A 54,920-nucleotide genomic window follows, 5' to 3' on the forward strand; every position below is an offset into this window, starting at 1 on the left:
ACGATCCTGGCGGTTGGCGCCGGCGAGGAGCGGGCGGTGGTCAGGAATGGCGAGATCAAAATCGCCACGGTGATGTCAGTGACGCTGTCGACCGACCACCGAGCAGTCGATGGAGCGCTGGGTGCGGAACTGCTCGTGGCCTTCAAGCGGCTGATCGAGAACCCGATGGGCATGCTGGTCTAGCAATTCCAGGAAAAGGCGCAGCGGTTTTCCTGGAATTGCGCGCGTCGCCGGCCAGAGGCGTCAGTTGCAACGGATTGTCGAGTCGCGCCCGTCTCCGGGGCGCGGCCCTGCCAGTGCCCATCCAGATCACCAAGCTGTCAGCGGTTAAATTAAACCAATCCGATGGCTATGCTTGAAGCCGCCGCTATTTCATTCCACATCGGTCAGCATGAAGGACGAGACACGAGAGTGGCGTCGGAATTTGCTATGGGGCTTGTCCGCATCGCTGGTCCTGCATGCGCTCATCGCAGCGCTCCTGGTCTACAGCCTGCCGAGGCCTCCCCAACAGCCGCAGCAGGAGCAACCGGTAAACATCGCGATCGTCCCTCCGCCCGATCAGCCCAAACCGAAACCTGCCCCTGCGCCGTCGCCAAAGGAAAAGCCGCCGGAACCGAAGGTTGAAAAACCGCCCGAGCAGAAGGTTGAAAAGCCGCCTCCGCCGGAACAGCAGCCGCGCAAGCCCTCGCCAATCGAGGTGCTGAAACCTGTTTTTCAGTTCGGCGCCAAGGACACCGGCCCCAGGAAATCCCTGGACGGGACCAGCGCTCAGGACAACTCGCCGTCGCCAGCCGAGGATTCGAAGCCGCCTGTCGCGCCGAAGGATGCAGAGAACAAATCCGCCGCGTCGGCAGCCCCCGAAGAGCGGGCAGATTCAGCCAAGGCCAGCGAGACGCCGATAACCGCGCCGAAGGATGCTGAGCCCGCACAGGAGAAGCAGGCAACTTCAACCCAGGACCCAGCTAAACAGCAGGCAGACAAACAAGAGACGGAAGCACACGATGCCGACAAGCAGATAGCGACGGCACCAACGCCGTTGGCTGCCGCTGGCGGCGACGGCGAGATCGAGCTTCCCACATCGGCGGAAGCCCCTACGCCCAAACCCGCAGACGCGCCGAAGCCCAATCCGGCAAAGGTTTCGAAGTCCCGAAGCGGGAGCGCCGGGAGGCCAAGTTCCAAGGACGCAGCCGTTGCTGCATCGCCGAGTTACTCGGGTCTTCCGGGTGTTCGCAGCCTCTATTCGCAGGGCGCGACCGGTGATGCGCTGGCCATGACCGCAATGGATGGTATGCCTCGCGGTCAGCGTGCTGCCAGACTTTGCGCCAGCGCGTTGGACCAGCAATTGGTGGACGCCTCTTATTTTCCCGACTTGATCCCAAGTGTTCCGCTGAAGGCCGGCAATATTCTCGACGCCCCGGATGTCGCTTTCCGCACACCTACAAAATGGTACCATCTGAGCTTCCGGTGCGAGGTCGACCCCGATGCGACGAGGGTCTTGTCCTTCACCTTCCGTGTCGGGCCTGCGATCCCGCCCGAAGAATGGACCCGCCTTGGACTGCCTAACCGGTAACGGATCAGGCCGGCACACCGAGCCCGGATAGTTGCCGGCTAACTTCCTGCCAGTCGGCGCAGACGAAGTCGGCTCCGGCCGCTTTCAGTCGCGCGCCGTGCTCGGCATAGGTGTGGCCGCCACCGGTGTAGCCGATCGCCGTCATGCCGGCGGCGACCGCGCCCTGGATGCCGAAGGGCGAATCCTCGATGACGATGCAATCGGCCGGGTTGGCGCCCATTCTTGCCGCGGCGAACAGGAAGATGTCCGGCGCAGGCTTGCCGTTCTTGACCATCGAGGAACTGTAGATCGCATCGCCGAAGAAGCGGGCCAGTCCGGTCACCGCGAGGCTGTGGTTTATGCGCTCGACCGAAGACGACGATGCCACGCAGCGATCGCCGGTGAGCGCCGTGAGAAAGGCGGAAATTCCGGACGTTGGTTTCAACTCCTCGGAAAACAGGACCTTGGTTTCCGCCCAGATGTCGCCGTCAGCCGCCGCCGGAAATTGATGGCCGGTCAATTCCTTGATCCTGACGATGATGTCCGACTGCTTCATGCCGATGCACTGGGCGATGATGCCGCCGTGGACACCGGGCATGCCGTGCTTTTCATAGACCCGCTTATAAGCTCGGGCCGCCAGCGGCTCGCTATCGACGAGAACGCCGTCGCAATCGAAAATGATAGGCCTTGGTCGCGCCACGCGCTTGTCTCCTCAAGTCAGATTCGCACATCGCTATCGGCAAAAAGTCAAATGTTCAATAGCGCGGTGGTTTGAGGCGTTTGAGAACGAAACCGGAGGGCGGTCAAAGCCGGCGCAACGCATCGCTGGCGCGAGAGGAGCCGAGCGCCCGTTGCATGGCTTGCCGTGACTGTGCGCGGTCCGGCGTGATCCAGTTCGGCTCGGCGCCGAGGAAGCGGTCGAGGAAAGCCACCGCATAGGCCGGCATCTCGGTCACGTTCTCGCGATAGGACCACCAGGTGCGCAGATCGTCGGCGCATTTGTCGATGCTGGGTGCTGAGCCGAACTCCTGCTCGTAGATGGCTGAAATCGCAGAGACGCAATAGTTGGTGTAGAGGAAGCCCTCCGGCCAGAAGCGGATGATCTCCAATGTGCTGGCATTCTGCTCTGTTTCGGTCAGTTCCGCGAGGCCGGAGATTTCCCTGGCCGGCGCCTGCTTTATCAGTTCGCGCAGCACGAGGCCGGCGGCAAAGACGATAAAGTCGGCGCGGTCGACTTCGGCGAAGCGCTTTTGCGCTTCCATGATCTCGACCCAGTCGAGAAAGGCCCGGGTAAGCTTCGCCTCGTCGATCTCGAAACGCACGCCGAACGTGTCCGAAACCACCTTGGCGCTGCCGCGGAAGGTGGCGCGGAACCAGCGCAACTGCCGCAACCTGTGGCGTAGGTCGGGCATAAGGGCCAGTTCGTCCCTGAAGGGTAGTTCCATTGCATGCATCCCGTTTGGTTACAGGCTAGCACAGCCGTGCCGCCGCAGAAATCGGCCGGCAGGCCTGTGGACGAGCTGATGCGGTCAATATCATACATATTGACATTCGTGGAAACAAATGTTCTCACTTTGCTGTTGTCGCGCATCGGTCCAAGGTGCGCTTCGACGAAGGCTTCGGGAGGAGAACCGAATGGCGATTTGGCAGTGGGGACTGCTTCTGCTGGTTATTGTGTGGGCGCTGCAGTCGCTCGGCGTCTGGCTGCAGATGCGGCACTATTCGGATGTCTTCCGCGGTGTCACCGACCAGTACAAGGATGGCTTCGTCGGAGCCGGCAATTTTCGCGGCCGGTTGGCCAAGGGGACCATCGCGCTCGTCGTGGTGACGCCCGACCTGATGGTGCGCCGCATGATGGTGATGAGCGGGCGATCCGTCTTCACGAAATTCAAGCGACATGAAGAATTCGAGGGTGTTCCCCTCGATCGACTCCGGTCCAACCCTGCGATCATGGGGGAGGGGGAACCCGGTGTGGCCGAGGCCGTGAAGCGGGCGATCGAACAGATCGACAAAGCACGGTCAGAGCCGGGGAAGAAGCCGGGCCTGTCCGGCTTGAATGTAGCAAGGGCTTAGTAGCAAGGACTTAGAGGACGCCGCGCACCGACTGGGCTCAACCGGCGGGCGGCATAAGGAGGAGAAATGTCTGTATTTTCGTTGTTGGCGCAGCATGCCGACATGGCCGTGCACAATCTGCATGTCGCGGGTGCCATGGTCTCGGATGCTGCTTTGCATGGCAAGCTCGCCGTCGAGCATGCTTCCGACCATCTCGTAGTTCTGGCGCAGGCGCAGACCGACAGCGCGCCGGTCACCGCCGATCAGCTGAAGGAACAGCTGAAAAACGTGCAGCAGGAGGAGCAGCTTGGCTGGCTGACTGCCATCGGCAAGTACTTCATCGGCATCTTCCAGAAGGGCGGCGAGGTTTTCGCCGGATTCGTCACCGGCATCATCCCGACCCTTGTCGTGCTGATGACGGCCTTCTACGCCGTCACCGAACTGGTCGGCGAAGAGCGTGTCCACGGCCTGGCGCGCGGCGCCGGCCGCATCGCGCTGACCCGCTATACCGTGCTGCCGCTGCTGGCTGTGTTCTTCCTCACCAACCCGATGGCCTACACCTTCGGCTCGTTCCTGGAAGAAAAGCACAAGCCTGCCTTCTACGACGCTGCCGTATCCTACGTGCACCCGCCGCTCGGCCTTTTCCCGCACATCAACCCTGGCGAATATTTCGTCTGGGGCGGCATGCTCGTGGCCTTGCTCGACCTTGAGAAGCGGGGCGTCGTCGTCGCCGGCTACCACGTCAAGGTGGCGATCTGGTACGCCATCGTCGGTCTGGTCGTCATCCTGCTCAAGGGCATGCTGACCGAGCGCATCACCGCCATAATGGCACGCCGCCAGGGCGTCGAGCTGTAAGGGCGGGGAGGACATCATGGCCAAGACATACAAAGCCGTAAAGATCTCCCGAGGCTCCACAGGTTGGGGCGGTCCGCTCGTCATCGAGCCGACCGAGCAGCGCAACAAGGTCGTCTCCGTCACCGGCGGCGGTATCCACCCGGTGGCGCAGCTGATTGCCGATATGACCGGCGCAGAGGCCGTCGACGGCTTCAAGGCACCGCCGATCGAAGGCGAGATGGCTGTCGTCGTCGTCGACTGCGGCGGCACCGCCCGGTGCGGCGTCTATCCGCGCAAGCGCATCCCGACCGTCAATCTGACGCCGGTCGGACAGGCTGGGCCGCTCGCCCAGTTCATCACGGAGGACATCTACGTTTCGGGCGTGAAGCCGGCCAACGTCACAATGGCGGACGGATCCGAGGCGGTCACCACTGCGGGGGGAGCAGCATCGATGAGTTCAAGCAACACCAAAGCGGCCGCGACGCAGCCGCTGCCGAGCGAAGGCGGGTTGATCGGCTTCATCAGCACGATCGGCCGCGCCATGGGCCGTGTGGTCGGCATCTTCTTCAATGCCGGCCGCCGCACGATCGACCAGGTGGTGCGCAACGTGCTGCCGTTCATGGCCTTCGTGACCATGCTCATCGGCCTGATCCTCTACACCGGCATCGGCGACGTGCTGGCGCAGCCGATGGGTCCGCTGGCCAACAACATCGTCGGCCTGCTGGTCATATCGGCCATCTGCGGCCTGCCGTTCCTGTCGCCCATCCTCGGGCCAGGCGCTGTCATCGCGCAGGTCATCGGTGTTGCCATCATCGGCCCGCAGATCGCCAACGGCACGATTTCGCCGGCAATGGCCCTGCCGGCGCTGTTTGCCTACAACACCCAGGTGGGCTGCGACTTCGTGCCCGTCGGCCTGGCGCTCGGTGAAGCCAAGCCGAAGACGATCGAAATCGGCGTGCCGGCGGTGCTCATCAGCCGCCAGATCATGGGCCCGGTCTCGGTGTTGATTGCCTGGGTCGTCAGCCTGATCGTGTTTTAAAGAGAGTAAGGAAATGAGGTTCGCCACATGACGGTTCTGTTGAGAACACGGGTCACTTCCATCGGGCCCGAAGTGGCGGACCTTGCCGAAGGGGGCGTGGTCATCCTGTTCGCGGATGGCTCGCCGCCGGAGCTTGCCGAAGTCTCCGTCCTGCACAAGACGGAGCAGGAACCAAGTGACGGGGCGCCTCCCAAGGGCGCTTCGATCACCGTCGGTCCGGTTTCAGCCGTTATAACAGCGGTTGGCTCCAGCGCCTGGAGCAAGGTGCTCGAAATGGGCCACGTCGTCATCTCGTTCAACGGCGCCACCGAGGCCGAGAGGCCGGGCGAGATCTGCGCATCGCAGGTCGATGCCCAAGCGCTCGTGGCCGCCCTGAAGACAGGCGCGATCATCACCATCGCAGCCTGACAGCTCGCGCCGCGACGTGTCTGGTCACGGCGCCAGAGCAATTCCAGGAAAAGTGTGAAAAGGTTTTCCGTCCGGAATCGCGTCAAAACAAAGAGTTAGAGCAGTTCGACGTTCCCTTGAAACGCCGAAATTGCTCTGGAAAAGCAGAGTATTTGCCATGGAACGCTCGACCATCGTCAGAGTGCATGAAGGTTTGCACGCCCGTCCCGCCACGCGGTTCGTCAAGCTCGCCAAGGGTTTCGAATCCGATGTCGAACTGGTCAAGGACGGCAAGGCGGTCAGCGCCAAGAGTTCGGTCAAGCTGATGCTGCTGGCGGTCAAGGAAAACCAGGAAGTCACCGTGCGGGCGAACGGCGCCGACGCCATCGAAGCCATCGAGGCGCTGATCGGTTATCTCGAGAACCCCAAGGCGGGTCTTGACGATGAAGCAGAAACGCAGAGCCCGGCGAATGATGCCGGACAGGAAGCGGCACCCGCGCCAGCGCCCCAATCCGTATCTCCCGCACCCAGCCAAGCGAACGGCTTGCGCGGTGTCGCGGCAAGCGAGGGCGTCGCGATCGGCCCGGCCTTCGCGCATTTCCCGCCGGAGATCGCCGGGCAGGGCCGCATGCTGCAGACCGACGAGATCGCCGGCGAGATCGACAGGTTCCGCGCCGCCGTCGCCGCCGTCCAGGCGCGTATGGACCGGGCCCTGGCGCAGGACAGCCTGTCGGCCGGCGACCGAGGCATCGTCGCGGCGCTTCGCGACATCGCCGCCGACGACAGCCTGACCGGCGAGGCCGAGAAGGCGATCAAGGGCGGTAATGACGCGGTCTCGGCCGTTATCACCGCCGCCTCCACCATCGCCGCCGATTTCAGCGCCGTCGACGATCACTATCTCAATGCGCGGGCGAACGATGTCCATGCGGTCGGACGGCAGATCTGCCTGGTGCTGCTCGGGCAGGACGATGTCAGCCTGGAAAACATCCCCGAGGGCGCCATTCTCATCGCCGACGACATCGGCGCCTGGGACCTGGCGCGCGCTCCCTTGAAACGCATCGGCGGCGTGGTGTGCGGCCATGGCGGCGCCACCTCGCATATCGCCATCATCGCCCGCTCACACGGCATCCCGGCGGTGCTGGGCCTTGGCGACCAGGTCAATGCCTTGCGTTCGGCACATGAAGTGGCGCTCGACGGCAACACCGGGCATGTGATCATCGATCCCGACGCGGCGGCGCGCGCCGACTTCGCCGCCCGCGTCGAAGCGGCTGCAAAGGAGCGTGCCGGCCTGACCGCCTTCAAGACGGTGACGCCGAAACGCGCCGACGGAAGGGTTATCGAGGTCGCGGCCAATATCGGCTCGCTCGAGGAAATCGAGGCGGCGCAGGAGGCCGGCGCCATGGGTGTCGGCCTGTTCCGCACCGAGCTTCTGTTCATGCGCCATATGCACCTGCCCTCGGAAGACATGCAGGCCGAAACCTATGCGGCGCTGGCCAAGGCGTTCGCGCCCTATCCGGTCATCGTGCGCACGCTCGATATCGGCGGCGACAAGCCGATCGCCGGCATCGAATTTCCCGACGAGGAAAACCCTTTCCTCGGCTGGCGCGGCATCCGCATGTGCCTCGACCGGCCCGATATCTTCAAGCGCCAGCTCAGGGCGCTGCTGCGGGCAGCCGTGCATGGCAACGTCAAGGTGATGTTGCCGATGGTCGCCGACATTGACGAGGTGAGGCGGACAAGGGTGCTGGTCGATGAATGCGCCGCCGAACTGAAGGCGGAAGGCGTGCCATATGCGACGTTCGATCTCGGCGTGATGATCGAGACCCCGGCGGCGGTGCTGATCGCGCCGGCGCTGGCCAAGGAGGTGGCTTTCTTCTCGATCGGCACCAATGACCTGACCCAATATATCATGGCCGCCGACCGGCTCAACCCGACAGTGGCGAAGCTCAACGACATCACCAATCCGGCTGTCATGTCGGCGATCGAGTTGACGGCAAAAGCCGGTATTTCGGCAGGCATCATGGTGGGCATGTGCGGCGAGGCGGCGGGCCGGCCCGATCTGATCCCGGCCTTCATCAAGATGGGCCTGACCGAGCTTTCGATGAGCCCGGCCTCGATCCAGCGCGCCAAGAAAACGATCACTGCCATGGTGGCCGGGGAATAGAGTTCCGGAACCGCTGCTGGAGCTTACGGCAAGTGGGCAAGCAAGGTGGCGAAGACAGGTGTCAGTTCCTCGACCGGGTTTGCCTTGGCGCAGGCCTGGACGATGCGGTCGTGGCGGATATCGGCGGCCAGGATCGCGATCTCCAGCATGTCCGGCTCCGGCGCGCCGTCGCGGCCGGTTGTCGCCAGGCCGCAGGCCAGAACGACCGGCGCCAGGCAGCTGATCTCGAGTGCCCGGCCGCCGACCGCAGCCGTTTCCGGCGCGGCTTCGCCAAAGTGGACCGGATGCTGGTTGAGCAACGCGACCAGCAGCGCAGCGCAGGTCGATGCAATTGCTTGCAGTCCCGCACCCGGGGCGGCCAGGGCGGTCAACAGATCGCCATGGCGTTTGCGCATGGCGGCGTGGGCAGCGGCAAAATCGGCTTCATGGATGCGGGCATGGTCTATTTTCAACCCGGCGAGCACCGCCTTGGTCAGATAGTACATATCGCGCCGGAACATGCGCTCGGCGCCCAGCTGCCGCTCTTCGTTCCCGGCCGGGAAATAGGTGCCAAGGCCCTTTACGGTCGTGCCGTCCACATTGATCGGACGCTCATGCGGGACAAAGGATTCGGCGATCGACAGCGCTTCGTCGAAGGCACTCGCGGCATGGCTGAGCAGGCCTTCGATGCCCTTGCCCGGAAACGGCGGCAAATGGCTGGTGGCCTCGCGCAGGATGCTGGCGTCGCCGCTGCCGTCATGACGGCTCTGGCGGATGATGTCGCGGACTTCCCGCAACCGGTCCTTCAGGTTGACGCGGACGTCTTCGGAGATTTGGCGCAACATCGCGGTTTGCCTCGAAAGTGCAGTGGAGAGCCGCCAGCAAGGGCCGGCCACACACTCTACATTGTTCCTATCGATTGGTAGATCAATAGGCGATAGTAGACCAGCATGCAGAATCGGCGACGGCGCATGCGCCCGGTGCCGCGCGGGAGGGTTCATTTGGGCAGGCGACGACAAACCGACGAGGGGCGGGCAGGGGCCGAAGCGACCGAGCAGGTCGTCAATGAAAGCCGGACGGATCGCCTCAGGATTCGGGCCGCCTGGATGTATTTCGTCGAGCAGATGACGCAGAACGAGATCGCCGACGTACTCGGCGTCGGCCGCGTCACCATCGTGCGCATGCTGGCGGAGGCGCGCTTGCGCAACGAGGTGAAGATCACCATCGAGAGCGAATTGTCGGAGATCGTACGGCTGGAGCGCGCGCTGGAGCGCACGTTCGGCCTGCAGCAGGCGCTGGTGGCGCCGCTCACTGCCCCCAATGCCGATCCGATCCCCGCGATCAGCGCTAGGACCGGCATTTTCCTGTCCGATGCGATGAAGTCCGGCATGCGCGTCGGCGTCGGCTGGGGCCGGACATTGTTGTCAAGCCTGCCGTTCATCAGCGCCAAATCGCTTGCCGATTTCAAGGTCATTTCGCTGCTGGGCGGCGTCGGCGTCGCGCGGCGTTACAACCCGGCGGAGTTCGCCTGGCGTTTCGCCCAGGTCTTCCAGGGCGACGGCTACCTGATACCCACGCCCGCCGTCGTCGACAGTGTCGAAACCAAGATCGCGCTTGTCGAACGATGCGGCCTGCAGGAAATCTTCGAAATGGCCGATGCGCTCGACGCCGTGCTGCTCTCGATCGGCGGCATTGCTTCGGCGACCACCTTCTATCGCGGCGGCTTCCTGAAGGAGGCCGAGCGCGAGGCGCTGGTGTCGCGCGGGGCTGTCGGCGATCTCCTGTTCCATTTCTTCGACCGCAATGGTGACCTGGTCGATCATCCGATCAACAGCCTGGTGATGTCGGTGGATGTCGACCGGCTGCGCAAGGCGCCGATCCGTATCCTGACCTCCGGCGGCGAGGAGAAGATCGAAGCTCTGCTCGGCGCCATGAACCTGATCGCACCGACGATCCTGATTACCGATGAGGAAAGCGCGCGGCGCATGCTCGAGGCGGTCAGCGAAAGCTGAGGAGCCGAGGTGCAGTCCAGCCAGGCCCAGCTGTGCTGTCTGGATTCGTTAACCCCAGTTTTCGCGGTGCACGCATTGCTCCCGTCATGTGCATCGGCTATCCGACCTCTCGGACAGATGAAGCAAACGGAGCCCGGCATGACGAACAAGACGATCCTTAAATTTGGCGCGGTGGAGCACGCGGACGCTGGCGATCTACCCGGCTGGATCGTGGTCGAAGGCAGACCGACCATGCAAACCGCCGTCCAGCACACGACAGAGGACGGCAAGGTGATGTCGGGAACCTGGCGGGCGACGCCCGGCACATATCATGCGACCTATACCGACTATGAGTTCGTGCATATGATCGCCGGCCGCATCATCATCACCCCCGACGGCGGCACGCCGGTCGAGGTCGGCCCCGGCGACGCCTTCGTCGTGGAGGCCGATTTCAAGGGTACCTGGAAGATCATCGAGCCGGTGACCAAGCATTTCGTGGTTAGGGTCGGCTGAGGCGGCCCGATCGCATTCGAGACATGAAGAAGCCCGTCATGGTTTGCCATGGCGGGCTTTTTCTTTGCCTCATTCGTTTCGAGAGGTTGCTTCGGTACCCCCGTTCAACGACCGGATGCTCGCGTTGAAGCCAAGTCTGACTCCTGGTCGCGTTCAGTAGGTTGATTACGCTTCCTCCGTTTCCGTGGTTCAGGAAGAACGGACTGCATTCGGAGGCCGCGAGCAGACATGAGGATGCGCCGCCGCGGCGGACCACCTTACGCAACAAGTAAACGCTCGGTCGAGCGATCCTAGCAAGTCAACTGAAGGGACTATGGCGCTGGTTGTTGGGGCCATGAGACCGATCTGTCGACCTGCTTTGTCTCAACTCCTAAACAGGGCTCTAAGCTTGGCAAAGACGCCGTCATTCATGGCGGCTCGCACACCAAGTGCGACCCATCCGGCCTTCATCGTCGCACCGACATGACAATGGCAAACGATGCGATGCAATTGCCAGTTGGACAGTTCAAAAAAACGCCGCGCCGCGCCATAGGTGTCGTCTTCAAGGCCCTGCGCCCGCAGGATCGGATCTTCGAACGCAATGCTGATCGGCGATGCCAGGCAATGCGCTTCGTTGCGCTCCCTGGCACTCATGTATTCGGTGCCGGGAAGCGCGCTCAGGCATCGTTCCGGTTGGCGCTCGAGGAGATTTGCCCAGCGCTCCAGGCGCTGTCTGCGCGTCATTGTTGGAAATTCCGCGTTCACCTCTGCGATAACGTTCAGTTGTTCGAGTGTCTGGTGTTTCATGGTCAAGCTCCTGTTGAGCCAGATTGTCCTCATTTTCCGAGATAACGACAGGCCCGGTCGCCATCGCCACGCTTCTGAACCCCGCTTTCTCGCCAAAGTTCCATGGTGTCGATAAATTGAATGTCGCTGCGGCCAGGTCTGGGGGATTCCCTTGGCACGAAAGGCTGTCGACGCCTGGATCATCGCGCCACAAGTTCTGGAGCGGCGGGGCTCAACTGACTCTCCTGCGACAGCTGGAGGCAAAATTCAGTGATCGCCGTTCGGTTCGTTGGCCGCTGCTGAATCGCCGTTGGGATCAGGCAAAGCTCGCCTTGTTGGCGAGACCGAGGTTTTCCGCGAAACGAAACCCATCATGCGGAAATGTCGGGTGAGTGGTCCTGATTGCCGTCTTCCGAGGAGTTTCTTGACGAGCATAGCTCGCCGACTGACGGCAGAATTCGCCGTACCAACTCGCGGAAAAGTACGGCAGCACTTAACAAGCAGCTGAAATTGCATGGTGATCCCGACAGGAATCGAACCTGTGACCTACAGATTAGGAATCTGCCGCTCTATCCTACTGAGCTACGGGACCACGCGGCCCGACACATAGCCGCTTCGGACCGTTTCGCCAAGAGGCCGGCCGAAGGCAATTCGGCCGGCACCCGCAGGCCAGCCGTCAGGCGGCCAGCGCCGTTTCCGCCAGCTTCACCCAGTAGCTCATGCCGTGCGGGATGGCTTCGTCGTTGAAGTCGTAGGCCGGGTTGTGGAGGCCGGCCGTGTCGCCATTGCCGATGAAGATGAAGGCGCCGGGCCGGGCTTCCAGCATGTAGGAGAAATCCTCGCCGCCCATTACCGGCTGGATGCCCCGGTGGACATGGGCGTCGCCCGCCACGTCGGCCGCAACGTCGCTGGCGAAGACGGTCTCTTCCGCGTGGTTGAACGTCACCGGGTAGTTAGCATCGTAGTCGACTTCGATCCTGGCGCCGAAGGCGGTCGCCAGTCCCTCGCAGATGGCACGGATGCGCTCTTCCGACTTCCTGGCGACCTCCTTGCGCAAGGTGCGCACGGTGCCGGCGATCTCGGCCGATTCGGGGATGATGTTGTAGGCGTCGCCGGCATGGAACTTGGTCACCGAGACAACCACGGCTTCGACTGGATCGGTGCTGCGCGAGGCGATCGTCTGCAGCGCGCCGACCAACTGGCTGGCGATGACGATCGGATCGATCGTGCCATGCGGCATCGCGGCATGACCGCCCCGGCCCTTCACGGTGATGGTGAATTCGGCCGTCGCCGCCATGATCGGGCCTGGGCGGATGGCGAACTGTCCGACAGGCAGGCCCGGCATGTTGTGCATGCCGAACACCCTGGAGATGTCGAAGCGCTCCATCATGCCGTCCTTGACCATCTCGTGGCCGCCGCCGCCGCCTTCCTCCGCCGGCTGGAAGATCACCGCCACCGAGCCGGCGAAATTGCGTGTCTCGGCAAGGTATTTCGCGGCACCGAGCAGCATCGCGGTATGGCCGTCATGGCCGCAGGCATGCATCTTGCCGGGAACGGTCGAAGCGTAGGGTTTGCCCGGTATCTCGTTGAGCGGGAGCGCATCCATGTCGGCGCGCAGGCCGATTGTGGTGCCTTCGCCCTGACGGCCGCGGATGATGCCGACGACGCCGGTCTTGCCAAGGCCGGTCACCACGTCGTCGCAACCGAACTCCTTCAGCTTTTCGGCGACGAAGGCCGCCGTCTTGAAGACATCGAAGTTCAGCTCTGGCGTCTGGTGCAGATGCCGGCGCCAGCCGGCAACTTCGTCCTGCATTTCGGCGGCGCGGTTCAGGATTGGCATGATGGTTCCATTTCGTTGTTGGAGCGGCCGGTTTCAGCCGGGTATTTTGCAATTGTGCCCGGTGTTCTGCAATTGTGATTGTCAGGCACTTTGCCATGTTGGCGTCACATAGGGTAAATAGCACCGCGACGATGCGGTCCGTTTTTGAGGGGCGGACCCATTATGCTGGCGGTCACGTAACGAAATCTTACGGAGCCAGGGGCAATCAGGGCAAGAGGCGATTTCGGATTAGATCATGCGGCACAGGCATTTCCTCAGACTATTCTCGGCCGGCGCAATCGTGCTGTCGGTCCTGGCCGGGCCGGCGCTGGCCAATCCGGTGGTTGTCTTCGACCTGAAAAGCGGCCAGATCCTGCAGCAGCAGGATGCGTTCAAGCGCTGGTATCCGGCCTCGCTCAGCAAGCTGATGACCGCTTACGTGACCTTCCGGGCGATCGCGGCCGGTGAAGTCCAGCTTGATTCGCCGATCAAGGTGACGAAACATTCCGCCGCCGAGCCGCCGAGCAAGATGGGCTTCAAGCCGGGTTCGGTGATGCGGCTCGACAATGCGCTGAAGATGATGCTGGTCAAGTCGGCCAACGACATCGCCATGGCTGTCGGCGAGAATGTCGGCGGCTCGCAAGCCGCCTTCGCCGAACGCATGAACGCCGAAGCGGCCCGGCTCGGTATGAACGGCACCCATTTCGTCAATCCGAACGGCCTCTACTCGCCCGACCAGTACACGACGGCGCGCGACCTTTCGATCCTGGTGATGGCGATCCGCCGCGAGTTTCCGCAATATGCGCCGTGGTTCTCTATCGAGGGGCTTGCGGTCGGCAAGAAGGCGATCCCGAACTACAATCTCCTGATCGGCCGCTATCCCGGCGCCGATGGCATGAAGACAGGCTTTGTCTGCTCTTCCGGATTCAACATGATCGGCTCGGCGACCCGCAACGGCCGCACGCTGGTGGCGGTTGTGCTCGGCGAGAAATCGGCGGTCAGCCGTGCCCAAGCCGCGGCCAGGCTGCTCGACCAGGGTTTTGACACGCCGGACGCCGGCTCTACGACAATCACGACGCTGGCGCCTTACGGCGACACCGTCTCTCCCAACGACATGCATGACGAGATCTGCAAGAAGAGGAAGCGGGAGGAGCAGTCCGAGGCGCCGCCAGCGGCCGCCAAGGACGGGTCGAAATCGCCTTATCGGGAGAAGCTCGATCATGTGCCGACGCTGGTTGCCGTCGGCCTCGGCGGCGCCACCGGTCCGGCACCGAAGGCGATGCTCGACGAGGGCGAGCAGCAGTATGCCGACGTGCCGATCCCAAGCTGGCGGCCTGACATGCCGGTGCCGGCCGGCGCCGGTCCGACCATGGCGGGTTCGGCTGCCCAGGGCGACCAGCCGGTCAAAGCCGCGAATTAGCCAATGAGCGGCTTCCCCGTTCCCGTCTCGGTGCTGACCGGCTTCCTCGGCGCCGGCAAGACGACGCTGCTCAACCGGCTCCTGAAGGATCCGGCGCTGGCCGACACGGCGGTCATCATCAATGAATATGGCGAGGTGGCGATCGACCATCTGCTGGTGGAGCAGGCGTCCGACGGCATCATCCAGCTTTCGGACGGCTGCCTGTGCTGCACGGTGCGCGGCGAACTGGTCGACACGCTGGCCGACCTGGTCGACCGGCTGCAGACCGGCCGCATCGCCCGGCTCGCGCGCGTCATCGTCGAGACCACGGGGCTTGCCGATCCGGCGCCGGTGCTGCAGTCGATCATGGCGCATCCGGCGCTGGTCCAGGCCTTCCGGCTCGACGGCGTCATCACTTTGGTCGATGCCGTCAATGGCAATGCCACACTCGACGCCCATGTCGAGGCGGTCAAGCAGGTCGCGGTCGCCGACCGCATCGTCTTGAGCAAGGCCGAGCTGGCGACCGATCCCGCCGACCTCGACAGGTTGCGGGCACGCCTGTGGCAGATCAACCCGGGTGCCGAACTGCTTGATGCCGCCGATACCGGGACAGGCGTCGCGGCGCTGTTTGACTGCGGCCTTTACAATCCCGCCACCAAATCCGCCGACGTGCGGCGCTGGCTCGGCGAGGAGGCGGCGCACGATCACGACCATCACCACCATGGCGACCATGATCACGGTCATGGTCATGATCATGGTCACCATCATGGCCACCGGCACGATCAGCGCGTGCGCTCCTACTCGCTGGTGCATGACGGTCCGGTGCCATTCTCGGCGATCGAGATGTTCCTCGACCTTTTGCGTTCCGCGCATGGCGAGCGCCTGCTGCGCATGAAGGGGGTCATCGAACTCAAGGAAGATCCGTCGCGGCCGCTGGTCGTACATGGCGTGCAGAAAATCCTGCATCCGCCGGCGCGGCTGCCTTCCTGGCCGGACGGCCAGCGTGGCACGCGGCTGGTGCTGATCACGCTCGACATGCCGGAAGACTATGTGCGCCGGCTGTTCGCCGCCTTCACCAACCAGCCATCGATCGACACGCCCGACCGCGCGGCGTTGGAAAACAATCCGCTGGCGATCGCCGGGCGGTAACGCTTTCGGGTCCAATCAATTCTCGTAACGTCGCGCCGCGCCTCATCCGGCTGCCGCCACCTTCTCCGCGTATAGTGACGGGGAGAAGGGAGATGGCCGCAACGCCGGTGCTTCTACAACGCTGGCGGTTGGCGAAGCGGTCGGCGGCAGCGTCTTTTTCCCCGTTACTCTACGGGAGAAATGCCCGGCGGGGTAATGAGGGGCAGCGCCAACCCAGCAGAAAGCGCTCTCAGATCGTCTCGCCGCGCTCGACCAGAAAGCGGTGGCCTCCGGAAATGGCTGAAGTCTCGATCAGTTGATGGCCGCTATCGGCGCAGAATGCCGGGATGTCGATGACAGCCAGCGGATCGGTGGTTTCAAGCCAGAGCCGGCCGCCCGGCTGCATCCCAGCCAGACGCTTTTTCGCTTTCAACACGGGCAGGGGGCAGTTCAGCCCCTTGAGGTCGTAGATGGCTGTCACTTCGGCCAAGGTGACAACCTCAGCCGCCGAACATGCCGAGCAGCTTGTTCTTCAGCTTGGTAACCCGGCTCTCCTCGGCGCTCGCCGCCTGCGTTTCGGCCGGTGGCGCCTGGGTGGGGGCGGCGATGGTCGCCGTGGCGACAGGGGCTTGCTTGGCGGCTTCCTTTGCAGCCACAGCTTGCGCCTTGGCGGCTTCCTTTTCGGCCAGAGCCTGTGCCTTAGCGGCTTCCTTGGCTTGCTTGGCGGCCTCTATGGCGGCCAGCCTCTGTTCCTCGGCCTTCTGCTTGGCGGCTTTTTCGGCATCAAGTGCCGCCATCTTGCGGCCAGCGGGCGAATCGATGCGGCCCATGCGGGTCGTCTCGGTCACCGAGCCGTCGGCGTTGAGTGACGGCGGGTCGATCGGCACGCGCTCGCCGCGCGCCCGGCGCTTGGACCAGTCGGAGACGATGCTGGCTTCCTTGACGCCGGCGATGGTCGGCTTGGGGGCGGGCGTACTGGATTTCAGCGCGCTGCCGAATGCCGCGTCATAGCTTTTCTCATAATCGGCGTAGGCCGTCTTGAGAGAATCCGGCTGCGACATCGCCGGGCAGGGGCCGGTTGGATTGAAGGTCGTGCCTTCGGGGGCGACCTGGTTGAAGACATAGCGTTTCTCGCAGACATCAACCTTCGGCGGCACCTTGGTGATCTCGAAATTGTCGTAGCCGACCTTCAGCATCTTCCAGAATTCATAGTTCGGGTCGTTGCGGTAGCGCGCCATGTTGGCGGCGGTCATGCGGAACGGGTAGGCCTGAACCTGGAATTCGGTCTGGCCACCCTGGAAGGCGTCGCGGCCGAAGGCATAGATCTGCTCGATCTGCGCGTCCGTCATCGAATAGCAGCCCGACGACGAACAGGCGCCGTGCACCATCAGATTCTGGCCAGTGCGGCCGTTGGCGCGGTCATAGGCGTTGGGAAAGCCGATGTTGAAGGACAGATGGTAGTTCGAGCGCGGATTCATCTGCGCCGGACGGACCGTGTAGAAGCCTTCCGGCGCCTGGCGGTCGCCTTCGGTGTATTTCGGTCCGAGCTTGCCCGACCATTTGCAGATGTCGTAGCTCGCCACCATGTCGTAGCGGCCGTTGGTCTTGGCCTTCCAGATCTCCAGCTTGCCCTCTTCCTTGAAGATACGCGCCATCACCGAAGAGGTGCGCACCATGCCCTTGGCCCTCATGTCGGCCAGGATCTTGTCGGGCAGCGGCTTGTTGGCCTCAGGCGCAAAATCCTTCATCGACGAATCATTGCAGCCGGCGATGGCTATCGAGGCGGCGAGGACTCCAGTGCGGGCGAGCTTGGCAAACATGGATAGGGCTATGTCTTTTTTCCTCGGGCCAATGGCTTCGCACAGCCAAGCCCGCATGCTGAACATCGACGGACCGTAAGCCCGTTAACCTTGAAAATTCCTTACCGCAAGCTTCGACCAACCCCTCACGGCAATTTCATTGAACCGAATCCGGCGGCATTTTTGTGGCGAAAGCGCTCATTGCCGCCACATTGCGGTGGGCAGGCAGCTTCCGATGGCCTCTTTGCGCTGTCAGGCGGTCAGAGGCTGCGGCCCATCGCCAGGTATTTCTCGCGGCGCTGTTCGCGGAAATCGGTGTTGGCGCCGGCGAATTCCTTCATCGTCTTGGCGATGAGGTCGCCAGTCGCGGCAATCACCTTCTCGGGCGCACGCTGGGCGCCGCCCATCGGCTCGGGGATGATGGCGTCGATGATCTTCAGTTCCAAAAGATCCTGCGCGGTGATCTTCATGTTGGTCGCCGCGTCCTTGGAGCGCGTGGTGTCGCGCCACAGGATCGAAGCCGCACCCTCCGGCGAAATCACCGAATAGATGGCATGTTCGAGCATATAGACGCGATTGGCGGTGGCGATGGCGATGGCGCCGCCCGAGCCGCCTTCGCCGATGACCACGGAGATCGAAGGTACCTTGAGCGCAAGGCAGGCCGAGGTCGAGCGGGCAATGGCTTCGGCCTGGCCGCGCTCTTCGGCACCGACGCCGGGATAGGCGCCCGCGGTGTCGACCAGCGTCAGGAGCGGAATCTTGAAGCGGTCGGCAAGCTCCATCAGCCGCACGGCCTTGCGATAACCCTCGGGGCGCACAGAACCGAAATTGTGCTTCAGGCGGCTTGTCGTGTCCGAACCCTTTTCCTGGCCGATGATCGCCACCGGCTCGCCGCGGAAACGGGCGAAACCGCCGACGATCGCCTGGTCCTCGCCGAAATTGCGGTCGCCGGCGAGCGGCGTGAAGTCACTGAACAGGCCCTTGATGTAGTCGACGCAATGCGGCCTGTCGGAGTGGCGCGCCACCTGCACCTTCTGCCACGGCGTCAGCGCCTTGTAGAGATCGCGCAAGGCATCGCGCGACCGCTTTTCCAACCGGGTGATCTCATCGGCGACATCGACCGCCTCGCCGTTCTCGGCAAGCTTCTTCAGCTCGAGGATCTTGAGCTCAAGATCCTGCACCGGCTTTTCGAAATCGAGGTAATTGTACATGCTTGAGCGGACCGATACGTCGGAAGGCAAGGACCGCGGAACCGTTGAAACCAAGGCCCCGGGCAGTGAAATGTCGTCCTCACATAGCGATATGAGGCCTAGTCGGCAAGCGGGTGATGATCGTTGACCAGCCGCACCAGTCGCTCTTCCAGCACATGGGTGTAAATCTGTGTCGTCGATATGTCGGCATGGCCAAGCAGCTGTTGCACAGCCCTGAGGTCGGCGCCGTTCTGCAGGAGATGGCTGGCGAAAGCATGGCGCAGCACATGCGGCGATATCTTGGCCGAGGCGATGCCGGCGCGCGCCGCCAGCCCCTTGAGGTCGCGGGCAAAGACCTGGCGCGAGAGATAGCCGCTGTCGGATGCTGCCGGAAACAGGAACGGGCTTTCGACGAAGGCGGGCACCCCGGCCCGGGCGGCAAGCCAGGCACGCATTGCGGTGCGCGCCTTGCCCGACAGCGGCACCATGCGCTCCTTGTCGCCCTTGCCGCGCACTATGAAGAAACGGTCGTCCCGCTGCGCCACCGTTACAGGCAAGCCGACAAGCTCGGAAACGCGCAGTCCGGTGGCGTAGAGCACTTCGACCAAGGCATGCAGGCGCAGCGCCGCCAGCCTGTCACCATGGCCGAGCGCGGCATCGCCGGCCTCGAGTGCTGCGCGGTCGATCAGGCGGCCGGTCTCGGCCTCGCTCATCGTCTTGGGCAGCGGGCGGCCCTTTTTCGGGCTGTCCAGCGTGCCGGTCGGGTCGTCGCCGCGCAGACCCTCGGCATAGAGGAACTTGAAGAACTGACGGATCGCGGACAGTTTGCGCGCCTGCGATGTTGGCGCGAAGCCGCGCGCGGCGATCTCGTCGAGATAGGCGCGGATATCGGCCGCGGCCGCACCGGCGAGCCCGCCATCGATTTCGGTCGAAGCGTCCTCGAGGTCGCGGCGGTAGGAGGAAAGCGTATTCTCGGCAGCGCCGCGCTCGGCGCTCATCATTTCCAGGAAGGCTTCGATGCGGGCGGCGCTGTTCATTTCCTTCAGGCGGTTCCGAGATCGGTTTCTTCTTGGAGCTCAGTTTTTCCTGGAGCTCAGTTTTTCCGGGGATTCAGCTTTTCCTGGGGGATGCGCACGCTCATCTCCGCTTTTTTCGGCTCGACGAACATCACAAGCGCGAACATCGTACCATAGGCAATGCCGGCCAGAATCGCGAGGGTCACGACAAAGCGAAACAATGTCGGCATCAATTTTCGCTCGTCTTCTTGTTCTGCGTTTCCAAACCCTGTGCCCTTATGGGACGCCAATCCGGCCAATTCAAGAACAAGCGGAGGCCTGTTCGCAACTTCTGATGCGTCCGTCTGCCCATATCGGGCTCAGGGCACTCGGCGCTTGACGCAAACCGGCTTTTCATGTCGATACGCCGGCAAAGAGGGCCCAAGAAACGCCGATGAACGCACAGGCAAATCCTCCAGGCGAGACCCATGCCGCGCTGCTTGGCCAGTTGGGCAACCGGTCCATCGTGTTTGTCGGGCTGATGGGCGCCGGCAAGACGGCGATCGGCCGCAAGGTGGCGACGATGCTGGCGTTGCCGTTCATGGACAGCGACCATGAGATCGAAAGCGTTTCGCGCATGACCGTCCCTGAACTATTCGAGCGCTACGGCGAGACCGAGTTCAGGGCCCTGGAGCAGCGTGTCATCCTGCGCGTGCTGGAGAACGGCCCGCAGGTTCTGTCCACCGGTGGCGGCGCCTACATGAACGCGCAGACGCGCGAGGCCATCGCCGCCCGTGGCGTGTCGGTGTGGCTGAAAGCGGAGCTCGACCTTCTGATGGACCGTGTTTCCAAGAAGCAGAACCGGCCGCTCCTGAAAAGCGCCGATCCGCGCGCCGTGCTGGAGCGACTGATGGGGGAGCGCTATCCGGTCTATGCGACATCGGATGTCACCGTGCCCACCCGCGACGACCGCAAGGAGGTCATCGCGGCCGAGGTGGTGGAGGCGCTGTGCCGGCATTTCGGCATCGATGCGATCGTCGCGACGGGCGAGGTCGAATCATGAGCGCGGATCAGCCAGTCACCGTCGAAGTCGGGCTCGGCGACCGGGCCTACGACATATTGATCGGCTCCGGCCTGCTTTCGCGCGCCGGCACCGAGATCGCGCGCCGCCTGCCGGGCACGCGCGCCGCTGTCGTTACCGACGAGAATGTCGCCGCCGCGCATCTCGATACGCTGAAGGCCGGGCTCGAGAAGGGCGGCATCCAGCCCGTTGTCATCACGATGCCGCCCGGCGAGAAGACCAAGAGCTTCGCCCATCTCGAGGAGGTGGTCGATGGCGTTCTGGCCGCCAGGCTGGAGCGCGGCGACGTGGTCGTCGCGCTTGGCGGCGGCGTCATCGGCGATCTCACCGGTTTTGCCGCCGGCATTGTGCGGCGCGGCATGAATTTCGTGCAGATCCCGACCTCGCTGCTGGCGCAGGTCGATTCCTCGGTCGGCGGCAAGACCGGCATCAACAGCCCGCGCGGCAAGAATCTTGTCGGCGTCTTCCTCCAGCCCAAGCTGGTGCTGGCCGACACCGAAACGCTCGACACGCTGCCGGTCCGCGAATTCCGCGCCGGCTATGCCGAGCTTGCCAAATACGGGCTGATCGACCGGCCGGAATTCTTCGCCTGGCTGGAAGCGAACTGGGCCAAGGTGTTCGCCGGCGGTCCGGAGAGGGCGCAGGCGATTGCCGAGGCCTGCCGCGCCAAGGCCGATGTCGTCGCCCGCGACGAGTTCGAGACCGGTGACCGGGCGCTGCTCAACCTCGGCCACACGTTCGGCCATGCGCTGGAGGCCGCCACGCAGTATGACGGAACCCGCCTTGTCCATGGTGAAGGCGTCGCCATTGGCATGGCGCTGGCGCATCGGTTCTCGTCGCGGCTCAACCTGGCGAGCCCCGATGACGCGGCGCGCGTCGAGACGCATCTGCGCGCCGTCGGCCTGCCGTGGCGGATGGCCGACATTCCGGGCGACTTGCCCAATGCCGAGGCGCTGCTTGCCTTCATCACCCAGGACAAGAAGGTGTCGCGGGGCGCGCTAACCTTCATCCTGACGCGCGGCATCGGCCAGGCCTTCATCGCCAAGGACGTGCCGGCTTCGGAAGTGCTGTCATTCCTCAGGGAAAACCATCCGGTCAGCAGGAAGGCCGGCTGAGATGGAGACCGGCTGGATCGTTGCCGCTGTCCTTGCCGTCCTCGTCCTGTTGGCCCTTGCGTTGCGCAAGAGCCTGCTGGCCGTGCTCGGCTATGAGTTGTCGCGCATCGAGCCGCAGCGCTCGAGTGAGGCCGAATTGCGCGGCGCGGTCGATGATTTCCGCCGCGACGGCCAGGTTGTGCGCGAGGATCGCGACCGCGTGGGCGGCCTGTTCGATCTCGCAGAGCTCGAAGTCTCCGACATCATGGTGCATCGCACCAACATGCGCTCGGTCAATGCCGACAATGCGCCGGAAGCGGTGGTGCGCGAGATCCTGCAAAGCCCGCACACCCGCATGCCTTTGTGGAAAGGCTCGCTCGACAACATTGTAGGTGTGCTGCACGCCAAGGATCTGCTGCGTGCGCTGAACGAAGTCGGCAATGATTTTTCGCAAATCGACGTGATGAAGATCGCCTCGAAACCGTGGTTCGTGCCCGACACCACGACCTTGCAGGAACAGCTCAACGCCTTCCTGCGCCGCAAGGCGCATTTCGCCGTCGTCGTCGACGAGTATGGCGAGGTCGAGGGACTGGTGACGCTGGAAGATATCATCGAGGAGATCGTCGGCGAGATCGCCGACGAGCACGATGTCGACATCCAGGGTGTCAAGCAGGAGGCCGACGGCTCGGTCGTCGTCGACGGCACGGTGCCGATCCGCGACCTTAACCGGGCGCTCGACTGGAACCTGCCGGACGAGGAGGCGACCACGATTGCCGGCCTAGTCATCCACGAGACGCAATCTATCCCCGAGGAAAAGCAGGCTTTCACCTTCCACGGCAAGCGCTTCATCGTCATGAAGCGCGACAAGAACCGGATCGCAAGGCTCAGAATCAGACCCGCGGCCGACGCTTAGACCAGGATTGTCGGATTAGGATCATGCTTACGCTCAGCAGTCCTTGGTCCAGCGTTCGCTGAGCGTCGCCCCCGTTTCGGCGTCGATCGCCACCAGGCTGACTTCGTAACCCCAGAGATTTCGGATGTGGCGAAGGGTTGCGTCGCGGCTTTCATTCTCGAGCATGATGCCATTCTTCACCTTGTGCTGCAGCCGCAAATGCCTGTCCCCGAGCAGGGCCACGTCCACGACCTGGATATCCGGCCGGCTTGCACCCAAATCATAGCTCTGGGCCAGCGCGGCCCTTATCCTGTTGTAGCCGCGCTCGTTGTGGATCGAAGCGACCTCGTAGTGCGGTTGGTCGGCTCCGTCGCCCAGCACGAAGAACCGCCATTTCCGGATCAGGGTCGGACTGAGATATTGGCGGATGAAGGATTCGTCGCGGTGATTGGCCCAGGCGTCGAGCAAGGTTTCAAGCCAGTCGCCACGGCCGGCAATGTCGGGGAACCAATCGCGATCCTCCGCTGTGGGTTCGGTCGAGATGCGCTGGATGTCCTGCATCATGTCCAGACCCAGAGCATAGGGATTAATGCCGGAAAACCGCGGGTCGTCGAAGGACGGCTGGAAGATCACATTCGAATGGTTGCGCAGGATTTCGAGCATGGCGCCTTCGCTGATGCGGCCACGGTCGAAAAGCGTGTTCATGAGCGTGTAGTGCACGAAGGTGGCGCAACCCTCGTTCATCACCTGGGTTTGCCGCTGCGGATAAAAATACTGGGCAATGACGCGGACGATCCTGACAATCTCACGCTGCCAGGGCTCAAGGACAAGGCTGGTTTTCTCAAGGAAATAAAGCAGGTTTTCCTCCGGCAGATGGAGCGATTTCTTCCGCTCCGACACGCCGTCTTCGCTGGTTTCGGTCTTGTCGTCCTCTTGCGAAGGAGGCAGCGTACGCCACAAATCGTTGTAGGAGCGTTCCTCGTATTCGAGGCGCTCTCGAAGCTCTTCGCGCTGCTGTTCCCCTGACGGCTTCGGTGGCCGATGATATCGGAAGACGCCCTGGTCCATCAACGCGTGGGCGGAATCGAGGATCGCCTCCACGGCGGCGAGGCCATGTCGTTCCTCGCATCGGGAGATATAGCTCTTGGCGAAGTTCAGATAGCTCAGAATCCCCCCTGCGTCCGTCCATTGCCGGAAGAGATGATTGTTCTTGAAGAAGTGATTGTGTCCAAGCGCGGCATGGGCCGTCACCAGGGCCTGCAACGCCATGGTGTTTTCCTCCATGAGGTAGACGATGCAGGGATTCGAGTTGATGACCAATTCATAGGCCAGCCCACGTCTGCCTTTGCGGTAGAGAAGCTCGTTGTAGAGGAAATGCTTGCCGAACGACCAATGCTGATACATCAGCGGCATACCTACCGAGGAATAGGCGTCGAGCATCTGCTCGGAGGAAATGACCTCCATCTGCACGGGGTAAACGTCTAGGCGAAGCTCTTCCATCCCAAGCGCTTCGATCTCGTCGTAGACCCGCGACAGTTTCTTGAAGTCCCAGTCCGCCCCGGAAAAGAGCAATTCGGATTTGCGCGCTGGAGTGCCCATCCGCCTTGTCCTCATGCGCTTTTGCGCAGTGCCGGCTGCCTGGCGAAGAGTTCACGAAAGACCGGATAGATATCGGCTGGAGCAGCAATGCGCTTCATCTGGAAATTTGGCCATTTTCCATCGACAGTGCTGTAGGCGCGCCAGAGCGAGGTCCCGTTTTCGGTCGAACCGAAAATATGGCTCTCGCGTTCGTCGATGATCTCCACATAGGCGAAATACTGGCACAGGCGCATGAGCTTGCCGCCGAGAAGCTCTATGCAGCGCTCGGAGTCGGTGGCGAAATTGTCGCCGTCGGACGCCTGGGCTGCATAGATGTTCCACTCCTTGGCCGGGTAGCGCTGTTCGATGATGCGATGCATTTCCTCAAGTGCCGTGGAAACGACGGTGCCGCCGCTCTGGGTGTGATAGAAGAACGTCTGTTCGTCCACCTCCTGGGCCTCATGAGTGTGTCGAATGAACACGATGTCCGTCCTCTCATAACGGCGCGTCAGGAACAGGTGCAGCAGCACGAAGAAGCGTTTGGCCAGATCTTTTTCGCGCTCTCCCATGGACCCGGACACATCCATCAAGCAAAACATGACGGCGCTGGCATTGGGCTGTGGCCGCGGGTCGAAACGATTGAAGCGGATGTCGACCGGATCGACATAGGCAACTCGCCTGCGGCGACGTTCCAGCCGGTCGAATTCCTCGCGCAAGGCCGCGATCCGCTCGCGCCTTGCCGTGTCGGGCGGTTGTGCTTCCAGTATGGCGATCTGCATGGCGATCGCGTCCAACTGCGCCTGTTTGGGACGCCGAAGCGCGATGCGGCGGCCATGGCTGTTGCGCATGGTGCGACCGACATTGATGTTGGTCGGCGAGCCGCTGGACGCGAAGCCCGCCCGCTTCGGCTTGAACGTGAGTATCTGCTTGAGATTGAGCTTGACCAGATCTGGCAGTTCCAGATCCTCGAAGAAGAGGTCGAGAACCTCCTCGCGCGACAGCACGAAACGAAAATCGTCTTCGGATTCCTTGTTTCCGGGAGCGGAGGAGCCCATGCCTCCCCGCCCGGGCTTGGGGATCAGATCCCCGGAAATGTAAGTCCTGTTTCCGGGCAGGACGTGCTGGCGTCGGCCGCTGTTTCCGGCATCGCTGAACACCGGCTCGCTGGTGTCCTTATGCGGCATGGGCACGGCATGCTCGCGGCCGACCTCAGCGATGCGGCCCTCGCGGACCTTGTCGCGGATGCTTCGCTTGAGTTCCTCGCGCGCGCGCTTGAGGAAGCGCTGGCGATTGCCCAGGCTCTTGTCCTTCGGATTCAGGCGGCGGTCGATGAAGATCGGCATGGAAGCGTTCGGGCTTGCCTCAACCCGCCTTGTTCACGCGCATGTACCAGTCGACAAGCCGGCGCACCTGCCGCTCCGTATAGCCGCGTTCCACCATGCGCTGCACGAATTCATTGTGGCGCTTTTCCGTGACACTGTCCTGCTTGGAGCCGAAGCTGATCACCGGCAGCAGGTCCTCGACCTGGCCGAACATGCGCTTTTCGATGACTTCGCGCAGCTTTTCGTAGCTTGTCCAGGACGGGTTGCGGCCATGATTGCGCGCCCGTGCCCGTAGCGTGAACTTGACCACTTCGTTGCGGAAGTCCTTGGGATTGGCGATGCCGGCCGGCTTCTCGACCTGCGACAATTCCTTGTCCAGAATCTCACGGTTGAGGATCTGTCCCGTGTCGGGATCCTTGTAGTCCTGGTCCTCGATCCAGGCGTCGGCATAGGCGATGTAGCGGTCGAAAAGGTTCTGGCCATACTCGCTGTATGATTCCAGATAAGCCTTCTGGATTTCATGGCCGATGAACTCGGCATAGCGCGCCGCGAGTTCCGACTTGATGAATTCGAGATAGGCAGCTTCCGTCTCCTTCGGGAACTGCTCGCGCTTGATCGCCTCTTCAAGAATATACATCAGATGCACAGGGTCCGCCGCGACCTCGTTGGTGTCGTAGTTGAAAGTCTGCGACAGTATCTTGAAGGCAAAACGTGTGCTTACGCCGGTCATGCCCTCGTCGACCCCTGCGGCGTCGCGATATTCCTGAACCGACTTGGCCCTGGGATCGACCTCCTTGAGGTTTTCGCCGTCATAGGCGCGCATCTTGGTGTAGAGCGGCGAATTTTCATGCGCCGCAAGACGGGTCGAGACCGTGAACCGGCTGAGAATGTCCAGCACCTCAGGCGCGCAGGGGCTGCCAGCCAGTTCGCTCTCGCGCAACAGCTTCTCGTAGATATGCCGTTCTTCGGTGATGCGCAGGCAGTAAGGCACCTTGACCACCAGAATGCGGTCGAGAAACGCCTCGTTGTTCTTGTTGTTTTTGAACTGCTGCCACTCCGATTCGTTCGAATGGGCAATGATGATGCCCTGATAGGGGAAGGAGCCGAAATTCTCGGTGCCATTGTAGCTGCCTTCCTGGGTCGCGGTGAGCAGCGGATGCAGGACCTTGATGGGCGCCTTGAACATCTCGACGAATTCGAGCAGGCCTTGCGTGGTCCGGTTCAGGCCGCCGCTGTAGGAATAGGCGTCCGGATCGGACTGGCTGAAATTTTCCAACTGTCTGATGTCGACCTTGCCGACCAGAGCCGAGACGTCCTGGTTGTTCTCGTCGCCGGGCTCGGTCTTGGCGATCGCGATCTGGCGCAGCCTCGACGGCATCAGCTTGACGACGCTGAATTTGGAAATGTCACCGGACAGTTCGTCCAGCCGCTTGGCCGCCCAAGGCGAGATAAGTCCGTTGAGGCGGCGCCGGGCTATCCCGTATTTATCCTCCAGCAGGTCGCCCATGCGATCAGGATGGAAAAGGCCAAGCGGGGATTCGAAAATCGGACTGATCTGGTTGCCGACCTTGAGCGTGTAGATCGGTCGCTCTTCCATCAGTTTCTTCAGCCTTTCGGCAAGAGAGGATTTGCCGCCGCCGACAGGGCCGAGAAGGTAAAGGATCTGCTTGCGCTCCTCCAGTCCCTGGGAGGCATAGCGGAAATATCCGGCGATCCGCTCGATCGTATCTTCCATTCCATAGAAGTCGGAGAAGGAGGGATAGATCTTGACGGTGCGGTTGGAGAAGATGCGCCCGAGCCGCTCATCCTTGCTGGTATCGACGAGGTTCGGCTCGCCAATCGCCTCGACCATGCGCTCGGGGGCCGAGGCGTACATCGACTTGTCTTCGCGGCAGGCCAGGAGATATTGCTGGAGACTGATCTCCTCCTGAGCCGCCTTGGTATAAATCTCTGAGAACAGATTGAAGACGTCAGACTGGTTCTCACCCATGATGCTTACCCTCAGAGCCGTTTTTGGCTGTCGAACGGCCACTTACCTATTCAACTGTCGGAACGCATTGTTGTTCCCTTCACATCAACGGGAGTACGTGCACTGAACATGAAACCGGGGATGCTGCCCATGCGTTGGACGCTCGCCATGGAACAGGAGAGATGGCGGGAGCACAATGATTGACCGACGAAGATTTGTCCTGGCTTCGATGGCGACGATGCTGCCACGGCGCGGGTCGGCCGCCTTGCGCGGCCCGGTGCCAAGGACCTTCGACTACGGGCCGGCCAAGCTCGACATCTATGCGCCCGATGGCGCCAGGGGCTTGCCGGTCGTCTTTTTCGTCCATGGCGGCACCTGGCAGTTCGGCAAACGTACGCAGGTGAACGCCAAGCCGGCCTTCCTGCTCGCCAATGGGTTCTGCTTCGTCTCGATCGACTACCGCATGCTGCCGCAAGCCGATGTCGCGACCCAGGCCGGCGACGTCGAAAGGGCCTATGCCTATGTCAGGGCCAACATCGCCCGGTTTGGCGGCGATCCCAGCCGTATTGTCGGCATGGGTCATTCGGCCGGCTGCCATCTGATTGCGTTGACCGGCATGCGCGGCGGATTGCCTGGCGTGGCGGCGCTCATCCTCGACGACACCAGGGCCTATGATCTTGCGGCGCTCCAGAAAAACGGCGGCATGGTGCGGGCCTATGCCCGGGTCTTTTCCGATCCTTCGCAATGGGCGGCATTGTCGCCGGCCAGCTATATCGATGGCCGCAAGCATCCGCCGACCTTCATCGCCTATTCCCGCGCCGAGGGTCGTCGCCAGGACTCCAAGGCTTTCGCCGAGCGCCTGCGCGCCACGGGCACGCAAGTGACGCTGTTCGACGGCAGCGCCTATACGCATATGTCGATCAACCGCGATTTCGGCGAAGACGGCGACGCGTTGACCGCCGCCGCGCTGGCGTTCCTGAAATCGACGGTCGGCTGATCCCTGCCGATTTCCGTCCGCCCCCCCTGTCACTGGATCATGCCAAAAGCGGCGGCGGGATATTGCCGCGCGGACGTCCGTGGGTGCAATTGCGCTATCTGTTTGTCTTGACGCAACTCCGGACGGAAAACCGCTTCACGCTTTTCCCGGAATTGCTCCTCGATCGTGAGCGGGAGAAAATTGCATGAACGGTGCCGATGTCCTGTGCGATGTGCTGCTGGCCAATGATGTGACGGTCTGCTTCGCCAATCCCGGCACCTCCGAGATGCATTTTGTGGCCGCGCTCGACCGCAAGCCTGAAATGCGCTGCGTGCTCGGCCTGTTCGAGGGCGTCGTGACCGGTGCCGCCGACGGCTATGCGCGCATGACCGATCGTCCCGCCGCGACGCTGCTGCACACCGGCCCGGGTCTCGCCAATGGGCTGGCCAATATGCACAATGCCCGGCGTGCGTTCAGCCCGATGATCAACATCGTCGGTGACCATGCCTCCTATCACCTGCCGCTCGACGCACCGCTCACCAGTGATATCGAAGGCCTTGCGGCGCCGATGTCCAAATGGGTTCGCCGCATCGAGGGGCCGGCCGATGTTCAGCCGGCGACGGAGGCGGCCTTTCGCGCCTCGCTCACGCCGCCGGGCGTCACGACGCTGATCCTGCCGGCTGATGCTGCCTGGGGCGACGCTGCGATGGCCTCGTCGGGCAAGGTCGTCCTTCCGCCGCCGCCTGCCGTCGGCATGGACGCCGTGCGCAAGGTCGCCGCTGCGATCCGGAGCGCTCCAGGCCGCGTCGGCATGGTCGTTCGCGGGCGGGCCGCACGGGCCGATGGGCTCGAGATCGCCGGCCAGATATCAGCCGCCAGCGATGTCCGTCTGTTCAGCGAGGTGCTGATCGCGCGGATGCAACGTGGGCGCGGGCGCGTGGCGCCGACACGCATTCCTTATCCAATCGATGCGGCGACGGGGTTGCTCAGGGATATCGACGTGCTGGTGCTGGTCGGCGCGCGAGAGCCGGTCGCCTTCTTCGCCTATCCGGGAAAACCCGGACGGCTTGTCAGGGAAGACTGCCAGGTGATGACACTCGCCGCCCATGGCGATGACCTGCACGCGGCGCTGGAGGCGCTCCGCGATGAGCTCGGTGTCAAGCCGTCGCGGCAGATGATGTCCGCGACCGCCCTTCCAGAGGAGGCAACCCCGAGCGGCAACCTGACGGACGATGCCATCGCGCTGTCGGTGGCGCGCAAGCTGCCGGACAACGCGATCGTCTGCGATGAGGCGGTTACCTCGGCGCGCCGTTTCTTCGCGCTGTCGGCATTCGCGGCGCCACACGATTACATGATGGGCACGGGCGGATCGATCGGCGGCGGCATTCCGATGGCGACCGGGGCGGCAATCGCCTGTCCCGACCGCAAGGTGATCAATCTCGAAGCCGATGGCAGCGGCATGTATACGGTGCAGGGCCTGTGGACGCAGGCGCGGGAAAATCTCGACGTGGTAACGATCGTCTTTTCGAACCGGACCTACGCAATTCTGCATGGCGAGATGCGCAATGTCGGCGTGAATGCCATCGGCGAGAATGCCAGGCGCATGCTCGACCTCGACCAGCCCGCGCTGGACTGGGTTTCGCTGGCCAAAGGTATGGGCGTGGAGGCGGCGCGCGCCGACACATGCGAGCGGTTCGATGCGCTCCTGGACAGCGCCTTGTCTCGGCGCGGTCCGTTCCTCATCGAAGCGCTGATCTGACCGTTTGCGAAAGGCGAGCCGTAGGTCGCCGGCTGAACGACCTACCAGCGGGTCTTTTCGCCGGGAGCCGCCGGTTCAATCGCCAGCGCATGCACACCGGCCTTCAATTCGTCGGCAAGCAGTTCGTTGACGGCGCGGTGGCGGTCGATGCGGCTCATGCCGGCAAAGGCGGACGCGACGACGCGGACGCGAAAATGCGTCTCGCCGGTACCGTCATAGGCACCGTGATGGTCGGAGCCATGATGGTGATGGCCGGCATGGAGGTGGCTTTCGTTGATGATGATCAGCCGCTCGGGCGAAAATGCCTTGTTGAGCTTGTCTTCCATGATCGCCTGTATGGACATCGCCATCTCCCTTCACCACATATGGCTGGTGCGTCAGCCTGGGGCCGCTGCAACGCTTCAACAAATAGATCGTTCGAACAAAATGGATCGTTCGTCCGCTTTTAAGCCGCGATTCAGCGGTTAGGGCGATGATCGCGAAAATGTCAATTCTTGTTTCGCATCTGCGAACGCCCCATAAATGGGTGAGATGAAGCCGTATCCCAAATATTTCGAGAAGATTCGCATCCGCCCGGAGAAGGACGCGGAGGTGAAGTCGCACTCGCCGATCTGCCAATGGGATGGCTGCAAGGAGCCGGGTACCCATCGCGCGCCGGTCGGGCGCATGAAGGAGGGCGAGTATTTCCGCTTCTGCTTCGACCATGTGCGCGAGTACAACAAGGGCTTCAACTACTTCTCCGGTGTGCCGGACACCGAGGTGGCGCGCTTCCAGAAGGAGGCGATGACCGGCCACCGGCCTACCTGGAAGATGGGCATCAACGGCGCCTCGACGCGTTCGTCGCCCGATATGGCGCAGATGCGCTCCGGCCGCGCCGGCTACTACAACCGCATGCGCGACCCGTTCGACCTGTTCAAGGGACCGAAGGACCCGCGCGAGGCGCGCGAGCGCAAGGCCAAGCCGCTTGAGGCCAAGGCGCTGGAAACGCTTGGCCTTGATACAAAGGCGACTGGCAAGGATATCAAGGCGCGCTATAAGGAACTGGTGAAGCGTCACCATCCGGATGCGAATGGCGGCGACAGAGGTTCGGAAGACCGGTTCCGCGATGTGCTGCAAGCCTATCGCGTGCTCAAACAGGCGGGCCTGTGCTGAGCGACCCTATGGTTTGTGTCGTTTTCCAACTTTCATAAGGGTGGAAAAGGCTCTAAGACCGCCCCCGAACAAAATCGATTGCCGGCGAAACGGGACGTTTCGCCCGTGGGAGACGTTGAGAGATATGAACAAGGTCGATCGCGACATTGCCAACCTGCCCGACACGACGGTGTCGGTGAAGGAGAAATTCGGCTTCGACTCCAAGATGGTGGTACCGGCCTATTCGGTCACCAGCGAGCATGTGCCCGATGTCGATCCCGACTATCTGTTCGACAAGGCGACGACGTTGGCGATCCTCGCCGGCTTTGCCTATAACCGCCGCGTCATGGTCTCGGGCTATCACGGCACCGGCAAGTCGACCCATATCGAGCAGGTCGCGGCGCGCCTCAACTGGCCCTGCGTGCGCGTCAACCTCGACAGCCACGTCAGCCGTATCGATCTTGTCGGCAAGGACGCGATCGTCGTCAAGGACGGGCTGCAGGTCACCGAGTTCCGCGACGGCATCCTGCCCTGGGCCTATCAGCACAATGTCGCGCTCTGCTTCGACGAATATGACGCCGGCCGTCCGGACGTGATGTTCGTCATCCAGCGCGTGCTGGAATCGTCGGGCCGGCTGACGCTGCTCGACCAGAGCCGGGTCATCCGTCCCCATCCGGCGTTCCGGCTGTTTTCGACCGCCAATACGGTCGGCCTAGGCGACACCACCGGCCTCTATCACGGCACGCAGCAGATCAACCAGGCACAGATGGACCGTTGGTCGATCGTCACCACGCTCAACTACCTGCCGCACGACAATGAAGTGAACATCGTGCTGGCCAAGGCCAAGCACTATCGCGACGGCAAGGGCAAGGACATCGTCAACAAGATGGTGCGCGTCGCCGACATGACGCGCTCGGCCTTCATCAATGGCGATTTGTCGACCGTGATGAGCCCGCGCACCGTGATCACCTGGGCCGAAAATGCCGAGATCTTCGGCAATATCGGCATGGCGTTCCGGTTGACCTTCCTCAACAAGTGCGATGAGCTCGAGCGCTCGGTGGTTGCCGAGTTCTACCAGCGCGCCTTTGGCGAGGATCTACCGGAGAGCGCCGCCAACGTGGTGCTGGGCTAAGCAGAGCCTCGATGGCGGGTCCAGGCGACAACACGCGCAACAAGTCGAAGACGGGGTCTGAAGCCGACAGCTTCAAGCGCGCCGTCACCGTCTGCATGCGCGCCATTGCCGGCGACAAGGACATGGAAGTCGGCTTCGCCAAGGACAGGCCGGCGCTGGCCGGCAGCCGCGCGCGTTTGCCAGAGCTGCCGAAGAAGGCGTCAAAGACCGATATCGCCATCACCCGCGGGCTCGGTGATTCCATGGCGCTGAAGCGCGCCTGCCATGATGTCCGCATCCACACCAAGCTGGCGCCGGAAGGCAAGGCAGCCCGTGCCGTCTATGACGCGGTCGAACAGGCCCGCGTCGAGGCGATCGGCAGCCGCGCCATGCAGGGCGTCGCCGACAATATCGGCTCAATGTTGGAAGACAAATACGCCAAGGCCAACCTCGTCGACGTCAAGGACAAGGCCGACGCGCCGATCGAGGAAGCGCTCGCGCTCATGGTGCGCGAGAAGCTGACCGGCCGCGCCATTCCGAAGAGCGGCGAGCGGCTGGTCGAACTCTGGCGGCCCTGGGTCGAGGAGAAGGCAAGCGCCGATCTCGACGGGCTTTCGGCCAAGCTCGACGACCAGCAGGCCTTTGCCCGCGTCGTGCGCGACATGCTCGCCTCCATGGAAATGGCGGAGGAACTCGGCGACGACCAGGAGACGGAAGACTCCGAGGACAATGACGACAACCAGCCGCAAGGCGAGGAGCAGAGCGAGGAGGGCGGCGAGGACGATTCCGGCTCCGAGCAGTCGCAATCCGAGGACGCCGAGGCGTCCGCCGACGACGAGCAGTCGGCAGAGACGGAAGCCTCCGATGCCACCGCCGACGATCTGTCGGACGATGACGATGCCGATGCCGAGACGCCTGGCGAGGCGCGGCGCAACGACAATCCCTTCACCAACCTGCCGAAGGAAATAGACTACAAGGTCTTCACCACCGCTTTCGACGAGACGGTCGGCGCCGAGGAGCTTTGCGAAGAGGAAGAGCTCGACCGGTTGCGCGCATTCCTCGACAAGCAGCTCGCCAATCTGTCCGGCGTCGTCGGCCGGCTCGCCAACCGCCTGCAACGCCGCCTGATGGCGCAGCAGAACCGGTCGTGGGATTTCGACCTGGAAGAAGGCTATCTCGACCCGGCGCGGCTGGTGCGCATCGTCATCGATCCGATGCAGCCGCTGTCCTTCAAGCAGGAGCGCGACACCAAGTTCCGCGACACGGTGGTGACGCTGGTGCTCGACAATTCGGGGTCCATGCGCGGCCGGCCGATCACTGTCGCCGCGACCTGCGCCGACATCCTGGCGCGCACGCTGGAACGTTGCGGCGTCTCGGTCGAGATCCTCGGCTTCACCACAAGGGCCTGGAAGGGCGGACAGGCGCGCGAGAAATGGCTGAAGGACGGCAAGCCCCCCAACCCGGGCCGGCTTAACGATCTGCGCCACATCATCTACAAATCCGCCGACCATCCGTGGCGGCGGGCGCGGCGCAATCTCGGCCTGATGATGCGCGAAGGCCTGCTCAAGGAAAACATCGACGGCGAGGCGCTGCTGTGGGCACACAACCGCCTGATCGCCCGGCCCGAACAGCGCAAGATCCTGATGATGATCTCGGATGGCGCGCCGGTCGACGATTCGACGCTGTCGGTCAATCCGGGCAATTATCTCGAACGCCATCTGCGCGCCGTCATTGAACTGATCGAGACGCGCTCCCCGGTGGAGCTTTTGGCCATCGGCATCGGCCATGACGTCACGCGCTATTACAGGCGCGCCGTCACCATCGTCGATGCCGAGGAACTCGCCGGCGCCATGACCGAGCAACTGGCCTCGCTGTTTGCCGAGGAAAGCGCGCGCGACACGCGGCGCGGCGGCATCCGGCGCGCCGGATGATCCTTTCGCAGGGCGGCTTTCGGCAAACGGTTTTCGCCGCTTGCGCGCTCGCCAGTGTGGTCTTTTCGCCGGCCAATGCCAGCGGGCCGGCTTCGGTCGAGGTCTCGGCAAGACCAATAAGCCAGTTCAGAATAGGACATGACGAGAAACAGTTCGGTCCGCTCGAATTCGTCGGCGGACTGGAGATGACCTCGCCATCGCGCGATTTCGGAGGGCTGTCGGCTCTTCGTTTCCTGAAAGCGGGCGGCGATTTCATCGGCGTGGCCGATACCGGCTACTGGTTCTTCGGTACGGTGGCCCGCGACGCCGACAGGCGGCCCGTGGGCATCCAGAACTTCCGCATGCAGCAGATGGTCGACCAGAACGGCCAGCCTGTCGACGAGAAATCGGAAGTCGATGCCGAAGGTCTCGCGGTCAAGGACGGCGTCGCTACGGTCGGTTTCGAGCGCAATCACCGGATCGCCCAGTTCAACGTCGATCCCAGCAATATGAAGGCGTCATTCAAACAGCTGGACTTCCTGGTTCCGGTGCAGGAGTTGCGGCAGAACCGCGGCTTCGAGACCGTCACCCATGCCAATGCCGGCGGTCGGCATCAAGGCAGTCTGGTCGTGGTCTCGGAAAAGAGCCTCGACAAGGCAGGCAATATCTATGCCGCCATCATCGAAGGACCGCTCAAAGGCGTCTTCACCGTCACGCGCAATGGTGATTTCGACATCACCGATGGCGCCTTCCTGCCGGATGGCGACCTTTTGCTGCTGGAGCGCAGTTTCACGATGGAGGGCGGCCTCAGGATGCATCTGCGACGCATCCACGGCGAGAGCGTCGAGAAGGGTGCCGTCGCCGACGGGCCGGTGCTGCTGGAGGCCGACATGGGCTACCAGATCGACAATATGGAAGGGCTCGATGTCTGGACCCGCGATGACGGCGCGTTGATGGTGTCGCTGATCTCCGACGACAACCACTCGATCCTGCAGCGCAACCTCTACCTGGAATTCATCCTGTACCAGAATTGAGCGGCGCACCTTTCCTCTCCCCCGTCGATCTGGGGAGAGGTGTCGAGCGTAGCTCGACGGAGTGGGGAGCGACGGTTCATCAGAGAGTTACGGACGCGCCCTGTCAGGTCACTGCCCGTTGGTGGCTATCCAGATGACATGGCGCGCGCCGCGCTTCCCGTTGGCGCGCGTCTTGACCTCGTCGACGGCGAAGCCGGCCTGCTTCAGCCGGCGTGTGAAACCGCTGTCGGGGCCTTGCGACCAGACTGCCAGCACGCCGCCTGACTTGAGCGCCGCGCGTGCCGCTCCAAGGCCGGCCGCGCCATAGAGACTATCATTGCCCTTGTAGGCGATGCCTTCCGGGCCATTGTCGACATCGAGCAGGATGGCATCCCAGGCGCCGGATCGTATCTCCTGCCCGACATCGCACTCGCGGATGGTCACGCGGGGATCGTCGAGGCAGCCGGCGAAAATTCCTGCCATCGGGCCGCGCGCCCAGGCGACGACAGCCGGCACCAGCTCCGCGACGACGATTACGGCATCATCGGGCAGTTCGGCAAGCGCGGCGCGCAAGGTAAATCCCATGCCGAGCCCGCCGATCAGGATTCGCGGCCGCCGATGACCGGCAATCCTGGAGCAGGAGAGTTTTGCCAACGCCTCCTCGGAGCCGCTCAGCCGGCTGTTCATCAGCTCGTTGGTGCCGAGCATGATCGAGAATTCGGAACCGCGCCGTTTCAGCCGCAATTCCTGTCCGCCGTCCGGCGTTTTTGCCGAATCGAGCTGGACCCAGGGGATCACGGCCTAGACCACCGCGACGGCCGGCTGGCTCCAGCGGGCGGCGAGCAGCCGGTAGGGGATGAGCGCGACCACGGCGATGATCAGCTTCACGCTGAGGTCGCCGAGCGCCCAGGAAACCCAGCGCATGGCCTCGACATGGAAGACACCCATCAGCGGCGCCGTTTCGAGCGCAAAGCTGTCGTTGGGGCCGGTAAAAGCGAAAGCGGCCGAGAACGCGACGGTGAAGAAGACCATGGTGTCGAACACCGAGCCGACCAGCGTGCCGACGGTTGGCGCCCGCCACCAGCTCTGCCGGCGCAGCCGGTTGAACACAGTGACATCGAGCAATTGCGCGGACAGGAACGCCGCGCCCGAAGCCGCCGCGATGCGCACCAGCCGGTCGGCGGCGGTCTCGAATTCGATGAAGCCGTGGCGGAACAGGAAGGGCGGCACGAGGATGGAGCAGACCACCGCCGTCATGAAGCCGACAAAGACGATCCTGCGCGCCACGGCGGGTCCGTAGCGGCGGTTGGCAAGGTCGGTGACCAGGAAGGAGAAGGGATAGGTGAAAGCACCCCAGGTGAGCAGATCGGCCAGCGACAGGCCGCCGATCCGGCCCTGCATGGGGAACTGCACAAGGATGTTGGACGCCACGACGACAAGCGCCATGGCGGCCACGAAGGGCAGGTATCGCGAAAAGGAAGGCATTTTTTTATCCTGGGTAATGGAACCAGCGGAGCGTTTTGCCGAAAGACCGGATCACGCTCGCTTTGTTCGAGCATCGAATCCGTCAACCGCTTCGCGGTTGCGATCCGATGCTCAAGGCCAACGAGTGGTTGGCCGGGCGGTCGTCCCCCGCCTGAAAGACGAATTAAGCAGCAGCCTGCTCGGCGATCTTCTTGGCGATCTGCTTCTTCAAGAGGCGCGCGCGCTGCGAGAGTTCCTTGACGTCGGCCTTGGCCAGGAAGGCATCGAGGCCGCCGCGATGTTCGACCGAACGCAGCGCATTGGCCGAGATGCGCAGGCGCACATTCTGGTTCAGCGCTTCCGAGATCAGCGTCACGTTGACGAGGTTCGGTAGGAAGCGACGCTTGGTCTTGTTGTTGGCGTGGCTCACATTGTTGCCGGTCTGGACTGCCTTGGCAGTGAGTTCGCAGGTGCGGGACATGGTTTTAACCTTCAGTTCTCTCGTGACCTGCCAAACCTTTGTGCCCACGCCGGGTGGCGCGCGGTTCTGGTCAGGCGGCCTTATGGAAAAAGTTGGCGTTCCATAGTTGCATTTCGCCAATGCGTCAAGCTCCGGTCCTGCGCGCATGTAGCATGCATTTCACATTAAGGCCGGAATTCGTCCTATAAGCGGTCCCATAGGGACATGCCAAGCCGGAGTTGCCCGCCTCCGGCCGAAAAGATCGAGGACCGATCCCGCCATGCTTCGTTCGTCTTCCGCCCTTGCCGCCATGCTTGCCATCGCCTTGCCATCGGCTGCGTCCGCCGCTTCGCCGCAGTCTTTCAAGGGCGAGTACACGGTCTCGTTCCTCGGCCTGTCGATTGCGAAATCGACCTTTTCCAGCCGCTATGAGAACGGCGTCTATTCGATCAACGGCAGCGTCTCGGCGGCGGGTCTCGCCAGGCTGTTCGACGACACGCGCGGCACAATCTCGTCCAAAGGCACGATTTCAGGCCAGAAAATGGTGCCGCAGGCGTTTCGCGCCGACTACACCTCCGGCAAGAAGGCGTCCGCTATCGACATCCGCTTCGCCAATGGCAATGTGACCTCGACGCAGGTCATCCCGCCGCCGGGCAAGCGCGACCCCAACAACTGGGTGCCGCTCGGCGCCGGCGATCTGGCATCGGTGCTTGATCCGATGGCCGCGACCGTCATCCATGCCGACAGTCTCGACAAGGTCTGCGGCCGCACCGTGAGGCTTTACGACGGCGAGATGCGCGCCAACCTGACGCTGAGCTATGCTTCGAAAGGAACGATCTCGGTGCCGGGCTACAAGGGCGATACCGTCACCTGCCGAATGGGTTTCCAGCCGGTGGCAGGTTACCGCAAGGGGCGTAAGGCGCTCAACTATCTCAAGGATAAGAGCCGGATGATGGTGACGTTTGCGCCACTCGGCCAAACCGGGGTATATGCGCCGATCCACGCCACGGTTGGAACGCAGATCGGCACCTTGACCATCAGCGCCAGGCGTTTCGAAGCGGTACAATAGGCACGCTCTCAGGATAGAAGAGGGCGCGCCACGGGAGACGGAATGGCGCGCGCTACACTGATCGGCTTTTCGGCGGTCGCCATGTGGGCCCTGCTGGCACTGCTCACGGACGCGTCCGGCAAGGTGCCGCCGTTTCTTCTGTCGGCAATCACATTCTCCATCGGCACCGGGGTCGGGCTTGTCGCTCGGCTGTTCATGCCATCCGCCGACAAGAGCCGGAAGATCCCGCCGCAGGTCTGGCTGGTCGGCATTGCCGGCCTGTTCGGCTACCATTTTTTCTATTTCACGGCGCTGCGTAACGCGCCAGCGGTGGAGGCAAGCCTGATCGCCTATCTGTGGCCGCTGCTTATCGTGCTCGGTTCGGCGCTGATGCCGGGCGAGAAACTGGCCTGGAACCATGTCGTCGGCGCGTTTCTCGGTCTTGCCGGCACGGTGCTCATCGTCACCAAGGGCGGCGGCCTCGCCTTCGATGCGCGCTACAGCTTCGGCTATGCCATGGCCGCCGTCTGCGCGGTGCTGTGGTCGTCCTATTCGCTCCTGTCGCGGCGCTTTCCCTCGGTGCCGACCAGCATCGTCACCTGGTTCTGCGCGGCGACCGCCGTACTGTCGCTCGTCTGCCATCTGGCGCTGGAACAGACGGTGCTGCCTGATGGCGCCGGCCAGTGGCTGGCCGTTCTTGGGCTCGGCCTGATGCCGGTGGGCGCGGCCTTCTACGCCTGGGACATCGGCGTCAAGCGCGGCAACATCCAGGTGCTGGGTGCGGCAAGCTATGCGGCGCCGCTGCTGTCGACGCTGGTGCTGATCGCGGCCGGCGTCGCCGAGCCGTCGCTGCGCATCCTCGCCGCCTGCGTGCTCATCACCGGTGGCGCGGCCCTGGCGGCAAAATCGCTGTTCCTGCGCAAGCCGGCGGCGGCCGAGAGCGGAGCCAAGGCATCCGAGAGCGGAACCGGGGTATCCGAAGGCGGAGCCCGGGCATGACGATGCCGTTTGCCGGCGGCATCGACGCCAATGCCAATGCGACGCTGATCTTCTCACTGGTGGCGGCGGTGATCTACGCCTTCACATCAGGCACGTCGCCGACGCTCGCCCGCTCGGCGGCAAAGACGCTCGCCGTCGCCATGCTTGCCGTGCTCGCCGCAATGCAGGGCGGCCCGCTGATGCTGGTCGCCGCCCTTGCGCTCAGCGCGGTGGGCGATGCCTTCCTGTCGCGCGATGGCGAAAAGCCGTTTCTCGGCGGGTTGGCGAGTTTTCTCGTCGCCCACATCATCTACATCGTGCTGTTCCTGCGCAGCGGCGGCGGGCTGGATGTGCTTGGCGCCGAATCCTGGCGGGGCGCGACCGCACTGGCAATGGCGGTGTTCGCGATCGTCATGCTGGCCGCGCTCTGGCGCCGCGTCGGTCCCGGCCTGCGTCTTCCGATCGCCGTCTATGTCGTGGCAATCCTGGCGATGGGCATGGCGGCGCTGACGACAGGCAACGCCTGGGTGATTGGCGGCGCCGTGCTGTTCATGGCATCGGACGGGCTGCTCGCCACGGAAAAATTCCTGGTGGCGGCCGTCTCGCCGCATCGGGCGTGGATGCGTTTTGCGGTGTGGGCCTTGTACTATGCCGCCCAACTCGCAATCACACTCGGGTTCCTGCTGGGCTAAAGGCGCGTCGGCTGCCAGCCCGGTTCAGCCAGTTCGAAGGCGGCGAAATCAAAGCCCGGCGCGACCGTGCAGCCGACCAGGGTCCATTCGCCCAAGCTGCGCGCCGATTGCCACCAGCCCGCCGGCACGACGATCTGCGGCCGTTCGCCCGCCGCGAGGTCGATGCCGAGAACCTGCTCGATCAGGGCACTGCCTTCTTCCCACATCGACAATGCTAGCGGCGCACCGGCATGGAAATGCCAGACCTCGGCGGCGTCCTTGACCCGGTGCCAAGCCGAAACCTGACGCTGCTCCAGCAGGAAATAAATGGCGGTCGAATGGCCGCGCGTGCCGCCGGCTTCATCGCGAAAGGTCTGCGTATACCAGCCACCCTCGGGATGCGGCTTCAGTCCGAGCGTCGCGATGATTTCCGCTGAGCTGTTCATCGAAGGCTAAAGCGCGTCGCGTTGAAACGGATCGATGCGGCGCGTTTTAGGTCCTTGTTTTTTTAGTATGTCGTTTCCCAAAACCAGGTCACTTTTGGGCGGCATGCATAGCACGGCGCTCAGAAATTGTCCTTGCGCTTGCGGATCTCGGCGAACACCTCGGCATCTCCAGCCCTTTCCATACCGAGATGCTTGCGAATCGCCGGATCGTGCCAGCGCAGGAAAGGATTGGTCGACAATTCCTCGCCGATCGTGGTCGGCAGCGTCGGCTTGTTGTCGACGCGCAGCGCCTCGATCCTGGCGGCGCGCTCCTTCAAAGCCGAATTGGTCGGGTCGACGGTCAGCGCGAAACGGGCGTTGGCGAGCGTGTATTCGTGGCCGCAATAGATTGTTGTGGCAGCAGGAAGTGCGGCAAGTTTCTTTAGCGATTCGTACATTACCGGCGGCTTGCATTCGAACAACCGCCCGCAACCCAGCGCAAACAGCGTGTCGGCTGTGAACGCCACCGTCGATGCCGGCAGATAATAGGAGACGTGGCCGGCGGTGTGGCCGGGGGTGGCGATCACGTCGATGCGTTCATCGCCGAGATGAATCACGGAACCCTCTTCGACCGTTTCGTCGATGCCGGGAATCTTGGCTTTTTCCGCCTCCGGGCCGACGATGCGCAGCTTGAAGCGCTCCTTCAGCGCCAGATTGGCCTCGACGTGGTCGAGATGATGATGCGTGGTCAGGATCATGGTCGGCGTCCAGCCGGTGCGCTTGATCGCTGCCAGGATCGGCGCTTCTTCGGGCGCGTCGATGATCGCTGTCTGTCCGCTTTCGGGATCATGCACCAGAACGCCAAAATTGTCGGTGCGGCACATGAACTGTTCGATTTCGACCGCCATCGCATCTCTCCATTTTGTTGCCGCAGACATAGGGCGCCGGCGCGCCGATGTCATGTGGGAAGCACCGAACAAAATCCGCGATCCCAGACGCCTCGGGACCTTTTGTTGAATCCGGCCGATATCACGGCTACATCCCTGAAATGCATTCCGACATCGTCGATCTTCGCTCCTTCTATTCGACAACGCTCGGCCGGTTCGCCGAGCGCTCGATCACCATGGCGCTGTCGTCCATATGGGCCGCCGTGCCCAATGAACGGCTGGTCGGCCTCGGCTATACTTTGCCCTGGCTGGAGCGTTTCGGCGTCGATGCTGAACGGGTCTTCGCCTTCATGCCGGCGACGCAGGGCGCAGTGGTCTGGCCGGCGACGGGGCCGACGGCGACGGCCCTGGTCTTCGACGAGGAACTGCCGCTGGTCGATTCCTGCATCGACCGCATGCTGCTCGTCCATTCGCTCGAACATGTCGAAAATCCGCGCGAGACGCTGAATGAGATCTGGCGGGTGCTGTCGCCGGCCGGCCGCGTCGTCATCGTCGTACCCAACCGGCGCGGCGTCTGGGCGCGCTTCGAGCATACGCCGTTCGGCAATGGACGGCCTTTCTCACGCGGACAGCTGACGGAATTGCTGCGCGAGGCGAATTTCACGCCCGCGGCCTGGTCGGATGCGCTGTTCTTCCCGCCGTCGCGGCGGCACTTCATGATGCGCTTCCACAATGTGCTGGAGCGCGTCGGCCGGCGGCTGTGGCCGATCTTTTCCGGCGTCATCGTCGTCGAGGCGCAGAAGCGGCTCTATCAGGGTGTCCCGGTGGTCCAGCGCGCATCTCGCCGCGTCTTCGTGCCGGTGCTGTCGCCGCATGGTGCGACGCGGCTTGGCCGCCGGGCCGGCGCGGAGGGTGCAGCCTCGCCGGCTCGCCGGGTGAAACCCTCGTGATCATGGTAGAAACGCGCGCCGCGCGACCTTTCCCGGCCTATCTGTCGTGGTCAATGCGCAGCCTGGTTGATATTCGGATGCCTTCGGTTTTCTTCATCTGGTTTCAGCGTCGCTTCTGAACGCAAGGACATTGGGTATGGCTGATCAACCAGACAACGCTGTCCACTCCCGGCCGGTGGTTGCGGCCGTCGAAACCAGCAGCCTGCGAGACCAGGTGATGACGATCAAGCAGGCGCTGGTGGGATCGCCGGTTCGCAAGTGGCTGCTGTGGACTTCGGTCGGCATCATGGCCGTCATCATCGCGACGTCGGTTGGCCAGGTCCTGCTCAACCGCTGGAACCAGCCCTTCTACGACGCGCTGGCGCGCAGGGACATGGCGGCCTTTCTGCACCAGCTTCTTGTCTTCGCAATGATCGCTGGCGGACTTCTGGTGTTCAATATCGGCCAGACGTGGCTTAACCAGATGATCCGGCTGAGGCTGCGCGAGGCGTTGACGCTGGACCTGATCGATCAGTGGATGCGGCCGGCGCGCGCCTTCCGGCTGGCCAATGCCGGCGCCATCGGGGTCAATCCCGACCAGCGCATGCAGCAGGATGCGGCGCATCTTTCCGACCTGTCGACGGATCTCGGCGTCGGCCTGCTGCAGTCGCTCATCCTGCTCGTGTCTTTCGTTGGCGTGCTGTGGGAGCTATCTTCGGGCTTTGTGTTTCACGTCAACGGCTGGTCGCTGGCCATACCGGGCTACATGGTCTGGGCCGCGTTCCTCTATGCCGGCACCGCCTCCTGGCTGAGCTGGCTGGTCGGGCGACCGCTGATCCATCTCAACAGCGACCGGTACACAAGGGAAGCGGAGCTGCGCTCCTCGATGGTGCGAGTCAACGAGAATGTCGATGCCATTGCGCTGTACCATGGCGAGGCCGACGCCAAGCGGCGGCTCGAACTCGACCTTGGCACGGTGCTGGGCGCCATGCGGCGCATCTATACCGCCCAGATCAACCTGTCCTGGGTGACCGACACCTATGGCTGGATTACCTTGGTGGCGCCGATCCTCGTCGCCTCACCGGTATATTTTTCGGGCGATATCAGCTTCGGCGGGCTGATGATGGCGGTAGGCGCCTTCAACCAGGTCCACTCCTCATTGCGCTGGTTCATCAACAACATCGGCAGCATCGCGGATTGGCGCGCCACGCTGATGCGTGTCGCCGACTTCCGCATCGCGCTCGTCGAGACCGATGCGCTGCATGGCACGGAAAAACGCATCACCTTCAGTGAGAACGCGAATGGCAGCATGACTTTCGAGAATCTCCAGGTGGCCTCGCCGGAAGGATGCGCCAAGCTTGCCGACCAGCATGTCGAAATCCGTACCGGCGAACGTGTGATGATCACCGGCGAGCCGGGCGCCGGCAAGACGCTGTTCTTCCGTGCCATTGCCGGCCTGTGGCCTTGGGGAAGCGGGAAGATCGGCATGCCGGCGGGAGAAGCCCCCATCTTTGTGCCGCGCGTCCCGTATTTTCCGGCCGGCACGCTGCGCGAGGTCCTCGATCATCCGAACGGGGTTGCTCCGGCCAGCGATGCCGAAATTTCGGCGGTGCTTGCCGAAGTCGGTCTCGGACGACTGTCGTCTTCGCTGGATCGGTCGGCCCGCTGGGAGCGTGAGCTAGGCGATGACGAACAGCGTTCGCTTGCCTTCGCAAGGCTCGCCTTGCGCAAACCGAAATGGGTCATCATTGACGAAGCGATGGACGCGTTCGATGGCCCCACGCTGAGGCGGGTGTTGTCGGTGCTGGAAAAGCATTTGCCGGAAGCGGCCATCCTTAACATCGGGCGCGGCCAGCACAACAATCAGTTCTTTCCGCGCGGCTTGGCAATTGTGAAGGATTCCGGCGCGCCTGCGCTGAAGCCTGCCCGCGTCAGGGCTGGCGCCATCGAACCGCCGCCTGTCGCCACCCGCCGCAAGAAGTAGACTGCTTTCGGACCTTGACCGGTAGGTTCGCGGAGACGCCTTGTACATGTCGTTGCCCCAAAGTCCGCTGGTCGTTTTGGGCGAGAGGCAATCAGGCAGGTCGGGCGCCAAAGGTGTCGCGAAACTCGTTGTAGAGATCGCGGCGCCAGCGCCGGCCACAGACATAACCGTTGACTAGTTCCGGCAGCGAATAGCCAAGCGCCTTCGACGAGCGGTTGGCCATGTAGCCCTCGAATGCCTCCGGTATCCGGCCCCTGAGAATATCGGCAATGATCTGCCGCGAAACCATGTAGGGCGGGATATGCGGATAGGCGTGGGCGATATACGGATGCTTGTCCATCAGGTTCGCATAGGCTTCGACATAGCCGCCGCGACGGCGCGAAATCGAATTCTGCGAATTGTATTTCGTCCAGTCGATATCCCCGGACAATTGCGCGCCGCACCGCCGCGCCAAGCGCAGCAGCAACTCCCGGTCCTGCATCCTGGTGATGTCGCTGTCATAGCCGCCGATTGCCAGCAAGGCCTCGCGGCGGGCGGTTATCGCGGAACCGGCGAGGAAGATCGTCTGCGCCACGAGCGTCCGCTCGAGCATCATGGGGCTCACGAAGGCCTCGGGGTTGACGCAGTTGGTGGCGCGGCCGCTCTTCACGGAAACATATGAGCTGATCAGCACTTCGAGCGCCGGATCTTCATCGAATCGGGCCAGGGTGCGCGCAAGCCGATGCGGCAGGTAGACGTCGTCGGAATCAAGGAATGTCACCACCGGTGCCCGCGCACGCTCGATTCCAGCATTCCTCGGCGTTGGCGCCTCGCCATTTCGCGCCGACATAGATCAGCCGCGGATCGCTGATGCGGGCCAGCGCCTCCTCCGTGCCATCGGTGGAACTATCGTCGACGACGATATGCTCAAGCTTCGGCATGCTCTGGGAAAGCACGCTCTCCACGGCACGCAACACCGTGTCGCGCCGGTTGTGGGTCGGCGTGATGACCGTGATGAGGGGAGAGCACTCCATCTTCCCGGTCATGCCGCGTCAGCCGGTTCCAGCGCAAAAATGCGCGTCCTGTCTGTTCCTTCGATCTTCAGGATGGTCGAATGGATCGGATGTCCCCTTCCGTGACCTTCATCGTATTCGTTCGAAGGGTACAAAAACCAGCCGCCCATGTCACCCCATCGCACCGAGGCTCAACCCATGAGGAGTGATGAATTCCGTGCCGAGCGCTTCAAGTGCAACACCATCGCCGCCCGGCATGTTTGCGAACCGCCGATACGAAGATGTCGCTGCCTGTCGCGGATCGCCTCTATTCTCCATGACGTCAGAGGTAATCGCTTCGCCGTCGATGTTGGGGCAGATTGGTCCTTGCGAGGCCGGTCGCTGGCCTCGACCAGAGGGAGTTATGTCATGACCGCCTATGCTGTTGCCCATATGCGCCAAGTCAAGATGGGGCCGCAGATCGCCGAGTATCTGCACAGGATCGATGCCACGCTGGAGCCTTTCGGCGGCCGGTTCCTCATGCATGACGGCGATGTGGAGGTGGTCGAGAACGACTGGCCGGGCAACCTCATCATCATCGAGTTTCCCGACAGGCAACATGCGCGCGGCTGGTACGACTCGCCCGCCTACCAGGCGATACTGTCGCTGCGCACCAACAATTCTCAATCCGACGTGGTGTTCGCCAACGGCGTCGAACATCCGCACAGGGCCACGGATGTCCTGGGATAGGAACGATTGCGGTTGCTGTTTGGTGCCGTCGGTTTTGGGCGTGAATGCATTCATTCACCCGCAAAGTCGGGCAGAACTTCAATCTCGTCATGGACGAGACCCACGGCCAAGCTGAACTGGCCCCAAAATGCCAAACTGTAGAATGCCAGGCCGACAAGCAGAGACATTGGAATTTGCCAGACCGGCATTCCCGTCTGCCGGGCATGCCGTACGACGCGCCGTGCTGTACGCCACGACATGGTCAGCCACCGGCTGAGCGACTTTGCGATCCGGCGGCCACGATGGGAACTCCCCAGTTCTCTAAATTTCCGGTCGGCATCGCGGCCGGTCACCAATGCGCGCCAGCGGAAGAATCGCCAGCCGCGCGGCGGGTGATGATAGACGCGTGCATTGGCGCTGACGAGTTTGTGGCCGTCGCGCTCAAGCGCACGCATCAGGAGCGTACAGGAAACCTTGAAACCATTGTTTTCGGGAAAAATCCGGTCACGGCGAAAAGCCACGTTGTTGGCGTTTATCGCCCGTTTCAAAGCAAAACGCGTGTCCTTTTGCGCCATTGGGAAAAACCAGATCAGCGCAAACGTTCGCGACATGAAGTCGTCGTAGTAAAGGTAGGTGTAACCATTTACGGCGACGGTCGCTGGATCTTGAAATGGACCGAGCATGGCCGAGAGCCATCCAGATTCCACAACCGTATCGGAGTCTGTAAAAATGACGACATCGCTGTCGGTTGCTGGAATGCCGTTGTTCTTAAGATCGTAGTACCGTCGGCCTGGGCATGCGGCGAAGATCAAGTCGGCAACCTGCTCCAGCTGCGATGCCGCGGATGCGATATTGCTTCTCAGCAAAAGTGTGTCCGCATCGTCTCCGCCGTGGGAGAAAACGACCTGTGGCCTAGCAAAACCCAGCGAAGAAACAGCGCCGATTTCGCGCGCCAAGGCAGTCAGCCCGACGCTGACCTCTTCGAGATCGACCGACCTGGCGTTCTCCATTTCCAGGACCAGGCAATAGCTCAGGGAATTTAGCGGCACGTTCCAAGAGATCCCATTACAGCGTCAAGAATTCAAGCAACCTCTTAGGAGCACGAAGAAATCCAGATATCAACCATTATCGTTTCAGCAAAAATATTGCCTGCTGGCCGAAGAAATTCCAGAACCACCAGGGCATCGACAGGCCGATCCTCTGGCCGTTGGCGTCGAGCGCGGTTGCCTTTTCCACCGTCGCGCCGAGTTCCTCGCATAGATTGACGAAGTCACGGATGGTGCAGAAATGGATGTTGGGCGTGTCGTACCAGGAATAGGGCAGGTCCTTGGTCACCGGCATGCGGCCCTTGACGAACAGCGACAGGCGCACCCGCCAGTGGCCGAAATTGGGGAAGGAGACGATCGCCCGGTTGCCGATCCTGAGCAGTTCGTCGAGCACCAGCTTCGGGTTACGGGTGGCCTGCAACGTCTGCGACAGGACGACGAAATCAAAACCCTTGTCCGGGTAGAATTCGAGATCCTTGTCGGCATCGCCCTGGATGACGGAGAGGCCTCGCGCCACGCATTCGTTGACACCACGCTGCGACAGTTCCAGCCCGCGGCCGTCGATCTGTTTGGTGTCCTGCAGGAGTTCGAGCAGCGAGCCGTCGCCGGAGCCAACATCGAGCACCCGCGATTGCGGGGGAATGAGATTTGCGACGACCTCGAGGTCAACGCGCTGCGTACCGTTGACAGTCATGGATTGAGCCCCCTGGCGCGCGCCGCCGAGCCGATAAAGCCGTTGATGGCCGCGAACAGTTCCGGCTCGTCGAGCAGGAAGGCGTCATGGCCGCGATCGGTCTCGATCTCGACGAAGGACACCGAGGCGCCGGCGGCGTTGAGCGCATGCACGATGGAGCGGCTTTCCTCGGTCGGAAACAGCCAGTCAGACGTGAAGGACACCAGGCAGAAGCGAGTCTTGGTGCCGGCGAAAGCGTCCGCCAGCCTACCGCCATGGTCGGCGGCGATATCGAAATAATCCATCGACCGGGTCATGTAGAGATAGGAATTGGCATCGAAGCGATCGACGAAGGTCATGCCCTGGTGGCGCAGATAGCTTTCGATCTGGAAGTCGGCATCGAAGCCGAAGGTCAACGCTTCGCGGTCCTGCAGGTTGCGGCCGAATTTTCGGTGCAGGGCGGCTTTCGAGAGATAGGTGATGTGGGCGGCCATGCGCGCCACCGCCAGCCCCTTTTCCGGGCGTTTGCCATAGTCGAAATACTTGCCGCCATGCCACTCCGGATCGGCCATGACGGCCTGGCGGCCAACCTCGTGAAAGGCGATGTTCTGCGAGGAATGGCGGGCGCCGGTGGCGATCGGCAGCGCTGCAAAGACGCGCTCGGGATAGCTCGACGCCCATTCCAGCACCTGCATGCCGCCCATAGAGCCGCCGAGCACGCAGAACAGTTTCTCGATGCCGAAATGGTCGATCAGCATCTGCTGCGCACGCACCATGTCGCGAATGGTGATGACCGGCAGGTCGAGCCCATAGGGTTTCCCGGTGGCGGGATTGGTCGAAGCCGGGCCGGTGGAGCCCAGGCAGCCGCCGATGACGTTGGAGCAGATGACGAAGAAACGGTTGGTGTCGATGATCTTGCCGGGGCCGATCAGCACTTCCCACCAGCCAGGCTTGCCGGTCACCGGATTGGTGTTGGCGACATGCTGGTCGCCGGTCAGCGCGTGGCAGACGAGGATGGCATTGGAGCGGGCATCGTTCAGCTTGCCATAGGTCTGATAGGCGATCTGGAACGGCGACAGCAGCGTGCCGGCGTCGAGCTTGAGCGGCTTGTCGGGCCCGAAACGCAACACCGGGCTCGACGGCTGATCGGCCTCGTTGTTGGTCTTTCCTGCGCGCTGAGCGGCCATCACGTCTCTCTTGCTGCATCGTGCGTTTGCGGAAATCGCTGCCGATCCGCCCGCCGCCGATACGTTCGTCCGGCCGGTCACGGACAACAAAAAACCGGCATTGCCTTCGCAAGCCGGTTACATCACGCAAACGGCCCTTTAGCGAATTGTTTAACGTGGCTGCAAGCCGACCGGCCAAATCACCACGGAAGTTCGCTGCTCTTCTAGAACTCGCCCGCCTTGCCGTCAATGCCGGCCGCTGGCCCCACTGCCACCTCTCGACATTGCGGCCCATGGCTTGTATTTCCGCTGCGGCTTCCGGGTGGAGGCATTTCGACGGATTTTGCAAAAAATGAACCAGACACCGGATCAGGCACGTCCAACCCCGCGCGCGGGCATCATGGACATCGATGCCTATGTGCCCGGCAAGAGTACCGCACCCGCCGGTGTCGCCAAGGTCCACAAGCTGTCGTCGAACGAGAACCCGCTCGGTCCGTCGCCGAAGGCGATCGAGGCCGCGCGCGAGGTGGCCGCCAGGCTCGATATTTATCCGGACGGCACCGCGAGGCGGCTGCGCGAGGCGATCGCCGAGGTGCATGGGCTCAACCCCCAGAACATCATCTGTTCCAACGGCTCCGACGAGATCCTCGGCCTGCTGGCGCAGACCTATCTGGCGCCAGGCGACGAGGCCATTTTCACCGAACACGCGTTCATGGTCTACAAGATCTACATCCAATCGGCCGGCGCCACGCCGGTCGTGGTCAAGGAAACCGACGAGCGCGCCGACATCGATGCGATGCTGGCCGCGGTCACGCCGCATACCAAAATCGTGTTCCTCGCCAATCCCAACAACCCGACCGGTACCTATGTGCCGTTCCAGGAGGTGCGCCGCTTGCATGCCGGCCTGCCAAGGCATGTGCTGCTGGTGCTCGACGCGGCCTATGCCGAATATGTTCGCCGCAACGATTATGAAGCCGGCATCGAGCTGGTCGGCAGCGCCGAGAACGTGGTGATGACCCGCACCTTCTCCAAGATCGGCCTGGGTGGAGCACGGATCGGCTGGATGTATGGCCCCATGCACATCGTCGACGCCATCAATCTCGTGCGCGGTCCCTTCAATGTCAACACCACCGCGATCGAGGCCGGCATCGCCGCGATCCGCGACCGCGCCCATATCGAGCGCAGCGTTGCGCACAACGAGACCTGGCTCGCCTGGTTGACCGAAGAGATGACCGCGCTTGGGCTGCGGGTGACGCCCAGCGTCGGCAATTTCCTCCTCATTCATTTCCCGGACGACCAGAAGCATTCTGCGGCGGCGGCGGACGATTACCTGACCGCGCGCGGCTATATATTGCGGCGCGTTTCCGGCTACGGCTTCCCCAACGCGCTGCGCATGACTGTCGGCACCGAAGAGGCCAATCGCGGCGTCGTCGCCGCGCTCACGACATTTCTGAAAAGCTAGAGCACCATGACATCACCGATGTTTGAGAAGATCGCGCTGGTCGGCATCGGCCTGATCGGCTCGTCGCTGGCCCGCGTCATCCGCCGCGAGGGGCTGGCTCGCCATGTCGCCATCTCGACGCGCAGCGTGGCCACGCTCAAGAGGGCCGAGGAACTGGGCCTCGGCGATTCCTACACCACCGACGCGAAGGAAGCGGTCCGCGACGCCGATCTGGTCATCGTCTCGGTGCCGGTCGGCTCATCCGGCGCGGTGGCGCAGGAAATCGCACCGGCCCTGAAGGCGGGTGCGATCCTCACCGATGTCGGCTCGACCAAGGCCTCCGTCATCGCGCAGATGCAGCCGCATATCCCTGACGGCGTCCATTTCATCCCCGGCCATCCGTTGGCGGGTACCGAAAAATCCGGGCCGGATGCCGGTTTCGCCGATCTGTTCGACAACCGCTGGTGCATCTTCACGCCCCTGCCGGGCACCGATGCGGATGCGCTGGAACGGCTGTCGGAATTCTGGCGCCGTTGCGGCGCCAACATCGACACGATGGACCCGCAGCATCATGACATGACGCTGGCTATTGTCTCGCATTTGCCGCACATCATCGCCTACAACATCGTCGGCACTGCCGACGATCTGGAATCGGTGACCAAGACGGAAGTGATCAAATATTCCGCCTCCGGCTTTCGCGATTTCACGCGTCTGGCCGCCTCCGACCCGACCATGTGGCGGGACGTGTGCCTTCACAACAAGGATGCCATCCTCGAAATGCTGGCGCGGTTCTCGGAAGATCTGGCGTTCCTGCAGCGGGCGATCCGCTGGGGCGACGGCGACAAGCTGTTCGACCTGTTCACCCGAACCCGTGCCGTGCGCCGCTCGATCATCGAGGCCGGCCAGGATATCGACGCGCCCGACTTCGGGCGTCAGGCGGTCGAGCACCCGGCGAAAACCTAGCAGGTTCTCAGGCTTGGGCGGGCCAGTGGGCCGCCATCATTGCCAGCGTCTCGGTTCGCTCCGGTGCGCCCAGCCTGCCGCCGAAGCGCTGGCATTTGAGCGCGGCGGCCGCGCTGGCAAAGCGCAGGGCGTTCTCTATCGGCATGACTTCCGCCAGTCCCACCGCAAAGGCACCGTGAAAAACGTCACCAGCTGCCAGTGTATCCACCACTTTGACCTTTGGCGTCGCGACATGGCGAACAGTTCGGGTCGAGCGGTCGAACCACCAGGTGCCTGCCGCGCCGCCGGTGACGGCGACAAAAGCATCGGTACGCGAGGCCAAGTCGGCGCAGGCGGTCTCAGGGTCGAGCGCGTGCCCGCAGACGATGCGCGCCGCCGGCTCGGAGGCGACGATATGCGAAGCCAGCGGCAGCATCTGCTCCAGCACCGCCAGCGGTGCTGTATCGGCGTCGAGAATTGCCGGGAGGCCGGCAGCGCGCGCCGCCGCAAGGGCAAGTGCCGCCGCACCCGGCCAGCGTACGTCGACCAGCACGGCATCGAATGCCGTGACGTCCGCGAACGGCAGGGCCAATGGATCGGCTTGGGCCCGGCTGTCATAGAACGGCACGATGATGCGCTCGCCATGCGCGTCGACAAGGATCGATGCCAGTGCCGAGCGGGCGCCCCTGACGCGGCGCACATGGCTGCAATCGACACCTTCCGCCTCGATCCCCGCAATCAGCTGATCGCCGATCGGATCGTCGCCGGTGCTCGCCCACAACGACACCTCGGCGCCGAGGCGCTGTGCGGCACAGGCAGCGCTCGTGGCCATGCCGGAGGCGATCTGGACGCCATCCGAAGCGATGAACTTTCCCTGATGCACGGGCAGCGCCTCGACACGCAGGATCGTGTCCAGCGTCAGAGCGCCGACACTCAGGAGCTTCACGGGTCTTGCCATCGAAGCTATTGCACCGGCTTGATCTTGCCGAGCGGGATGAAGCCGAGAGCGGCCTTGCCCTTGACCACCTTCAGCGGCATCGACGGTTCCTTGCCGAGCAGAGCGAGAGCGGCAAAGCCCTGTTCGATGGCGTTCTTCTGTTCGGGTATGGCGCCGGCAAGAATGGTCGCCACGGCTTTCGGATCCTTGATCCTGATCATCAGATCGGCGTCGACCAGGCCTTCGGCATCCACCGACAGCGGCCCCGACACGGTAACCCGCGCCGTGCCTGACGACAGGTCGAGGCTGCGGATCTCGACCCTCTGACCGCGCAGGCTCTTCACCTGCGTTCCGATCAGCGCGACACCATTCTTCAGCGTGGCGTCGCCGCTGGCATCGAGCGCCGGCAGCACGCGCCCGCCAATCGCGTCGGGGTCGATCTCGAGATCGGTGAAGCTGCCGACATAGTCGACGTCCTGACCGTTCGGCTGCAGCTGGCCTGACGCCTTGCCGGCGCTGAACAGTTCCACCGGATCGGTGTCGTCGGCCGGATCGGTTTGACCGGACAGGCCCTCCGCCTGCAATGCGACGCGCCGTGGCAGCGGCCATGACAGTCTGACGTTGGCCTGCAGATTGTCCCAGTCGATCCACAGCGGCACCATGCCGGGGACAGAGGTCCTGAGCGGACCGCGCAGATCGGCGCTCGGCGATAGGGGCTGGATGATCTGCGCGGCGGCATTGAAGGAGCCAGACGAGGCCGCGATGTTCTTGGCGTCGTCCTCATAGGCCAGATTGTCGCAAGAGACGGCAAAGCTCAGCGGATAGCCACTGACCTGGAGGTTGGCGCAGCCGGCCTGGATGCCGCTCTTGTTGAGCGTGGCGACCGCCTTGTCGGCTTCGGTCCTGACCCTGTTGGCCAAATAGAACCAGCCGGCGCTGTAGATGGCGAACAGCACAAAGATGAACGCCACGAGCCAGAACAGGCCGCGGCGGGACTTTGGTCGGCGGTCGTCACTTGACGTCATGCTTTGGCTCTCGTTAACGCATGGGTATGGGTGGACGGACCTTCGATTCCGACAACACCAGACAGAGACGAATAGGTAGACGGAGACGGTCGGAAAAAACACCGTGTTCCGGTGCGGCATTGCCATTCTTTTTGCGATCAGGCGCGGCGATATGGGCGATTTTTGGGTGTTTGGCTACGGTTCGCTGATCTGGCGACCGGGTTTCGCGCATGTCGAGACGCGGCGCGCGCAGCTGCATGGCTATCGCCGCTCGCTCTGTGTCTACTCCTTCGTCCATCGCGGCACGCGCCAGCGGCCCGGACTGGTGCTCGGTCTCGACCATGGCGGTTCCTGCGTCGGCCTTGCATACCGTGTGCCCGGCGATTTGCGCGACGAGGTCATTGCCTATCTGCGCGAGCGCGAACTCGTCACCAGCGTCTATCTCGAGCGTACGCTCAAGATTCGGCTCGACGGCGGCGATATGGTCGAAGCGGTTACCTACATCGTCGACCGCAAGCACGAGCAATATGCCGGTGCGCTGGCAGCCGCCGATGCGGCGGCCGTGGTGCGCGGCGCGGTCGGTCAATCCGGCAACAACGAGGATTATGTCTTCAGTACGCTGAAGCATCTGGAAGCGCTGGGCATCCGCGATCATTGGCTGGAGGATGTTGCGCATCAGGTAGCGCCTTTGTGAGCCTTGGCTTGGCGGAAAAAGGCCGCCAGGCCTTTGACCTCGATGGGTCAAGACCTAGGTTAGGCTCCGAACCCTCGGCCCGCGGGCGACATCCGCCCCGTCCCCAACATCACGGAGATCCGTCTTGCAGAAACGCCGTCTCGGTCGCACCGACCTTTCCATCGCGCCGCTTGTCCTGGGCGGCAATGTCTTCGGCTGGACCGCCGACGAGAAAACCTCTTTCGACCTGCTCGACCGCTTCGTCGGGGCCGGACTCAACGCCGTCGATACGGCGGACGCCTATTCGCGCTGGGTTCCGGGCCACAAGGGCGGCGAGTCCGAAACCATCATCGGCAACTGGATGAAAGACCGCGGCAACCGTGACAAGGTCGTGGTGGTGACCAAGGTCGGCTCGGATATGGGGCAGGGCCACAAGGACCTCTCCGCCGCCTATATCGAAAAGGCCGTCGAGGCGTCGCTGGAACGCCTGCAGACCGATGTCATCGATCTTTATCTGTCGCACTGGCCGGATCCGACCACGCCCTATGAGGAAACCCTCGGTGCCTATGAGAAGCTGCTCGCCAAGGGCAAGGTCCGCCATATCGGCTGCTCCAACCTCGATGGCGGCCAGTTGCGGGCGGCACTCGATGTGGCGAGCCTGCGCGGTCTGCCGCGCTATGAGGTGCTGCAGCCGGAATACAATCTCTACGATCGCTCCTCGTTCGATGGGCCGCTACGCGATTTGTGCGTGGCCGAGGATATCGGCGTCATCACCTATTTCAGCCTCGCCAAGGGTTTCCTGAGCGGCAAGTACCGCAGCGAGGCTGATCTTGGCCAAAGCCCCCGTGGCGGCGGAGTGAAGGACTACCTCAACCCGCGTGGCATGCGCATCCTTGCGGCACTCGACGCGGTATCGGCCAGGCATTCGGCCAAGCAAGCGGAAGTCGCGCTTGCCTGGGTTATCGCGCGGCCAGGCGTCACCGCGCCGATCGCCAGCGCCACCAAGCCGAGCCAGATGGACAGTCTGATCAAGGCTGCGTCGCTGAAACTGAC

At 62.9% G+C, this 54,920-nt stretch carries 56 protein-coding genes, 1 tRNA gene and 1 riboswitch (1 of these 58 running past the window's edge); of the genes, 30 read left to right on the forward strand and 27 right to left on the reverse strand.

Annotation, left to right across the window (positions count from 1 at the left end; genetic code table 11):
• Window positions 1-183: 2-oxo acid dehydrogenase subunit E2 (locus FJ938_RS04730; RefSeq protein WP_181169006.1), on the forward strand; the 183-nt coding region annotated here is incomplete at its 5' end.
• A 208-nt stretch (window positions 184-391) separates the two neighbouring features.
• Window positions 392-1,570 (forward strand): DUF930 domain-containing protein, encoded by a 1,179-nt coding sequence (locus FJ938_RS04735; protein WP_140692065.1) that lies wholly within the window; start codon window positions 392-394, stop codon window positions 1,568-1,570.
• A 4-nt stretch (window positions 1,571-1,574) separates the two neighbouring features.
• Here the strand turns inward: FJ938_RS04735 and FJ938_RS04740 are convergent, their stop codons facing one another.
• Both FJ938_RS04740 and FJ938_RS04745 read right to left on the reverse strand, forming a co-directional pair.
• Window positions 1,575-2,249, reverse strand: coding sequence for an HAD family phosphatase (locus FJ938_RS04740; RefSeq protein WP_140691614.1), 675 nt, complete (start codon window positions 2,247-2,249; stop codon window positions 1,575-1,577).
• A gap of 103 nt (window positions 2,250-2,352) precedes the next feature.
• The gene (locus FJ938_RS04745; protein ID WP_140691617.1) at window positions 2,353-2,994 is read right to left on the reverse strand and encodes a hypothetical protein; all 642 of its coding nucleotides are present in this window, start codon (window positions 2,992-2,994) and stop codon (window positions 2,353-2,355) included.
• A gap of 190 nt (window positions 2,995-3,184) precedes the next feature.
• Here FJ938_RS04745 and FJ938_RS04750 point away from each other — a divergent pair, with 190 nt between their 5' ends.
• From FJ938_RS04750 to ptsP, 5 genes are all read left to right on the forward strand, one after another.
• Window positions 3,185-3,622 carry a transcriptional regulator GutM gene (locus FJ938_RS04750; RefSeq protein ID WP_140691619.1) on the forward strand — a complete coding sequence of 146 codons (438 nt, stop codon included), beginning with the start codon at window positions 3,185-3,187 and terminating at the stop codon, window positions 3,620-3,622.
• Between the two features lie 66 nt (window positions 3,623-3,688).
• Window positions 3,689-4,456, forward strand: coding sequence for a PTS glucitol/sorbitol transporter subunit IIC (locus tag FJ938_RS04755; RefSeq protein ID WP_140608745.1), 768 nt, complete (start codon window positions 3,689-3,691; stop codon window positions 4,454-4,456).
• 16 nt (window positions 4,457-4,472) lie between these two features.
• Window positions 4,473-5,474: a PTS glucitol/sorbitol transporter subunit IIB gene (locus tag FJ938_RS04760; protein WP_140691622.1), complete on the forward strand. Its 1,002-nt coding sequence runs from the start codon at window positions 4,473-4,475 to the stop codon at window positions 5,472-5,474.
• Between the two features lie 27 nt (window positions 5,475-5,501).
• A complete protein-coding gene (locus tag FJ938_RS04765) occupies window positions 5,502-5,882 on the forward strand; it encodes a PTS glucitol/sorbitol transporter subunit IIA (protein ID WP_140691625.1) in 381 nt (126 codons plus the stop codon).
• A 157-nt stretch (window positions 5,883-6,039) separates the two neighbouring features.
• Entirely contained in the window at window positions 6,040-8,025 is a 1,986-nt protein-coding gene (gene ptsP, locus FJ938_RS04770) for a phosphoenolpyruvate--protein phosphotransferase (protein ID WP_140691628.1), read from the forward strand.
• 23 nt (window positions 8,026-8,048) lie between these two features.
• Here the strand turns inward: ptsP and FJ938_RS04775 are convergent, their stop codons facing one another.
• Window positions 8,049-8,849, reverse strand: coding sequence for a hypothetical protein (locus FJ938_RS04775; RefSeq protein WP_140691631.1), 801 nt, complete (start codon window positions 8,847-8,849; stop codon window positions 8,049-8,051).
• Between the two features lie 156 nt (window positions 8,850-9,005).
• Between FJ938_RS04775 and FJ938_RS04780 the strand changes: the two genes are divergently transcribed.
• Both FJ938_RS04780 and FJ938_RS04785 read left to right on the forward strand, forming a co-directional pair.
• Window positions 9,006-10,016 carry a sugar-binding transcriptional regulator gene (locus FJ938_RS04780; RefSeq protein ID WP_140691633.1) on the forward strand — a complete coding sequence of 337 codons (1,011 nt, stop codon included), beginning with the start codon at window positions 9,006-9,008 and terminating at the stop codon, window positions 10,014-10,016.
• Window positions 10,017-10,154: 138 nt separating this feature from the next.
• Window positions 10,155-10,508, forward strand: coding sequence for a cupin domain-containing protein (locus FJ938_RS04785; protein WP_140691636.1), 354 nt, complete (start codon window positions 10,155-10,157; stop codon window positions 10,506-10,508).
• A 363-nt stretch (window positions 10,509-10,871) separates the two neighbouring features.
• On the opposite strand, the gene FJ938_RS04790 is transcribed toward FJ938_RS04785, so the two are convergent.
• The 3 genes from FJ938_RS04790 to FJ938_RS04800 all read right to left on the reverse strand — a co-directional run bounded on the left by FJ938_RS04790 (window position 10,872) and on the right by FJ938_RS04800 (window position 13,113).
• Entirely contained in the window at window positions 10,872-11,294 is a 423-nt protein-coding gene (locus tag FJ938_RS04790) for a hypothetical protein (RefSeq protein WP_140608731.1), read from the reverse strand.
• Between the two features lie 494 nt (window positions 11,295-11,788).
• Window positions 11,789-11,865 (reverse strand) — tRNA-Arg (locus tag FJ938_RS04795).
• An 84-nt stretch (window positions 11,866-11,949) separates the two neighbouring features.
• Window positions 11,950-13,113, reverse strand: coding sequence for a M20 aminoacylase family protein (locus FJ938_RS04800; protein ID WP_140691639.1), 1,164 nt, complete (start codon window positions 13,111-13,113; stop codon window positions 11,950-11,952).
• Between the two features lie 235 nt (window positions 13,114-13,348).
• On the opposite strand from FJ938_RS04800, the gene FJ938_RS04805 reads away from it, so the two are divergent.
• Together FJ938_RS04805 and FJ938_RS04810 are read left to right on the forward strand one after the other, a co-directional pair.
• Entirely contained in the window at window positions 13,349-14,512 is a 1,164-nt protein-coding gene (locus FJ938_RS04805) for a D-alanyl-D-alanine carboxypeptidase family protein (RefSeq protein WP_140691642.1), read from the forward strand.
• A 3-nt stretch (window positions 14,513-14,515) separates the two neighbouring features.
• Complete coding sequence (locus FJ938_RS04810; RefSeq protein ID WP_140691645.1) at window positions 14,516-15,640, forward strand: GTP-binding protein; 1,125 nt, start codon at window positions 14,516-14,518, stop codon at window positions 15,638-15,640.
• Window positions 15,641-15,869: 229 nt separating this feature from the next.
• On the opposite strand, the gene FJ938_RS04815 is transcribed toward FJ938_RS04810, so the two are convergent.
• The 5 genes from FJ938_RS04815 to FJ938_RS04835 all read right to left on the reverse strand — a co-directional run bounded on the left by FJ938_RS04815 (window position 15,870) and on the right by FJ938_RS04835 (window position 19,854).
• On the reverse strand, window positions 15,870-16,109 hold the full coding sequence (locus FJ938_RS04815; protein WP_140608705.1) for a sulfurtransferase TusA family protein: 240 nt from the start codon (window positions 16,107-16,109) through the stop codon (window positions 15,870-15,872).
• A 10-nt stretch (window positions 16,110-16,119) separates the two neighbouring features.
• Complete coding sequence (locus FJ938_RS04820; RefSeq protein ID WP_140691648.1) at window positions 16,120-17,439, reverse strand: murein L,D-transpeptidase family protein; 1,320 nt, start codon at window positions 17,437-17,439, stop codon at window positions 16,120-16,122.
• Between the two features lie 239 nt (window positions 17,440-17,678).
• Complete coding sequence (locus FJ938_RS04825) at window positions 17,679-18,629, reverse strand: acetyl-CoA carboxylase carboxyltransferase subunit alpha (protein ID WP_140608701.1); 951 nt, start codon at window positions 18,627-18,629, stop codon at window positions 17,679-17,681.
• A gap of 98 nt (window positions 18,630-18,727) precedes the next feature.
• On the reverse strand, window positions 18,728-19,645 hold the full coding sequence (locus FJ938_RS04830; RefSeq protein WP_140608699.1) for a site-specific tyrosine recombinase XerD: 918 nt from the start codon (window positions 19,643-19,645) through the stop codon (window positions 18,728-18,730).
• 56 nt (window positions 19,646-19,701) lie between these two features.
• Window positions 19,702-19,854: a histidine kinase gene (locus tag FJ938_RS04835; RefSeq protein ID WP_140608908.1), complete on the reverse strand. Its 153-nt coding sequence runs from the start codon at window positions 19,852-19,854 to the stop codon at window positions 19,702-19,704.
• A gap of 203 nt (window positions 19,855-20,057) precedes the next feature.
• Between FJ938_RS04835 and FJ938_RS04840 the strand changes: the two genes are divergently transcribed.
• Genes FJ938_RS04840 through FJ938_RS04850 form a run of 3 tightly spaced genes read left to right on the forward strand, consistent with a single transcriptional unit; the run spans window position 20,058 to window position 22,691 of the window.
• Window positions 20,058-20,666, forward strand: coding sequence for a shikimate kinase (locus tag FJ938_RS04840; protein ID WP_140608697.1), 609 nt, complete (start codon window positions 20,058-20,060; stop codon window positions 20,664-20,666).
• A complete protein-coding gene (gene aroB / locus FJ938_RS04845) occupies window positions 20,663-21,799 on the forward strand; it encodes a 3-dehydroquinate synthase (protein ID WP_140608695.1) in 1,137 nt (378 codons plus the stop codon). The genes FJ938_RS04840 and aroB overlap by 4 nt, the downstream gene beginning before the upstream one ends.
• A gap of 1 nt (window position 21,800) precedes the next feature.
• On the forward strand, window positions 21,801-22,691 hold the full coding sequence (locus tag FJ938_RS04850; protein WP_140608693.1) for an HlyC/CorC family transporter: 891 nt from the start codon (window positions 21,801-21,803) through the stop codon (window positions 22,689-22,691).
• Between the two features lie 33 nt (window positions 22,692-22,724).
• Here the strand turns inward: FJ938_RS04850 and FJ938_RS04855 are convergent, their stop codons facing one another.
• The 3 genes from FJ938_RS04855 to FJ938_RS04865 are packed head-to-tail and all read right to left on the reverse strand — an operon-like array spanning window position 22,725 to window position 27,560.
• Window positions 22,725-24,269 (reverse strand): SpoVR family protein, encoded by a 1,545-nt coding sequence (locus FJ938_RS04855; protein WP_140691651.1) that lies wholly within the window; start codon window positions 24,267-24,269, stop codon window positions 22,725-22,727.
• An 11-nt stretch (window positions 24,270-24,280) separates the two neighbouring features.
• Window positions 24,281-25,591 carry a YeaH/YhbH family protein gene (locus FJ938_RS04860; RefSeq protein ID WP_140691654.1) on the reverse strand — a complete coding sequence of 437 codons (1,311 nt, stop codon included), beginning with the start codon at window positions 25,589-25,591 and terminating at the stop codon, window positions 24,281-24,283.
• A gap of 19 nt (window positions 25,592-25,610) precedes the next feature.
• The gene (locus FJ938_RS04865) at window positions 25,611-27,560 is read right to left on the reverse strand and encodes a PrkA family serine protein kinase (protein ID WP_140608687.1); all 1,950 of its coding nucleotides are present in this window, start codon (window positions 27,558-27,560) and stop codon (window positions 25,611-25,613) included.
• A 175-nt stretch (window positions 27,561-27,735) separates the two neighbouring features.
• On the opposite strand from FJ938_RS04865, the gene FJ938_RS04870 reads away from it, so the two are divergent.
• Together FJ938_RS04870 and FJ938_RS04875 are read left to right on the forward strand one after the other, a co-directional pair.
• On the forward strand, window positions 27,736-28,536 hold the full coding sequence (locus FJ938_RS04870; RefSeq protein WP_140691657.1) for an alpha/beta hydrolase: 801 nt from the start codon (window positions 27,736-27,738) through the stop codon (window positions 28,534-28,536).
• 184 nt (window positions 28,537-28,720) lie between these two features.
• The gene (locus FJ938_RS04875; protein ID WP_140691660.1) at window positions 28,721-30,274 is read left to right on the forward strand and encodes an acetolactate synthase large subunit; all 1,554 of its coding nucleotides are present in this window, start codon (window positions 28,721-28,723) and stop codon (window positions 30,272-30,274) included.
• A 41-nt stretch (window positions 30,275-30,315) separates the two neighbouring features.
• Here FJ938_RS04875 and FJ938_RS04880 read toward each other — a convergent pair whose 3' ends face one another.
• Complete coding sequence (locus tag FJ938_RS04880) at window positions 30,316-30,618, reverse strand: BolA family protein (RefSeq protein ID WP_140608681.1); 303 nt, start codon at window positions 30,616-30,618, stop codon at window positions 30,316-30,318.
• Between the two features lie 178 nt (window positions 30,619-30,796).
• On the opposite strand from FJ938_RS04880, the gene FJ938_RS04885 reads away from it, so the two are divergent.
• The 4 genes from FJ938_RS04885 (at window position 30,797) to FJ938_RS04900 (ending at window position 35,460) form a co-directional block, all read left to right on the forward strand.
• Window positions 30,797-31,426 carry a J domain-containing protein gene (locus tag FJ938_RS04885; RefSeq protein ID WP_140608679.1) on the forward strand — a complete coding sequence of 210 codons (630 nt, stop codon included), beginning with the start codon at window positions 30,797-30,799 and terminating at the stop codon, window positions 31,424-31,426.
• A 124-nt stretch (window positions 31,427-31,550) separates the two neighbouring features.
• Entirely contained in the window at window positions 31,551-32,537 is a 987-nt protein-coding gene (gene cobS / locus FJ938_RS04890) for a cobaltochelatase subunit CobS (RefSeq protein ID WP_056576002.1), read from the forward strand.
• A gap of 11 nt (window positions 32,538-32,548) precedes the next feature.
• Entirely contained in the window at window positions 32,549-34,447 is a 1,899-nt protein-coding gene (cobT, locus tag FJ938_RS04895) for a cobaltochelatase subunit CobT (RefSeq protein ID WP_140691663.1), read from the forward strand.
• Window positions 34,444-35,460: an esterase-like activity of phytase family protein gene (locus tag FJ938_RS04900; RefSeq protein WP_140691666.1), complete on the forward strand. Its 1,017-nt coding sequence runs from the start codon at window positions 34,444-34,446 to the stop codon at window positions 35,458-35,460. Before cobT ends, FJ938_RS04900 begins: the two co-directional genes overlap by 4 nt.
• A gap of 108 nt (window positions 35,461-35,568) precedes the next feature.
• Here FJ938_RS04900 and FJ938_RS04905 read toward each other — a convergent pair whose 3' ends face one another.
• The 3 genes from FJ938_RS04905 to rpmB form a co-directional block, all read right to left on the reverse strand.
• On the reverse strand, window positions 35,569-36,237 hold the full coding sequence (locus tag FJ938_RS04905) for a hypothetical protein (RefSeq protein WP_140691668.1): 669 nt from the start codon (window positions 36,235-36,237) through the stop codon (window positions 35,569-35,571).
• 3 nt (window positions 36,238-36,240) lie between these two features.
• Window positions 36,241-36,924, reverse strand: a complete 684-nt coding sequence (locus FJ938_RS04910; protein WP_140691670.1) for a queuosine precursor transporter — start codon at window positions 36,922-36,924, stop codon at window positions 36,241-36,243.
• A 163-nt stretch (window positions 36,925-37,087) separates the two neighbouring features.
• Window positions 37,088-37,384 carry a 50S ribosomal protein L28 gene (gene rpmB, locus FJ938_RS04915; RefSeq protein ID WP_140608670.1) on the reverse strand — a complete coding sequence of 99 codons (297 nt, stop codon included), beginning with the start codon at window positions 37,382-37,384 and terminating at the stop codon, window positions 37,088-37,090.
• A 259-nt stretch (window positions 37,385-37,643) separates the two neighbouring features.
• Between rpmB and FJ938_RS04920 the strand changes: the two genes are divergently transcribed.
• Genes FJ938_RS04920 through FJ938_RS04930 form a run of 3 tightly spaced genes read left to right on the forward strand, consistent with a single transcriptional unit; the run spans window position 37,644 to window position 40,081 of the window.
• Entirely contained in the window at window positions 37,644-38,432 is a 789-nt protein-coding gene (locus FJ938_RS04920) for a DUF3108 domain-containing protein (RefSeq protein ID WP_140691673.1), read from the forward strand.
• A 42-nt stretch (window positions 38,433-38,474) separates the two neighbouring features.
• Window positions 38,475-39,410: an EamA family transporter gene (locus FJ938_RS04925; protein ID WP_140691675.1), complete on the forward strand. Its 936-nt coding sequence runs from the start codon at window positions 38,475-38,477 to the stop codon at window positions 39,408-39,410.
• Window positions 39,407-40,081, forward strand: coding sequence for a lysoplasmalogenase (locus tag FJ938_RS04930; protein ID WP_140691677.1), 675 nt, complete (start codon window positions 39,407-39,409; stop codon window positions 40,079-40,081). The genes FJ938_RS04925 and FJ938_RS04930 overlap by 4 nt, the downstream gene beginning before the upstream one ends.
• Here FJ938_RS04930 and FJ938_RS04935 read toward each other — a convergent pair.
• Together FJ938_RS04935 and gloB are read right to left on the reverse strand one after the other, a co-directional pair.
• Window positions 40,078-40,506: a cupin domain-containing protein gene (locus FJ938_RS04935; protein ID WP_140691679.1), complete on the reverse strand. Its 429-nt coding sequence runs from the start codon at window positions 40,504-40,506 to the stop codon at window positions 40,078-40,080. The two genes, FJ938_RS04930 and FJ938_RS04935, sit on opposite strands and share 4 nt — an antisense overlap.
• A gap of 119 nt (window positions 40,507-40,625) precedes the next feature.
• The gene (gene gloB / locus FJ938_RS04940) at window positions 40,626-41,393 is read right to left on the reverse strand and encodes a hydroxyacylglutathione hydrolase (RefSeq protein WP_140691681.1); all 768 of its coding nucleotides are present in this window, start codon (window positions 41,391-41,393) and stop codon (window positions 40,626-40,628) included.
• Between the two features lie 140 nt (window positions 41,394-41,533).
• Between gloB and FJ938_RS04945 the strand changes: the two genes are divergently transcribed.
• Together FJ938_RS04945 and FJ938_RS04950 are read left to right on the forward strand one after the other, a co-directional pair.
• Window positions 41,534-42,322 carry a methyltransferase domain-containing protein gene (locus FJ938_RS04945; protein WP_140691683.1) on the forward strand — a complete coding sequence of 263 codons (789 nt, stop codon included), beginning with the start codon at window positions 41,534-41,536 and terminating at the stop codon, window positions 42,320-42,322.
• 136 nt (window positions 42,323-42,458) lie between these two features.
• Window positions 42,459-44,285, forward strand: coding sequence for an ABC transporter ATP-binding protein/permease (locus FJ938_RS04950; protein WP_140691686.1), 1,827 nt, complete (start codon window positions 42,459-42,461; stop codon window positions 44,283-44,285).
• 91 nt (window positions 44,286-44,376) lie between these two features.
• Here FJ938_RS04950 and FJ938_RS04955 read toward each other — a convergent pair whose 3' ends face one another.
• Window positions 44,377-45,045, reverse strand: a complete 669-nt coding sequence (locus FJ938_RS04955) for a glycosyltransferase family 2 protein (RefSeq protein WP_281409091.1) — start codon at window positions 45,043-45,045, stop codon at window positions 44,377-44,379.
• Complete coding sequence (locus FJ938_RS30235) at window positions 45,032-45,310, reverse strand: glycosyltransferase (RefSeq protein WP_281409092.1); 279 nt, start codon at window positions 45,308-45,310, stop codon at window positions 45,032-45,034. Before FJ938_RS30235 ends, FJ938_RS04955 begins: the two co-directional genes overlap by 14 nt.
• 375 nt (window positions 45,311-45,685) lie before the next feature.
• Between FJ938_RS30235 and FJ938_RS04960 the strand changes: the two genes are divergently transcribed.
• The gene (locus FJ938_RS04960; RefSeq protein WP_140691688.1) at window positions 45,686-46,006 is read left to right on the forward strand and encodes a DUF1330 domain-containing protein; all 321 of its coding nucleotides are present in this window, start codon (window positions 45,686-45,688) and stop codon (window positions 46,004-46,006) included.
• 50 nt (window positions 46,007-46,056) lie between these two features.
• Here FJ938_RS04960 and FJ938_RS04965 read toward each other — a convergent pair whose 3' ends face one another.
• From FJ938_RS04965 to FJ938_RS04975, 3 genes are all read right to left on the reverse strand, one after another.
• Window positions 46,057-46,995: a glycosyltransferase family 2 protein gene (locus FJ938_RS04965; protein WP_140691690.1), complete on the reverse strand. Its 939-nt coding sequence runs from the start codon at window positions 46,993-46,995 to the stop codon at window positions 46,057-46,059.
• Between the two features lie 115 nt (window positions 46,996-47,110).
• The gene (gene metW, locus FJ938_RS04970; protein ID WP_140691692.1) at window positions 47,111-47,725 is read right to left on the reverse strand and encodes a methionine biosynthesis protein MetW; all 615 of its coding nucleotides are present in this window, start codon (window positions 47,723-47,725) and stop codon (window positions 47,111-47,113) included.
• On the reverse strand, window positions 47,722-48,891 hold the full coding sequence (locus FJ938_RS04975; RefSeq protein WP_140691694.1) for a homoserine O-acetyltransferase: 1,170 nt from the start codon (window positions 48,889-48,891) through the stop codon (window positions 47,722-47,724). The genes metW and FJ938_RS04975 overlap by 4 nt, the downstream gene beginning before the upstream one ends.
• A gap of 118 nt (window positions 48,892-49,009) precedes the next feature.
• A riboswitch (SAM riboswitch) is annotated at window positions 49,010-49,087 on the reverse strand.
• 135 nt (window positions 49,088-49,222) lie between these two features.
• Between FJ938_RS04975 and hisC the strand changes: the two genes are divergently transcribed.
• Together hisC and FJ938_RS04985 are read left to right on the forward strand one after the other, a co-directional pair.
• Window positions 49,223-50,332 (forward strand): histidinol-phosphate transaminase, encoded by a 1,110-nt coding sequence (gene hisC, locus FJ938_RS04980; RefSeq protein ID WP_140691696.1) that lies wholly within the window; start codon window positions 49,223-49,225, stop codon window positions 50,330-50,332.
• Window positions 50,333-50,338: 6 nt separating this feature from the next.
• Window positions 50,339-51,274 (forward strand): prephenate/arogenate dehydrogenase family protein, encoded by a 936-nt coding sequence (locus FJ938_RS04985; RefSeq protein WP_181169007.1) that lies wholly within the window; start codon window positions 50,339-50,341, stop codon window positions 51,272-51,274.
• Between the two features lie 7 nt (window positions 51,275-51,281).
• On the opposite strand, the gene FJ938_RS04990 is transcribed toward FJ938_RS04985, so the two are convergent.
• Window positions 51,282-52,211 (reverse strand): sugar kinase, encoded by a 930-nt coding sequence (locus FJ938_RS04990; protein WP_140691701.1) that lies wholly within the window; start codon window positions 52,209-52,211, stop codon window positions 51,282-51,284.
• A gap of 5 nt (window positions 52,212-52,216) precedes the next feature.
• Complete coding sequence (locus tag FJ938_RS04995) at window positions 52,217-53,215, reverse strand: DUF2125 domain-containing protein (protein ID WP_140691703.1); 999 nt, start codon at window positions 53,213-53,215, stop codon at window positions 52,217-52,219.
• Between the two features lie 151 nt (window positions 53,216-53,366).
• Between FJ938_RS04995 and FJ938_RS05000 the strand changes: the two genes are divergently transcribed.
• Both FJ938_RS05000 and FJ938_RS05005 read left to right on the forward strand, forming a co-directional pair.
• Entirely contained in the window at window positions 53,367-53,888 is a 522-nt protein-coding gene (locus FJ938_RS05000) for a gamma-glutamylcyclotransferase (RefSeq protein ID WP_140691705.1), read from the forward strand.
• A gap of 124 nt (window positions 53,889-54,012) precedes the next feature.
• Window positions 54,013-54,920 carry the 5' portion of an aldo/keto reductase gene (locus FJ938_RS05005; RefSeq protein ID WP_140691708.1) on the forward strand. 40 nt of this gene lie beyond the right edge of the window, so 908 of the gene's 948 nt are visible here — the first part of the coding sequence; it begins with the start codon at window positions 54,013-54,015; the stop codon falls past the right edge of the window.

This window comes from Mesorhizobium sp. B2-4-14 (assembly GCF_006442155.1).
Classification (GTDB): Bacteria; Pseudomonadota; Alphaproteobacteria; order Rhizobiales; family Rhizobiaceae; genus Mesorhizobium.

Coding starts and splice junctions, on each gene's coding strand:
- FJ938_RS04930 (WP_140691677.1), top strand. CDS start 39,407: ATGACGATGCCGTTTGCCGGCGGCATCGACGCCAATGCCAATGCGACG.
- FJ938_RS04830 (WP_140608699.1), bottom strand. CDS start 19,645: ATGAACAGCGCCGCCCGCATCGAAGCCTTCCTGGAAATGATGAGCGCC.
- cobT (WP_140691663.1), top strand. CDS start 32,549: ATGGCGGGTCCAGGCGACAACACGCGCAACAAGTCGAAGACGGGGTCT.
- FJ938_RS04840 (WP_140608697.1), top strand. CDS start 20,058: ATGAACGCACAGGCAAATCCTCCAGGCGAGACCCATGCCGCGCTGCTT.
- FJ938_RS04885 (WP_140608679.1), top strand. CDS start 30,797: ATGGGTGAGATGAAGCCGTATCCCAAATATTTCGAGAAGATTCGCATC.
- FJ938_RS05000 (WP_140691705.1), top strand. CDS start 53,367: ATGGGCGATTTTTGGGTGTTTGGCTACGGTTCGCTGATCTGGCGACCG.
- FJ938_RS04960 (WP_140691688.1), top strand. CDS start 45,686: ATGACCGCCTATGCTGTTGCCCATATGCGCCAAGTCAAGATGGGGCCG.
- FJ938_RS04805 (WP_140691642.1), top strand. CDS start 13,349: ATGCGGCACAGGCATTTCCTCAGACTATTCTCGGCCGGCGCAATCGTG.
- FJ938_RS30235 (WP_281409092.1), bottom strand. CDS start 45,310: ATGACCGGGAAGATGGAGTGCTCTCCCCTCATCACGGTCATCACGCCG.
- FJ938_RS04735 (WP_140692065.1), top strand. CDS start 392: ATGAAGGACGAGACACGAGAGTGGCGTCGGAATTTGCTATGGGGCTTG.
- FJ938_RS04995 (WP_140691703.1), bottom strand. CDS start 53,215: ATGACGTCAAGTGACGACCGCCGACCAAAGTCCCGCCGCGGCCTGTTC.
- FJ938_RS04760 (WP_140691622.1), top strand. CDS start 4,473: ATGGCCAAGACATACAAAGCCGTAAAGATCTCCCGAGGCTCCACAGGT.
- FJ938_RS04870 (WP_140691657.1), top strand. CDS start 27,736: ATGATTGACCGACGAAGATTTGTCCTGGCTTCGATGGCGACGATGCTG.
- FJ938_RS04765 (WP_140691625.1), top strand. CDS start 5,502: ATGACGGTTCTGTTGAGAACACGGGTCACTTCCATCGGGCCCGAAGTG.
- FJ938_RS04975 (WP_140691694.1), bottom strand. CDS start 48,891: ATGGCCGCTCAGCGCGCAGGAAAGACCAACAACGAGGCCGATCAGCCG.
- rpmB (WP_140608670.1), bottom strand. CDS start 37,384: ATGTCCCGCACCTGCGAACTCACTGCCAAGGCAGTCCAGACCGGCAAC.
- FJ938_RS04965 (WP_140691690.1), bottom strand. CDS start 46,995: ATGGAGAACGCCAGGTCGGTCGATCTCGAAGAGGTCAGCGTCGGGCTG.
- FJ938_RS04925 (WP_140691675.1), top strand. CDS start 38,475: ATGGCGCGCGCTACACTGATCGGCTTTTCGGCGGTCGCCATGTGGGCC.
- FJ938_RS04755 (WP_140608745.1), top strand. CDS start 3,689: ATGTCTGTATTTTCGTTGTTGGCGCAGCATGCCGACATGGCCGTGCAC.
- aroB (WP_140608695.1), top strand. CDS start 20,663: ATGAGCGCGGATCAGCCAGTCACCGTCGAAGTCGGGCTCGGCGACCGG.
- FJ938_RS04985 (WP_181169007.1), top strand. CDS start 50,339: ATGACATCACCGATGTTTGAGAAGATCGCGCTGGTCGGCATCGGCCTG.
- ptsP (WP_140691628.1), top strand. CDS start 6,040: ATGGAACGCTCGACCATCGTCAGAGTGCATGAAGGTTTGCACGCCCGT.
- FJ938_RS04835 (WP_140608908.1), bottom strand. CDS start 19,854: ATGCCGACATTGTTTCGCTTTGTCGTGACCCTCGCGATTCTGGCCGGC.
- FJ938_RS04865 (WP_140608687.1), bottom strand. CDS start 27,560: ATGGGTGAGAACCAGTCTGACGTCTTCAATCTGTTCTCAGAGATTTAT.
- FJ938_RS04745 (WP_140691617.1), bottom strand. CDS start 2,994: ATGGAACTACCCTTCAGGGACGAACTGGCCCTTATGCCCGACCTACGC.
- FJ938_RS04820 (WP_140691648.1), bottom strand. CDS start 17,439: ATGTTTGCCAAGCTCGCCCGCACTGGAGTCCTCGCCGCCTCGATAGCC.
- FJ938_RS04900 (WP_140691666.1), top strand. CDS start 34,444: ATGATCCTTTCGCAGGGCGGCTTTCGGCAAACGGTTTTCGCCGCTTGC.
- cobS (WP_056576002.1), top strand. CDS start 31,551: ATGAACAAGGTCGATCGCGACATTGCCAACCTGCCCGACACGACGGTG.
- gloB (WP_140691681.1), bottom strand. CDS start 41,393: ATGGCGGTCGAAATCGAACAGTTCATGTGCCGCACCGACAATTTTGGC.
- FJ938_RS04800 (WP_140691639.1), bottom strand. CDS start 13,113: ATGCCAATCCTGAACCGCGCCGCCGAAATGCAGGACGAAGTTGCCGGC.
- FJ938_RS04875 (WP_140691660.1), top strand. CDS start 28,721: ATGAACGGTGCCGATGTCCTGTGCGATGTGCTGCTGGCCAATGATGTG.
- FJ938_RS04790 (WP_140608731.1), bottom strand. CDS start 11,294: ATGAAACACCAGACACTCGAACAACTGAACGTTATCGCAGAGGTGAAC.
- FJ938_RS04855 (WP_140691651.1), bottom strand. CDS start 24,269: ATGGGCACTCCAGCGCGCAAATCCGAATTGCTCTTTTCCGGGGCGGAC.
- FJ938_RS04910 (WP_140691670.1), bottom strand. CDS start 36,924: ATGCCTTCCTTTTCGCGATACCTGCCCTTCGTGGCCGCCATGGCGCTT.
- FJ938_RS04850 (WP_140608693.1), top strand. CDS start 21,801: ATGGAGACCGGCTGGATCGTTGCCGCTGTCCTTGCCGTCCTCGTCCTG.
- FJ938_RS04750 (WP_140691619.1), top strand. CDS start 3,185: ATGGCGATTTGGCAGTGGGGACTGCTTCTGCTGGTTATTGTGTGGGCG.
- FJ938_RS04935 (WP_140691679.1), bottom strand. CDS start 40,506: ATGAACAGCTCAGCGGAAATCATCGCGACGCTCGGACTGAAGCCGCAT.
- FJ938_RS04880 (WP_140608681.1), bottom strand. CDS start 30,618: ATGTCCATACAGGCGATCATGGAAGACAAGCTCAACAAGGCATTTTCG.
- FJ938_RS04775 (WP_140691631.1), bottom strand. CDS start 8,849: ATGTTGCGCCAAATCTCCGAAGACGTCCGCGTCAACCTGAAGGACCGG.
- FJ938_RS04825 (WP_140608701.1), bottom strand. CDS start 18,629: ATGTACAATTACCTCGATTTCGAAAAGCCGGTGCAGGATCTTGAGCTC.
- hisC (WP_140691696.1), top strand. CDS start 49,223: ATGAACCAGACACCGGATCAGGCACGTCCAACCCCGCGCGCGGGCATC.
- FJ938_RS04810 (WP_140691645.1), top strand. CDS start 14,516: ATGAGCGGCTTCCCCGTTCCCGTCTCGGTGCTGACCGGCTTCCTCGGC.
- FJ938_RS04785 (WP_140691636.1), top strand. CDS start 10,155: ATGACGAACAAGACGATCCTTAAATTTGGCGCGGTGGAGCACGCGGAC.
- FJ938_RS04945 (WP_140691683.1), top strand. CDS start 41,534: ATGCATTCCGACATCGTCGATCTTCGCTCCTTCTATTCGACAACGCTC.
- FJ938_RS04920 (WP_140691673.1), top strand. CDS start 37,644: ATGCTTCGTTCGTCTTCCGCCCTTGCCGCCATGCTTGCCATCGCCTTG.
- FJ938_RS04950 (WP_140691686.1), top strand. CDS start 42,459: ATGGCTGATCAACCAGACAACGCTGTCCACTCCCGGCCGGTGGTTGCG.
- FJ938_RS04860 (WP_140691654.1), bottom strand. CDS start 25,591: ATGCCGATCTTCATCGACCGCCGCCTGAATCCGAAGGACAAGAGCCTG.
- FJ938_RS04990 (WP_140691701.1), bottom strand. CDS start 52,211: ATGGCAAGACCCGTGAAGCTCCTGAGTGTCGGCGCTCTGACGCTGGAC.
- metW (WP_140691692.1), bottom strand. CDS start 47,725: ATGACTGTCAACGGTACGCAGCGCGTTGACCTCGAGGTCGTCGCAAAT.